The 57,671-nt window shown below is 61.7% G+C and carries 42 protein-coding genes, 2 tRNA genes, 1 other RNA gene and 2 pseudogenes (1 of these 47 running past the window's edge); 17 read left to right on the top strand and 30 right to left on the bottom strand.

Going from position 1 to position 57,671, the window contains the following annotated elements; all coding sequences use genetic code 11:
* Nucleotides 1-84 carry the beginning of a GatB/YqeY domain-containing protein gene (locus HMPREF2806_RS03985; RefSeq protein WP_049157842.1) on the bottom strand. It extends 381 nt beyond the left edge of the window, so only the first 84 of its 465 coding nucleotides appear in the window; the start codon lies at nt 82-84; the stop codon falls past the left edge of the window.
* Nucleotides 85-125: 41 nt separating this feature from the next.
* Here HMPREF2806_RS03985 and HMPREF2806_RS03980 point away from each other — a divergent pair, with 41 nt between their 5' ends.
* On the top strand, nt 126-1,031 hold the full coding sequence (locus tag HMPREF2806_RS03980) for a metallophosphoesterase (protein ID WP_070509590.1): 906 nt from the start codon (nt 126-128) through the stop codon (nt 1,029-1,031).
* Nucleotides 1,032-1,112: 81 nt separating this feature from the next.
* Nucleotides 1,113-1,189: transfer RNA gene (locus tag HMPREF2806_RS03975), tRNA-Pro, on the top strand.
* A gap of 66 nt (nt 1,190-1,255) precedes the next feature.
* Here HMPREF2806_RS03975 and HMPREF2806_RS03970 read toward each other — a convergent pair.
* The 3 genes from HMPREF2806_RS03970 to HMPREF2806_RS03960 form a co-directional block, all read right to left on the bottom strand.
* Nucleotides 1,256-2,761 carry a hypothetical protein gene (locus HMPREF2806_RS03970; protein ID WP_046647894.1) on the bottom strand — a complete coding sequence of 502 codons (1,506 nt, stop codon included), beginning with the start codon at nt 2,759-2,761 and terminating at the stop codon, nt 1,256-1,258.
* 264 nt (nt 2,762-3,025) lie between these two features.
* A complete protein-coding gene (locus HMPREF2806_RS03965) occupies nt 3,026-4,477 on the bottom strand; it encodes a hypothetical protein (protein ID WP_070516341.1) in 1,452 nt (483 codons plus the stop codon).
* Between the two features lie 137 nt (nt 4,478-4,614).
* Nucleotides 4,615-6,171: a catalase gene (locus HMPREF2806_RS03960; protein WP_046647896.1), complete on the bottom strand. Its 1,557-nt coding sequence runs from the start codon at nt 6,169-6,171 to the stop codon at nt 4,615-4,617.
* A 174-nt stretch (nt 6,172-6,345) separates the two neighbouring features.
* Here HMPREF2806_RS03960 and HMPREF2806_RS03955 point away from each other — a divergent pair, with 174 nt between their 5' ends.
* Both HMPREF2806_RS03955 and HMPREF2806_RS03950 read left to right on the top strand, forming a co-directional pair.
* Nucleotides 6,346-6,894 (top strand): RNA polymerase sigma factor, encoded by a 549-nt coding sequence (locus tag HMPREF2806_RS03955; protein ID WP_046647897.1) that lies wholly within the window; start codon nt 6,346-6,348, stop codon nt 6,892-6,894.
* A 278-nt stretch (nt 6,895-7,172) separates the two neighbouring features.
* Nucleotides 7,173-8,495: a YkvI family membrane protein gene (locus tag HMPREF2806_RS03950; RefSeq protein WP_046647898.1), complete on the top strand. Its 1,323-nt coding sequence runs from the start codon at nt 7,173-7,175 to the stop codon at nt 8,493-8,495.
* Between the two features lie 112 nt (nt 8,496-8,607).
* Here HMPREF2806_RS03950 and HMPREF2806_RS03945 read toward each other — a convergent pair whose 3' ends face one another.
* Both HMPREF2806_RS03945 and HMPREF2806_RS03940 read right to left on the bottom strand, forming a co-directional pair.
* A complete protein-coding gene (locus HMPREF2806_RS03945; RefSeq protein WP_049157831.1) occupies nt 8,608-9,645 on the bottom strand; it encodes an aspartate-semialdehyde dehydrogenase in 1,038 nt (345 codons plus the stop codon).
* A gap of 19 nt (nt 9,646-9,664) precedes the next feature.
* A complete protein-coding gene (locus HMPREF2806_RS03940) occupies nt 9,665-10,930 on the bottom strand; it encodes an aspartate kinase (protein ID WP_046648822.1) in 1,266 nt (421 codons plus the stop codon).
* 146 nt (nt 10,931-11,076) lie between these two features.
* Here HMPREF2806_RS03940 and HMPREF2806_RS03935 point away from each other — a divergent pair, with 146 nt between their 5' ends.
* Nucleotides 11,077-11,949 (top strand): DMT family transporter, encoded by an 873-nt coding sequence (locus HMPREF2806_RS03935; RefSeq protein ID WP_070516339.1) that lies wholly within the window; start codon nt 11,077-11,079, stop codon nt 11,947-11,949.
* Here HMPREF2806_RS03935 and HMPREF2806_RS03930 read toward each other — a convergent pair.
* Nucleotides 11,946-13,148 (bottom strand): mannosyltransferase family protein, encoded by a 1,203-nt coding sequence (locus tag HMPREF2806_RS03930; RefSeq protein WP_070516336.1) that lies wholly within the window; start codon nt 13,146-13,148, stop codon nt 11,946-11,948. The two genes, HMPREF2806_RS03935 and HMPREF2806_RS03930, sit on opposite strands and share 4 nt — an antisense overlap.
* 278 nt (nt 13,149-13,426) lie before the next feature.
* Here HMPREF2806_RS03930 and leuA point away from each other — a divergent pair, with 278 nt between their 5' ends.
* The 5 genes and pseudogenes from leuA (at nt 13,427) to HMPREF2806_RS03905 (ending at nt 21,182) form a co-directional block, all read left to right on the top strand.
* A complete protein-coding gene (leuA, locus tag HMPREF2806_RS03925; protein ID WP_049157825.1) occupies nt 13,427-15,241 on the top strand; it encodes a 2-isopropylmalate synthase in 1,815 nt (604 codons plus the stop codon).
* Nucleotides 15,242-15,548: 307 nt separating this feature from the next.
* Nucleotides 15,549-17,444 (top strand): hypothetical protein, encoded by a 1,896-nt coding sequence (locus HMPREF2806_RS03920; protein ID WP_158013200.1) that lies wholly within the window; start codon nt 15,549-15,551, stop codon nt 17,442-17,444.
* Between the two features lie 98 nt (nt 17,445-17,542).
* Nucleotides 17,543-18,709, top strand: a pseudogene (locus HMPREF2806_RS03915) (DNA polymerase III subunit epsilon); the annotation flags it as partial.
* Nucleotides 18,710-19,120: 411 nt separating this feature from the next.
* Nucleotides 19,121-20,410, top strand: coding sequence for a Mur ligase family protein (locus HMPREF2806_RS03910; RefSeq protein ID WP_049157821.1), 1,290 nt, complete (start codon nt 19,121-19,123; stop codon nt 20,408-20,410).
* A complete protein-coding gene (locus HMPREF2806_RS03905) occupies nt 20,403-21,182 on the top strand; it encodes a type 1 glutamine amidotransferase (protein ID WP_049157819.1) in 780 nt (259 codons plus the stop codon). Before HMPREF2806_RS03910 ends, HMPREF2806_RS03905 begins: the two co-directional genes overlap by 8 nt.
* An 11-nt stretch (nt 21,183-21,193) precedes the next feature.
* Here HMPREF2806_RS03905 and recR read toward each other — a convergent pair whose 3' ends face one another.
* The 6 genes from recR to ffs all read right to left on the bottom strand — a co-directional run bounded on the left by recR (nt 21,194) and on the right by ffs (nt 27,112).
* Nucleotides 21,194-21,850 carry a recombination mediator RecR gene (recR, locus tag HMPREF2806_RS03900; protein ID WP_010190001.1) on the bottom strand — a complete coding sequence of 219 codons (657 nt, stop codon included), beginning with the start codon at nt 21,848-21,850 and terminating at the stop codon, nt 21,194-21,196.
* Between the two features lie 114 nt (nt 21,851-21,964).
* The gene (locus HMPREF2806_RS03895) at nt 21,965-22,345 is read right to left on the bottom strand and encodes a YbaB/EbfC family nucleoid-associated protein (RefSeq protein WP_046648833.1); all 381 of its coding nucleotides are present in this window, start codon (nt 22,343-22,345) and stop codon (nt 21,965-21,967) included.
* 57 nt (nt 22,346-22,402) lie between these two features.
* Complete coding sequence (locus tag HMPREF2806_RS03890; protein WP_049157817.1) at nt 22,403-25,066, bottom strand: DNA polymerase III subunit gamma and tau; 2,664 nt, start codon at nt 25,064-25,066, stop codon at nt 22,403-22,405.
* 32 nt (nt 25,067-25,098) lie between these two features.
* Nucleotides 25,099-25,575, bottom strand: a complete 477-nt coding sequence (locus tag HMPREF2806_RS03885; RefSeq protein ID WP_049157816.1) for a suppressor of fused domain protein — start codon at nt 25,573-25,575, stop codon at nt 25,099-25,101.
* An 85-nt stretch (nt 25,576-25,660) separates the two neighbouring features.
* On the bottom strand, nt 25,661-26,932 hold the full coding sequence (locus HMPREF2806_RS03880) for an aspartate aminotransferase type Ic (protein ID WP_070516329.1): 1,272 nt from the start codon (nt 26,930-26,932) through the stop codon (nt 25,661-25,663).
* Nucleotides 26,933-27,013: 81 nt separating this feature from the next.
* An RNA gene (gene ffs / locus HMPREF2806_RS03875) (signal recognition particle sRNA small type) lies at nt 27,014-27,112 on the bottom strand.
* A gap of 167 nt (nt 27,113-27,279) precedes the next feature.
* Between ffs and HMPREF2806_RS03870 the strand changes: the two genes are divergently transcribed.
* Nucleotides 27,280-27,368 (top strand) — tRNA-Ser (locus HMPREF2806_RS03870).
* A gap of 458 nt (nt 27,369-27,826) precedes the next feature.
* Here HMPREF2806_RS03870 and HMPREF2806_RS13435 read toward each other — a convergent pair.
* The 6 genes and pseudogenes from HMPREF2806_RS13435 to gluQRS all read right to left on the bottom strand — a co-directional run bounded on the left by HMPREF2806_RS13435 (nt 27,827) and on the right by gluQRS (nt 32,495).
* The gene (locus HMPREF2806_RS13435; protein ID WP_128081864.1) at nt 27,827-28,069 is read right to left on the bottom strand and encodes a hypothetical protein; all 243 of its coding nucleotides are present in this window, start codon (nt 28,067-28,069) and stop codon (nt 27,827-27,829) included.
* 140 nt (nt 28,070-28,209) lie between these two features.
* Nucleotides 28,210-28,682: pseudogene (locus tag HMPREF2806_RS03865) on the bottom strand (IS256 family transposase); the annotation flags it as partial.
* A 216-nt stretch (nt 28,683-28,898) separates the two neighbouring features.
* Complete coding sequence (locus tag HMPREF2806_RS12970; RefSeq protein ID WP_083306500.1) at nt 28,899-29,264, bottom strand: VOC family protein; 366 nt, start codon at nt 29,262-29,264, stop codon at nt 28,899-28,901.
* 273 nt (nt 29,265-29,537) lie between these two features.
* Nucleotides 29,538-29,873: a hypothetical protein gene (locus HMPREF2806_RS03860; protein ID WP_070509682.1), complete on the bottom strand. Its 336-nt coding sequence runs from the start codon at nt 29,871-29,873 to the stop codon at nt 29,538-29,540.
* 48 nt (nt 29,874-29,921) lie between these two features.
* Nucleotides 29,922-31,493 (bottom strand): cation:proton antiporter, encoded by a 1,572-nt coding sequence (locus tag HMPREF2806_RS03855; protein ID WP_070509680.1) that lies wholly within the window; start codon nt 31,491-31,493, stop codon nt 29,922-29,924.
* Between the two features lie 69 nt (nt 31,494-31,562).
* The gene (gluQRS, locus tag HMPREF2806_RS03850; RefSeq protein WP_070509699.1) at nt 31,563-32,495 is read right to left on the bottom strand and encodes a tRNA glutamyl-Q(34) synthetase GluQRS; all 933 of its coding nucleotides are present in this window, start codon (nt 32,493-32,495) and stop codon (nt 31,563-31,565) included.
* Between the two features lie 58 nt (nt 32,496-32,553).
* Here gluQRS and HMPREF2806_RS13430 point away from each other — a divergent pair, with 58 nt between their 5' ends.
* Nucleotides 32,554-33,864, top strand: coding sequence for a hypothetical protein (locus tag HMPREF2806_RS13430; RefSeq protein WP_049157807.1), 1,311 nt, complete (start codon nt 32,554-32,556; stop codon nt 33,862-33,864).
* A gap of 18 nt (nt 33,865-33,882) precedes the next feature.
* On the opposite strand, the gene HMPREF2806_RS03840 is transcribed toward HMPREF2806_RS13430, so the two are convergent.
* The 9 genes from HMPREF2806_RS03840 to HMPREF2806_RS13710 all read right to left on the bottom strand — a co-directional run bounded on the left by HMPREF2806_RS03840 (nt 33,883) and on the right by HMPREF2806_RS13710 (nt 50,698).
* On the bottom strand, nt 33,883-34,386 hold the full coding sequence (locus HMPREF2806_RS03840) for a hypothetical protein (RefSeq protein WP_070509678.1): 504 nt from the start codon (nt 34,384-34,386) through the stop codon (nt 33,883-33,885).
* The gene (locus HMPREF2806_RS03835; protein ID WP_070516327.1) at nt 34,383-35,393 is read right to left on the bottom strand and encodes a TRAFAC clade GTPase domain-containing protein; all 1,011 of its coding nucleotides are present in this window, start codon (nt 35,391-35,393) and stop codon (nt 34,383-34,385) included. Before HMPREF2806_RS03835 ends, HMPREF2806_RS03840 begins: the two co-directional genes overlap by 4 nt.
* On the bottom strand, nt 35,393-36,352 hold the full coding sequence (locus HMPREF2806_RS03830; protein WP_070516325.1) for a hypothetical protein: 960 nt from the start codon (nt 36,350-36,352) through the stop codon (nt 35,393-35,395). The genes HMPREF2806_RS03835 and HMPREF2806_RS03830 overlap by 1 nt, the downstream gene beginning before the upstream one ends.
* Before the next feature lie 18 nt (nt 36,353-36,370).
* Nucleotides 36,371-38,053 (bottom strand): GAP1-N2 domain-containing protein, encoded by a 1,683-nt coding sequence (locus HMPREF2806_RS03825; protein WP_070516323.1) that lies wholly within the window; start codon nt 38,051-38,053, stop codon nt 36,371-36,373.
* Nucleotides 38,054-38,055: 2 nt separating this feature from the next.
* Nucleotides 38,056-40,485, bottom strand: a complete 2,430-nt coding sequence (locus tag HMPREF2806_RS03820) for a SaeA-related protein (protein WP_070516321.1) — start codon at nt 40,483-40,485, stop codon at nt 38,056-38,058.
* A gap of 23 nt (nt 40,486-40,508) precedes the next feature.
* Nucleotides 40,509-43,346, bottom strand: coding sequence for a hypothetical protein (locus HMPREF2806_RS03815; protein ID WP_070516319.1), 2,838 nt, complete (start codon nt 43,344-43,346; stop codon nt 40,509-40,511).
* Nucleotides 43,346-47,014, bottom strand: a complete 3,669-nt coding sequence (locus HMPREF2806_RS03810) for a tubulin-like doman-containing protein (RefSeq protein ID WP_070509666.1) — start codon at nt 47,012-47,014, stop codon at nt 43,346-43,348. Before HMPREF2806_RS03810 ends, HMPREF2806_RS03815 begins: the two co-directional genes overlap by 1 nt.
* 70 nt (nt 47,015-47,084) lie before the next feature.
* Nucleotides 47,085-50,051, bottom strand: coding sequence for a VWA domain-containing protein (locus HMPREF2806_RS03805; RefSeq protein WP_070516317.1), 2,967 nt, complete (start codon nt 50,049-50,051; stop codon nt 47,085-47,087).
* Nucleotides 50,051-50,698, bottom strand: a complete 648-nt coding sequence (locus HMPREF2806_RS13710; RefSeq protein ID WP_232745250.1) for a hypothetical protein — start codon at nt 50,696-50,698, stop codon at nt 50,051-50,053. Before HMPREF2806_RS13710 ends, HMPREF2806_RS03805 begins: the two co-directional genes overlap by 1 nt.
* Nucleotides 50,699-51,132: 434 nt before the next feature.
* On the opposite strand from HMPREF2806_RS13710, the gene HMPREF2806_RS03795 reads away from it, so the two are divergent.
* The 4 genes from HMPREF2806_RS03795 to HMPREF2806_RS03780 all read left to right on the top strand — a co-directional run bounded on the left by HMPREF2806_RS03795 (nt 51,133) and on the right by HMPREF2806_RS03780 (nt 53,209).
* Complete coding sequence (locus HMPREF2806_RS03795; RefSeq protein ID WP_070516315.1) at nt 51,133-51,867, top strand: queuosine precursor transporter; 735 nt, start codon at nt 51,133-51,135, stop codon at nt 51,865-51,867.
* A 118-nt stretch (nt 51,868-51,985) separates the two neighbouring features.
* Entirely contained in the window at nt 51,986-52,195 is a 210-nt protein-coding gene (gene relB, locus HMPREF2806_RS03790; RefSeq protein ID WP_042528872.1) for a type II toxin-antitoxin system RelB family antitoxin, read from the top strand.
* A 2-nt stretch (nt 52,196-52,197) separates the two neighbouring features.
* Nucleotides 52,198-52,482, top strand: a complete 285-nt coding sequence (locus HMPREF2806_RS03785) for a type II toxin-antitoxin system RelE family toxin (RefSeq protein ID WP_046648850.1) — start codon at nt 52,198-52,200, stop codon at nt 52,480-52,482.
* Nucleotides 52,475-53,209, top strand: coding sequence for a sortase family protein (locus HMPREF2806_RS03780; RefSeq protein WP_070516313.1), 735 nt, complete (start codon nt 52,475-52,477; stop codon nt 53,207-53,209). The genes HMPREF2806_RS03785 and HMPREF2806_RS03780 overlap by 8 nt, the downstream gene beginning before the upstream one ends.
* On the opposite strand, the gene tgt is transcribed toward HMPREF2806_RS03780, so the two are convergent.
* Nucleotides 53,197-54,480 carry a tRNA guanosine(34) transglycosylase Tgt gene (tgt, locus tag HMPREF2806_RS03775; RefSeq protein WP_070516311.1) on the bottom strand — a complete coding sequence of 428 codons (1,284 nt, stop codon included), beginning with the start codon at nt 54,478-54,480 and terminating at the stop codon, nt 53,197-53,199. The genes HMPREF2806_RS03780 and tgt overlap by 13 nt on opposite strands.
* 6 nt (nt 54,481-54,486) lie before the next feature.
* Nucleotides 54,487-56,919, bottom strand: coding sequence for an MMPL family transporter (locus HMPREF2806_RS03770; protein WP_070516309.1), 2,433 nt, complete (start codon nt 56,917-56,919; stop codon nt 54,487-54,489).
* A 453-nt stretch (nt 56,920-57,372) separates the two neighbouring features.
* Between HMPREF2806_RS03770 and HMPREF2806_RS13425 the strand changes: the two genes are divergently transcribed.
* On the top strand, nt 57,373-57,642 hold the full coding sequence (locus HMPREF2806_RS13425; RefSeq protein WP_158010548.1) for a hypothetical protein: 270 nt from the start codon (nt 57,373-57,375) through the stop codon (nt 57,640-57,642).
* Nucleotides 57,643-57,671: the final 29 nt, after the last annotated feature.

Raw genomic sequence — 57,671 nt, 5'->3', positions numbered from 1 at the left:
ACGGATGGCGCTCGTACGGGCCTTGTCCTTGGCCTTCATCGAGGTCTTGAGGTCAGCACGGATAGTTTCTTTCAACTCACTCATGCCCTTCAATCTACGCCTGCCGGCCAGGTAGTGTGGTGAAGGTGAAGATTTTCCCTGTTCTTGGCGGACTCGCCGCCGCCGGCCTAGGCGTTGCCGCGTGGGCGCACTCAGAACTCACCAAGTTTGAGCTCAAGGAGTACACCCTGCCGCTGCTGGAGCCCGGTACGCTGCGCGAGGAGTCCGAGTTCCGTATCCTGCACGTGTCCGACCTCCACATGATCCCGGGCCAGCGCGCCAAAATCGAGTGGGTCTCAGGCCTCGATGCCCTTGACCCGCACTTGGTGATCAATACCGGTGACAACCTCTCCGACGAGCGCGCCGTACCCGAGGTCCTCCGCGCCCTTGGCCCGCTGCTGAGCCGCCCGGGGATGTTCTGCTTCGGCACCAACGACTACTGGGCGCCGCGCATCCCGAACCCCTTCAACTACCTGATTGGGAAGAAGAACGAACCTTCCTACGTGAACCTGCCCTGGAAGGGCATGCGCGCGGCCTTCCTGGAACACGGCTGGCACGACGCCAACCAGGCCCGCGTGGAGTTCAAGGTAGGCGATGTCCGCCTCGCTGCCGCCGGCGTGGACGACCCACACCACGATTTGGATGACTACTCCGAAATCGCCGGCGCCCCCAACGAGGACGCCGACCTCTCCTTAGCACTACTGCATTCCCCGGAACCTCGCGTCCTGGAGAAGTTCGCCGCCGACGGCTACCAGCTGTCCCTGTCCGGACATACGCACGGCGGCCAGCTCTGCCTGCCTTTCAAGGTGGCGGGCTCGCGCTCCATCGTGACCAATTGCGGCATCGACCGCGTTCGCGCGGAGGGCCTGCACCGATTCGGAGAAATGTACATGCATGTCTCCAACGGGCTGGGCACCTCCAAGTTCGTTCCTTTCCGCCTCTTCTGCCGCCCGTCCGCCACGCTGCTGCGTATCACAGAGAAGGCCGCCTAGGAATACCCCCTCCACGCTGCCGTTTTGTCCTTTCAGGCTGGGGTGCGTTACAGTATTCCGGTACCGCTTAGAGCGAGACACCGGGATATGGCGCAGCTTGGTAGCGCGCTTCGTTCGGGACGAAGAGGTCGCAGGTTCAAATCCTGTTATCCCGACCATTAAACCCGCAGGAAACTGCGGGTTCTTTTCGTTTTCACCGGGCGGCGGAAAGGGCGCCCGTCCTCCTAGAAGCTGGAGGAGCCACCCGAACCGGAAAAGCCCGAGCTAAACCCGCTGTTGACGCCGCCGCTGCTACCGGAAGAGCTATCGCGGGCGGCCGTCGCGTCGCTGTCCCAGGTGCTCACAACATAGAAGGGCACGTAACCGTGGTAGCCAGAGCCGGCGAAGAAGTGGGAGTCATAGATATGCGTGCGTACGGGGCGTTCCTCGGCCTCGTTCTCCTTCTGCAGCTGTGCTTGCAGGTGCTCCGAGAGCAGCGCAGTCCGGTCCAAGAGCTCCAAGTAGCGCTCCATGAACTGCGGGTGGTTCGGCTCCTTGGACAGGGCCACGGCGGCGTCTTCCAGCTCCTTGGCGTGGCGCTCAAGCGCCGAGTCGATGTCCGCAGCCAGGTAACCCGCCTGGGCGAGGTCCTTGCCCAGCTCGTAGAGCTCATAGCGGCGCGTGTCGGTATCAGCGTTCTCGATGCGGTGTAGCTTTTCGATGTTGGACTCGGCGGTCTCTACACGTTCGCAGAGCAAACGTGCACGAGCAATGAGCACGGAGCGTGAGCGGAACTGCTCGTCCGGTGCGTCGGCCGGAATCGACATGAGGGAACCCACCTTGTCATCGATGGCCAGGAAGTCATCGCGCAGGCCCTCCCAGTCCTCACGCAGGCGTTCATCCACTAGACCCGATTGCAGCGAGTGCGCCCGGATATCGATCTCCCGCAGGCGCTGCGCCACATCGGTATAGGTCTGCGACACATAATCCCAATCCTCGCGCGCCTGCTGCGCGTTCTTCTGACGGCTGCGGCGAGTACCGCCAACGATGCCTGCACCCGCGCCACCAACGCTCAGGCCCGCTACCCCCAGACCAATGGCCGCCCCAACGCGGTTATTTTGAGCACTCTCAAACTGGGTATCCGCAGCACGGTCCACGTCGATCGCTGCCGCCGCACCCGCAAAGAGACCAGCAGGAATGTTGTCATCCCGCACGCCCGGCTTTATAGCTTCGATGGACTGCTCGAGATGGCTATCTTTCTTGCGCAGCTTCATCTGCTCGGCCACGTCCTCACCCGCGAAGACGAAGGCCTGGCGCGGATCGAGGCCGACGCCGACGAAGACTTGGCCATCGGCAAACTTATCCTTGCCGATAAGCTCCGGGTGATTGTCACGCAAATACTCCTCCACGGAGTCGTTGACGTTTTCTTTGTTCTTAGCAAAGACCATGTAGTGCAGCCCTTGGACCACGTCGGGGGCGGCGATCCGGGAGACGTCGCCAAGCATGCGCTCTTCCTCCTCCGGAGTGAGCACATCGTCGGGGTCCATGATGTCGGCCTGCACCTCGCGCTGTGCTGGCTGCATGACAAAATCGGCACGCTCCGGCGCATCGAAGACCGCCAAGCTTGCGCCCGCACCAATACCTCCGAGCAGCAGACCTCCCGCCACTGCTGCACCGACGATGGCGCCGACCGACGTTATTTTGGGACCACGGCTGGCGGCAAAAGGTTTGATATCGCGAGAGTCAGTCACGGTGATTCTCCAATTCTTCAGCGTTCAGTGCCGCCAATTTTACCCCCGAAAATTGGAAACGACGCGGTGCCCCTACAGCAGCCGCGTCGCCCCTATTCCCTATCACTCACAACGGATTGGAGAAACCGTTTGCCTACCCCCTAAGTAGGCTTTGTGAGCGATTCTCACTCTAGCACTATTTTCCCTCGCAACGGTAGATAAATCTTCAAAAACTCTGTAACGCTTCTACCGGCTCAGTCGATGCTTCACACGCAGGCCTTTGAGCTAGGCTTTTCCATTTTCTTCGTGCCTAGCGGGTGCCCCCACGAGAACGAAAGCCGCGATCGAAATTACCCCCAAAATAGCCAGCGCGGTCCACAGCTGTGGGGACTGCCCCCCATTGCCTGCCACGGTGATGGCGGAGGTTGCCCACTGCATGGGAAAGAGGTGCACGAGCGCACTCATCGCGGCGTTGAGATCGGTTCCCGTCGAGGCCGCTTTCCACGCCCATCCCACGACGCCCACCTGGGCTACGCCGAGCACGCTGCCCAGGCCCCAACCAGCGAGCCCCAGTCCGCGCACGAGTGCGTACACAATGCTTGCCGACGCCACCCCGGCCCCCGCCGCCGCGAGCCCCGCCCACGCCACGGCCGCGGCGGTTCCACCGGTAGCAAGAAGTGCCACGAGCAGGCCCACCACAACTCCGATCAGCACCGCGCCGCCCAGCAGCGCGAGGATACGACGCTCCACGCGCGTCAGCAGCGCTCCGATAACCCCGCCGCCCAAGACGGCGATAGCCGCGAGGAGCATGGCCACGATGGGGCTGAGCAGCTGGGCAGGCGCGTTATCGCCCTCAGCTGGTCCAGCTACGGTGGGCAAGGCACGCTGCGCACCCTGCACCTTGGACCGGTTCTGCTGAGCCATGCCGTCTACCTTCTCTGCGCCGGCAACGAGCTTGTCCACACCTTGCAAGGCCTCATCGACCTTGGAGTTGAGCTCGCCAATACCGGCATTGAGCTGCTTTGCGCCCTCCGTGGCTTGGTAGACGCCATCGTGGTAGGCGTAGCCGCTCACGGCCAGCTGGTTGGAGAGCTCGCGCGAGCCATCCTTCAGCTGCGTCAGTTGATCCTGAATGGACTGGTCAAACTGGAAGTTCTCCACTTGGCTGCGCAGATCACCGAGCTGCGAGCGGATATTCTTCGCCTCCGCCGAGTGGTTTCCTTCCAAGTCCTTGAGGGTGCCATCGATGGCCTGCAGGATCTGTCCGCGGACCACGCCTAGGCCGATGACTTGGTCGACGGCGCCGCCGACGCCGTCGGCCAGCTCGGTAGCACCGTTGCCCAGCTGGGCGGTGCCGGATTGCAACTGGACGAGACCGTCGTACAGCTCCTGCGAGCCGCCGGCCAGTTTGTCCACTCCGCCGCCCAGTTCACCGGCGCCATCCTTCAGCTCACCGGTGCCGTCAGCAAGCTGCTGCGCACCGCTCGCCAGGAATCCCGCCTGGGCGTTGGCTTCGCTGAGGGCACGGGCGACGTCGTAAAGCTCAGCGGGATCGATGGTGCCATCGCTGGGCGCACCCGCCTGCTCCTGGGACCAGGCTTCGGCTGGCTGCCACTCGGACACGGTGGCAACGACCGCGCCGATAACAAGCGGCACGATGAGCACGAGGGCGAGAAGGAGTGCGCGGGTGCCAACCGTCCGGTTAGCGTCAGCAGGAGTAGCTAGGCGTGAGGTCATGTAAAAGAAACTATCGCCCACGCTGGGCAAAAGCGGTCAGGCGCGCGGAAAAGCCCCGCCCGGAATGAACCCGGCGGGGCTTCTAAGGTGACGGATTAACTCATGTGGGTGACGGATTAACGCCCCTGCATTAATCCCTACTTCTTCTCAGCGAAGAGCTCGCGCACGCGCTTGCCCAGCTGCGGGGAGACTGCATCCCAGTAGGCGTAGACGCGCTCCTCGGTCTCCGGGGACACACCGGCCATAGCGTTGGTGATGTTGTCCGCCAGGCGCTCCTTGGCGTCGTCATCGTAGACGTTCTCGTACAGGTCGGTGGCCTGGACGGTGTCATTGTCCTCAGCGTGGTGGATATAAGGCGCACGCACCAGGTCGATGCCTGCCGGGTCCGGGTTCACGTAGAGATCCGGAGCGGTGGTGGTCTCCTGCTCCTTGAAGCGCAGGTTCTCATCGCCATCCAGGTAGCCGCCGCCCTTAGCGTGACGGTTCGGGGAGTAGACCGGATCCTCCGGGGCGTTGAACAGGTACTGCATCGGACCCTCGTGCTCATAGGTGTTGACCTGGTTGAGCGGCTGGTTCACCGGCAGCTGCTTGTAGTTCGGTCCGATACGGTAGCGCTGCTGGTCGGAGTACGCGAAGACGCGTGCCTGCAGCATCTTGTCCGGAGACAGCCCAATGCCCGGGACAATGTTGGACGGATCCAGGGCAACCTGCTCAATCTGCGCGAAGAAGTTGCGCGGGTTGCGGTTGAGTACGAAGTATCCGACATCGACCAGCGGGTAATCCTTCTTGGACCAGGTCTTGGTGAGGTCGAAGGGGTTGAAGCGGTACTCTTCAGCCTCCGCCACCGGCATGATCTGGACCTTGACGTCCCAGACCGGGAAGTTGCCTTCCTCGATGGCGTTGTAGAGGTCCTCGCGGTGGTAGTCCGCATTCTTGCCGGCCATCTCCGTGGCTTCCGCGTCGGTGAAGTTCTCCACGCCCTGGCGGGTCTTGAAGTGGTACTTCACCCAGAAGGCATCGCCGGACTCGTTGACCCACTGGAAGGTGTGGGAGCCGTAGCCGTTCTGGTGGCGGGTGGTCTTCGGGGTACCGCGGTCACCCATAAGGTAGGTCACCTGGTGGGTGGTCTCCGGGTTGCGGGTCCAGAAATCCCACTGCATGTCAGCATCACGCAGGCCGTTGGCACCCAGACGCTTCTGGGAGTGGATAAAGTCCGGGAACTTAATGCCGTCACGAATGAAGAAGACCGGGGTGTTATTACCCACGATGTCGTAGTTGCCGTCCTCGGTGTAGAAGCGCAGCGCGAAGCCGTGGACGTCACGCCAGGTATCCGGGGAGCCCTGCTCGCCGGCAACGGTGGAGAAACGGCCCATCATCGGGGTCACGGTGCCCTTCTGGAAGAGCTTGGCCTTGGTGTAAGCAGAGACGTCCTCGGTAACGTGCAGCTCACCAAAGGCGCCGTGACCTTTAGCGTGCGGGGTGCGCTCCGGCACGCGCTCGCGGTTGAAGTGCGCGAGCTTCTCAATCAGGTGGATGTCATTAAGCACCACCGGGCCGTTCTGGCCAACGGTGATGCTGGTGTTTTCAGTAGCAATTGGCTGACCGGAGGGGCGGGTTGTGTTCGGGCCGCCCGGGGCGCGCTGGCCCTTGTCGAGAACCTTGTCTGCCGCGGACTCATTCGAAGCGTTAGTCATGGGGTTAATGCCTCCTAGATCGGTTGATAATTTGCTTTACATTATCAATCACGGACCTTTCATAGCCTACCCATAAAAAATGACCTGCGCAACAGTTTTTGGCGTTGCCAGAGTTCACGGCCTTAAGCCCGAGGCACCCAAGTCCTGCCTCCCCCGACTGGTAAGTTATGGGAGGTGAAACGACACTCCGAGCGCGACGATGCGCGCGTCACCGACCTCGCTCTCAAGGCAGGCCGTGGCGATCGCGCAGCCCTCACGGAGTTCATTAAGTCCACCCAAGATGATGTCTGGCGCCTGCTCGCCCACCTTGGCGGCCCCGATATCGCGGACGATCTCACCCAGGAGACCTACCTGCGCGTCATCGGCGCACTCCCCCGCTTCGCTGCACGCTCCTCAGCGCGCACGTGGCTACTTTCGCTTGCGCGCCGCGTGTGGGTGGACAACATCCGCCACGACATGGCCCGCCCGCGCAAGTCCGCCACCGAGTACGAGGATGCCGCTGCCCTCGCAGCAACTCCCGAAAACGCCGGAACGTGGAGCGAGTGGATCGACGCCCGCGCGCTTATCGACGCCCTCCCAGAAGACCGCCGCGAAGCCCTCATCCTGACTCAAGTGCTGGGCTATACCTACGAGGAGGCCGCGAAGATCGCCGGGGTTCGTGTTGGCACTATCCGCTCCCGCGTGGCCCGGGCCCGCAAGGACTTAATCAACCAACGCGGCTAATCGTTATCGAGCCGTTACAAATCGGCTTGGCCGGCCATAGAACCTGCATCTACATGCGCCAAACGGCAAATTCTGACACCCCCGCCACTGCCTATCCTTAAGGAAACCGCAGCCCCAGCTGGAAAACACCGATAGACGGCGCCTAATCTTTTCCGAGGCACACGTGATAAATCGATAGTCGAACCGGGCCCGCGAGGCTTTCCCAATTGCCCGCACCACACCTTGGGTAGTGATGGCATTCCCCCGGCGCGTGTGAGATTGAGAGACCTCTTTACCTTATGTGGAAACGCGCAGTGGCCATTTCCATGGCCTTCATCGGCGTCGTCGTCGGCGCCGGCTTTGCCTCCGGCCAGGAAGCACTCCAGTACTTCGTGGCTTTCGGAAACATGGGCCTGTGGGGCGTACTCCTCGCCTCCGCCCTCATGATTATTACTGGTGTAGCAATTCTGCAGCTTGGCTCCTACTTCCAGGCCGATGAGCACACGGCAGTGTACGACAACATTAGTGGGCCCATCGTCTCCCGGATCCTGGACTGGGGCACACTGGCCACGTTGTTCTCCATCGGCTTCGTCATGTTCGCCGGTGGTGGTTCCACCATCAGCCAGCAATTCGAGGGTGTGCCCATCTGGGTGGGCGGCGCTATCATGCTCGTGCTCGTCCTGCTGGTAGGCCTCCTCGATGTGGATAAGGTCAGTAACGTCATCGGCGCGATTACGCCGTTCATCATTATCTTCGTGGTTCTGGCCACCGGCTACACCATCATCGTGACCGACGTGGATTGGTCCCAAGCCAATGAGTTTGCTGTCAACAACGTCGAGAGTCCGCTCAGCAACTGGTGGCTGGCTGCGCTGAACTACACCGGCCTCAACGTCATGTGCGCGGTCTCGATGTCCATCGTGATCGGCGGCAACATCCTGGATAACCGCGCCGTCGGTGTTGGCGGCCTCATCGGTGGCTTCTTCTACCTGCTTCTGCTCGCTCTCCTCGTGGTTTCCCTCTACATGGTGGCGCCGGAAGTCTACAAGCAGGACCTGCCGGTGCTGACGCTGATCAACCACGTGAACCCGGCTCTGGGTTACTTCATGACCTTCATCATCTACGGCATGGTCTTCAACACCGCTATCGGCATGTTCTACGCCATGGGCAAGCGCCTGACCCGCAAGAAGCCGAAGCTCTTCTACCCCGTCTACGCGGGCGCCTGTGTCGTGGGCTTCATCCTCTCCTTCATTGGCTTCAAGCAGCTGGTTTCCAGCGTTTACCCGATTCTGGGCTGGATTGGCCTGCTCATGATTGCCGTCATGGTCATCACCTGGATTACCCAGCGCGACAAGATCACCTCCGAGTCTGACCGCCGCGTGCGCGCCCGCACCTTGGTTAAGCGCCGCCTTGACCCGCGCGAGCACTTCACCAAGAAGAACGAGCGCGAGCTGCGCAAGCTGGCAGCGGCCTCCAACATGGAAACTGAAGAGTTCGTCTCGACCGTTGCCGATGAGATCCACGAGGAGCTCGAGGCCGACGATGAGATTGAATACGACCGTGAGGATCCGGAACCCTCTGTGACCTTCGTGGAGCACACGAAGCCCGAGGTGCCGAAGGACTAGCCCTTCCGCACACCCCCTTTCCCATTACTCACAAAAAGTCCGCCCCCAGAGTGATATCTGGGGGCGGACTTTTCTTATTTATGCGGGTTCTAAAACTCGCTGCAGCTTTGCTTTAGACCAGCAGCTCCGCAATCTGAATGGTGTTGAGCGCGGCGCCCTTGCGCAGGTTATCGCCGGAGACTACGAAGACAAGGCCCTTGTTGTCCTCGACCGCCTGGTCCTGGCGGATGCGACCGACCAAGGAGAGGTCGATGCCGGCTGCCGCCAGCGGGGTCGGCACATCGACGACCTTGACGCCCGGTGCGGACGACAGCACCTCGCGGGCCTGTTCCGGGGTAATCGGCTTCTCAAACTCCGCGTGCACCACCATGGTGTGGCCGGTGAACACCGGGATGCGCACGCACGTACCGGAGACCTTGAGCTCCGGGATGCCCAGGATCTTGCGGGACTCGTTGCGCAGCTTTTGCTCCTCGTCGGTTTCTTCCGTGCCATCATCGACGAGGTTGCCGGCCAGCGGCAGCGCGTTGTACGCAATCGGGGCGACGTAGGGGCCCAGATCCTCCTCGGAGACCTCGAGCGCCGAGCCATCGTGGACGAGCTCAACGTTGCGGTCGCCGATGGACGCTACTTGCTTAACCAGGGTTTCCACGCCTGCCAGGCCTGAGCCGGAAACGGCCTGGTAGGAGGCGACGCGCATGGTGGTGAGACCGGCGGCGTCGTGAAGCGCCTTCGTGACCGGCATTATCGCCATGGTCGTGCAGTTCGGGTTCGCGATGATGCCCTTCGGGGTGTTGCTCTTCTCCTCCGGGTTTACCTCCGAGACGATGAGCGGCACGTCCGGGTCCTTGCGCCATGCAGAGGAGTTATCCACCACGATGGCGCCGGCCTCGGCGAAGAGCGGCGCATACTGCTTGGAGGTGGAACCGCCGGCGGAGAACACGGCGACGTCAATCCCAGCGAGGCTTTCTACGGTCTGCTCTGCCAGGTCTTCCACGACGATCTTCTCCTCGCGGAAGGTGAGCTCCTGTCCCGCCGAGCGCGCGGAGGCGAAGAAGCGGACCGTCTCGGCCGGGAAGTTGCGCTCCTCCAAGAGGGTGCGCATCACGCGGCCGACCTGGCCGGTGGCGCCTACTACTGCAACAGTGGTCATGACCTTTACTCCTTAAGTTTTAGCGTCCGGTACCAGCATAAACGGTGGCCTCTTCCTCGCCACCCAGCTGGAACTTCTCATGCAAAGCAATGGCTGCCTTATCGAGGTCCGCCTCGCGCGTCAGCACGGAAATGCGGATCTCAGAGGTGGAGATGAGCTCCATGTTGACCCCTGCGTCACGCAATGCCTCCGTGAAGTCCGCGGTGACACCGGGGTGGGACTTCATGCCGGCACCGACCAGGGAAACCTTGCCCACTTGGTCGTCGTAAAGCACGTTGCTCCAGTGGCCGTCTTCCTTGAGCTTGGCCAGAATCTCCATTGCCTTCGGTCCATCCGAGCGCGGGCAGGTGAAGGTGATGTCGGTCGTGCCGGACTCCAGGGAGGAGACGTTCTGAAGGACCATGTCGATGTTGATCTCGGCATCTGCAATAGCGCGGAACACCTTGGCGGCCTCGCCCGGGCGGTCCGGGATTCCCAGGACGGTGACCTTGGCCTCGGAGCGGTCGGTTGCGATGCCGGTTAGTACTGCTTCTTCCACGGGGATATCCTCCATTGAACCGGCGATGAGCGTGCCGGGGTCGTTTGAATAAGACGAGCGAACTCGAAGGGGAACGTTGAACGCGCGGGCGTATTCGACGCTGCGCAGGACCAGAATCTTAGACCCCACGGCGGCCAACTCCAGCATCTCCTCGAAGGAGAGCTGCTCGAGCTTCTGGGCGTTGTGAACGATGCGGGGATCAGCGGTGTAGACGCCGTCGACATCGGAGTAAATCTCACACACATCGGCCTTGAGCGCTGCCGCCAGCGCCACCGCGGTGGTGTCCGATCCGCCACGGCCGAGGGTGGTGACGTCGCGCGATTCCTTGTTGACGCCTTGGAAACCCGCGACGATGCAGATTTTGCCTGCATCCAGCGCCTCGGTCAGGCGGCCCGGGGTGACGTCGACAATGCGGGCGTTACCATGACGCTCAGTGGTGAGCACGCCAGCTTGGGAGCCGGTAAAAGACTGAGCCTGCGCACCGAGGGACTCCACTGCCATGGCAACGAGCGCATTGGAGATGCGCTCGCCGGCGGTCAGCAGCATGTCCATCTCGCGCTGCGGCGGGACGGGGTTGACCTGGGCGGCGAGGTCTAGGAGCTCATCGGTGGTATCCCCCATGGCGGAGCACACGACAACCACGTCGTTGCCCTGTTTCTTCGTCGCCACAATGCGCTCCGCCACCGCGCGAATGCGCTCTGCGCTTTCGAGGGAGGATCCCCCGTATTTCTGTACGACTAGGGCCACTGACGGTCCCACCTTTCCTGTTTGTGAGGGCCATTACCTGTTCACCGCCCAATACCTATAGACCGGCAGTCAACTCCTTTAGACTACCGCCCTTTGGCTACCATCGAAACACGTGCTGGATATTAATTCCAGGTAAGGTGGAAACGATGCTTTCAAACCTGGTTGCCGTTGCTTTCGCACTGGCCTCGGCACTAGTCGTGGCCTGGGGCACTGTCATACGCCACCGCATCGTGTTGGACGCCAGCTCCAGGACCGTCATGCGCACCGCAATTCGCACTCCCCTGTGGTGGATTGGCACCGGAGCCGCCGTCGTTGCCTATGCCTTGCAGCTCATCGCACTCCACTTCGGCACGCTGCTCATCGTGCAGCCCATCCTCGTCCTGTCCCTGATGTTCACGCTGCCGCTCGCCGCGTGGTATTCCCGGCGGCCGATGCCGGCGCGGGAGGTCTTCTGGTGCCTAGCGCTGACCATCGCGGTGGGCATCATGGTGGTCTACGGGCGCCCCACCGCAGGCTTGACGACGCCCAGCTGGTCCCAGTGGTGGCCCGCCTTCGCCCTCGGCGCGCTGACACTCGCCGCACTCTTTGTGGCGGCCTATAACCGGCCGGAGGAATCCGCACTCGCGCTCGGCAGTGCCTGCGGCATCCTCTACGGCTACGTGGCGCTCGTAGCGAAAGCGGTGGTTGACGTCCTCTCCCACCAAGGCATCGCAGCATTGCTAGCGAGCTGGGAGCTGTACGTGCTCATCGGGCTGGCGGCTGCCGGCACGGTGATCCAGCAGTATTCCTTCCACGCCGGCGCTCTTGCGCATTCGCTTCCCGCGATGACCATCATGGAACCCATCGTGGCTTTCGGCCTGGGTTACTGGGTCCTGGGCGAGAAATTCCAGGTCGAGAGCATCGCGGGCTGGTGCGTGATGGGGGCTTCGCTCATCATCATGATCGCCGCCACGATCGTCCTGTCACGCATTCCGGTCAACCCGGGAAGCACGCGGCTCGCGGAACAAAGCCCGCACTAGATCGCCCACTCAAAGACCACCAGCATGTAGGCGGAGAACCACGCCGACCACAGGACCCATGCGCCACAGGCAGCCCACAGCATGCGTGGGCGCCACGCCGTGGCGGCGCGCACAACCCACGGCAGCACCAGAATGATCGCGGGCAGGAGAAGTCGCGGGCGCGAGTGCATGATGCCGTCGGAAAGCAGCACATTCGCACATAACGCAGCGCTAAACCACCAGGCGACCGGGTTAACCTTCCCCCAGGCCGCGATGAGCAACACGGGGGCACCGAGGATCACCAGCACGGTGAGCAAGTAGCCCACATCGTTGTTCTCCGTCAAGGTTTCCCACACGAACCGCACGGTGGCAACTCCCCCGTCGAAGGTGGAGTTCCAGTGTTCGGTTTGGATGCCGAAGTAGCCGCCAGCCTCCGCCAGGTAGCGCTGCGTCCACAGCAAGTAGCCCGGCAGCGGGAGCGACGCCACGATCAGGCTGAGCCACGCCTGCCAGGAACGCCGCCCGTAAAGGAGCACCCACAGGCCAAAAACTGCAAGGAAGTCCACGGAGGTCAGCCGGACAAAGGACAAGGCAATACCGAAAGCCGCGGCGCTCCACCAATCGCATTCATCCAGCGCCACGAGTCCCCACACCACAAGGGCCCCGAAGAGGGCTTCCGTATAGGGCATGGAAAACACAATGGACATCGGAGCGCTGCTGACCACGATGGCCGCGGCGCATTGCCCACGGCGCCCTGCCCCCAGGCGCTGCGCTAGGACCATGACTCCAGCAGCCATCACCGCGGTAAAAAGAGTATTCACAAGGAGGGCAGCTACCTCAAGGCTGATCCCGGTCCACCCCAGAACCCGCAACAGTATGGGGAAACCCGGAAAGAAAGCCATAGTGATTTCATGGACCGGCCCATCCGTATGGATGTCCGCATCGAAATAACCGACGCGCGCAATCTCCAGGTAGTACTTAGAGTCCCAGGCCGTGAGCTGATCCCACAGCTCCTGCTCGTTGACGGCTGCGATGCCGCTCAGCACAGCGATGCGCACTGCAGTGCCCACTACCGCGACCAGCACGGCCATGGGCAGCAGCGAAAGTACCCCTGGCGCGCCTTCAGGGGTCGGGGCGGCATCCGGTTCCTTGCCCGGCGCGGTCTTCTTCCCAGGTTCCGGAGCAGTCGTCATGGTGTTTTCTTCAGGCACGCAACACATCCTAGCCACCCGCGACCCCATCCCAGTATGTGAAACCAGTTGCCGCAGAGTGGGAAGCGTTGTATTGTGGCTCACATGACTTTGCGGCACACTCTTCTCCTTAGTAGCCGCGGCGGGATTTAGGTTTGTAACTCTACGGCCAGCGCCCCGTCGCGGAGCGTGGTGATGCCAACACACACCACAGCTGGCCGTCCCCACAATTCACTACATCGTTGCTCATCACAGCAACGCGGCGAAACAAACGCCTCAGGCCACACACAAGGAAGAGAACAAACACCATGTCCCCCAACGATTCTTTCATCTCCGCTCCCCGCGAAATCACCACCCCGGCCGGCCCGCGCAACGAGAACCAGCCCGCCTGGAATAAGCAGCGCGGCTCCTCGATGCCGGTCCACCGCTACCAGAGCTTCGCCCAGGAGGTCGAGCCCGTCACGCTGCCGGACCGCACGTGGCCGGATAAGAAGATTACTGTGGCCCCGCAGTGGTGTGCGGTGGATCTGCGCGATGGGAACCAGGCCCTGATTGATCCGATGTCCCCGCAGCGCAAGCACCGCATGTTCGACCTGCTGGTAGCCATGGGTTACAAGGAGATCGAAGTGGGCTTCCCCTCCGCTTCCCAAACGGACTTCGACTTTGTCCGCGAGATCATTGAGGGCAATAAGATCCCCGAAGACGTCACCATCCAGGTCTTGGTCCAGGCCCGCGAGCACCTGATTCGGCGTACCTTCGAGGCGTGCCAGGGCGCGAAGAACGTCATCGTGCACTTCTACAACTCCACCTCGAAGCTGCAACGCCGCGTGGTCTTCCGCAAGGACCGCCCAGCCATTAAGAAACTGGCGACGGACGCCGCGGAGCTCATCAAGAGCATTGCCAAGGATTACCCGGATACCAATTGGCGCTGGGAGTACTCGCCGGAATCCTTCACGGGAACCGAGCTGGACTTCGCCGTCGAGGTCTGCGATGCCGTCGTCGACATCATGGAGGCCACCCCGGACAACCCCATGATCATCAACCTGCCGTCCACGGTGGAGATGATTAGCCCGAACGTGTACGCCGACCAGATCGAGTGGATGCACCGCAACTTTGCCAAGCGTGACTCCATCATCCTGTCACTGCACCCCCATAACGATCGCGGCGAAGGCATTGCCGCCGCCGAGCTGGGCTACATGGCCGGCGCAGATCGCATCGAAGGCTGCCTGTTCGGCAACGGTGAGCGAACCGGCAACGTAGACATCGTCACGCTGGGTCTGAATATGCTCACCCAGGGCGTGGACCCGCAGATCGATTTCTCCGATCTGCCCAAGATCCGCGAGACGGTGGAGTACTGCAACCAGCTGCGTGTACCGGAGCGCCACCCCTACGGCGGCGAGCTGGTGTTCACGGCCTTCTCCGGCTCCCACCAGGATGCCATCAACAAGGGCCTGGATGCCCTGGCCCAGGAGGTACGCCCCGGCGCCAACAACACCGAGGTGTCGTGGGAGGAACTGCAGGAAACCACCTGGGAAGTTCCCTACCTGCCCATCGACCCGAAGGATGTCGGCCGCGATTACCAGGCGGTCATCCGCGTCAACTCGCAGTCCGGCAAGGGCGGCGTAGCCTACATCATGAAGACCGACCATGGCATCAACATGCCGCGTGCCATGCAGGCGGAGTTCTCCTCCGTCGTGCAGGCGGTGACCGACGCCGAAGGTGGCGAGGTCAACTCCAAGAACATGTGGGACATCTTCGCCAACGAATTCCTGGAGCGCACCTCCCCGCTAGAGCTGGTCTCCTTCCAGGTGGACAACTCCACCACAGAGGGCGAGGACGCCAAGGTAACCGCGACCATCGTCTTCAACGGTGAGAAGCGCGTTGTCTCCGGCATCGGCAATGGCCCCATCGCCGCGTACGCCAATGCGCTGGAGGACGTCGGAATTGATTTCGAGGTCATCGACTACTCCCAGCAATCCCGCACTGCTGGCGACGACGCCGAGGCCGCCTGCTACATCGCCGCCGAGGTTAACGGCGCCCAGGTATGGGGCGCGGGCATCGCTGGCTCGACGACGCGCGCATCCATCAACGCGATTACGTCCGCAGTCAACCGCGCAGACTAAGCCAGGCAAAGCCAGGCTTAACAACAGTGCAGCTAGGGAGGAGCACGTTCCTCCCTAGCTTCCAGCATCCGAGCTTTAAGCTATGCGCAAAAATTCCTGGTCACCATATCCCGCTGAATGCGCTTTCTTGTAGGCCAGAACTCAGAGCGATATAGTTAAGCAGCGTAACTGCACTGCAATAAAGATTTTTCAAACATTTCGTGCGGCTAGTCAGAGCTTCAGTCTGGGCTTCGGCATTCCCAATGCTCACGGCGAACCCGCCCGGCCGTATGCATCCGACGTGGTCCACTCAGCGAAGGCGAGCAATATGACGGTCACTAACTATGTGGTTCCCCACCACGGGTTTGGCACACCGCGTCGCCTGACGGTTGACACCGTAAACCCAGAGATGTTCCTGCAGCTGCTATCGCTAGCTGAAAGCAGTCATCTCCCCGTCACTTTGAGTGGACATTCAAGTACAGGATTTCGCGTCCATCACGGCGAAGACATCGTGGGCGTGATCCCCGCCTCCCAAGCTGCCGATTACTCGGAGCTGGACTGGATCATTGACGCGGGGCTGACCCCACAAGCCACCGCAGAAATCGCACTCCGCGAGGATGCGGCGGAAGAAACCATTCCTGCTTTCGAGGTCCTCCTCCCAGAGCCTGGCCTGTGCGTGCCGCTCAATATTCCCCCGGCTCAGCGGTGGGGCATGCTCAGTGGCCAGCGCGCTTTGCACATCACCGAGTTTGCGGTCCCAGCCAGTTCCCTACCGACGCACCCTGCGCACCTCCTTGTGCGTTTGACCAATAACCGGCACTTTTTCCGACGCTCCATCGAGGTTCACCTTGATGACGAACTCGTCGCCACGATTCCGCGGGAGCGGGCTCCCTGGCTGAGCGATACCATCGCAGGATTCAATCACGAGGGCCTCATCGCAGTCGCCCGCGCATATTTCATATCGGATGGACAACCAACCCTCACCGTCTATTCCGAAGAAGGCACGCCGGAAAGCCACTTCGCCGTGGGAACCGCCGGAATCATCGCTGCCGCCGCGGGCGCAGCGGCCGTGAAGGTCGCCAACACTGGCAAGGCCCACGCAGCCAGCCTTCCAGCCGGCGGATTTGAGGCGACCGGCGCAGCGAAGACCGCCGGTACTGCTGCCACGCAGAGTGCACAAGCCCTGTCCCTCAACTCTGCCGGGGCGGTTGCCGTGACCGGAACAAAGATCGCTGCGGCTAGCACTGGGCTCAAGCTAGCTTGTGCTGCCGGCGTTGCCGTCGTAGTCGGCGGGGCTGCGAACTTCGTACCTTCCGGGAATTCTTCAGGTTCTTCCCACGATCACCGCGCTGAATCGGCTTTTGAGGAAAACCCCCTCGTTGTGTCCACTTCACACTCTGCCGATGCTGACGCCACTGAGGACAAGGCCTCCGACGTCGCGGACACTGCGGACATTGTGGCTGCAGACGCCCACCTCCCCGAGGAGCGGACTGATACAGACGTTGCGCAAGCGCTTAGCTCGACTGATTTTTCCGAGTCCACAGAGCCTACAGAACCAGCAGAACCCACGGAGCCCGCTGAACCCACGGAACGTACACCACTGCCCGCTGCCAAGGAGACTTCTACGCCACCGCACGCGGATCACCTGCCGCATACAGCACCGACATCAATACCTCGGACCACCGCTCCCACAGCGGAGGAGCTCGACGCTCCGGAGGATCGCCACACCGAGGCGTCCCCCGCTCCCAGTTCCAGCCCTAGGAGCACCGAAAACAGCACAGAATCAACCACTTCACATGAGGCCAGTCGCTCCGCAGAGCCGCCAACCACCACGCACCCGCTGAGCACTACTCCGCGGCCGCGCACGACGCCGCCGATCCACGTGCCCCGCCCCACCCCACAAACTCAGGCGACCCCGTCGCCGACTGTGGTGACGACTACGCCGAAGACACCGGCTGAACCCACGCCCTCCACGTCAAAGGCTGCTCCCACCACCACTCCGGTGGGCGCGGAGCGAACCGCGCCTCACGACGAACCAACTGGCCCGAGCACGCCGCCGGCCACCACCAAGCCGAAGCCAACTAGCAAGCCCAAGCCCACCACTCAGCCTCAGCCCACCAGAAAGCCCGAGCCGACTAAAGAGCCCGAGCCCAGCCGCGAGCCTGACCCCACTCCCGAGCAATCCGACCGCGGCGGCTGGGTCATCATCATCGACTTTGGCTAGTCCGCAGCGTGCTTACCTTCACCGCGACTCAGTGGATACAACCCCCCTCTCGTGTGCCCTTTCCAGCTTCCTCGCAGTTGGGTACTAAACTGTGAACAATGACTACGACACCCGGCCCCACCGAGCCTGCAGCGCAGCTCAGCGCTGCAGAGACGCCGGCCGCGGCGTCACCACACACCGGCGCCCCTAAGCCGGGCCCGCGCCCCCACCAGGCAGATAAGAAGCAGACCGATAGGGAGCACAAGGCCTCTGCCCGCGAGGAAGCTCTCGCCGCCTTTCCCTACGTGGCGCTGACCATCCAAACCACCGGAATCCACCCTTCGACCGGCCGCCTGCTCACCGTGGATGCGTTGACTCTCAACGCCGCTGGGGAGATCGGCCAGGAATTCCACGCCGTCATCAACCCAGGCGCAGACCCCGGACCGCGGCACCTCCACGGGTTAAGCGTCGAAGAAATCCAGGCTGGGCAGTCTTTCTCCATGCTGCTCAAGCCCCTGGACCGGCTCATTGATGGCCGCACGCTCATCGTCCACGACACCCCTTATACCTGGGGATTCATCGTCTCCGAAGCGCGCCGTGCGATGACCGCCGCTGCCCGCCAGAACCGCGCGCGCAATCGCAACCGGGGAAAGGGCCGACGCCGCCGCTTCAAGGTAGGACACGTCCCCACCCCAGTCGCCATCGTGGATACCCTCGCCACCGCCCGCCGCCAAAGCGTGTGGGGCACCGACATCCGCTTGGCGGCCGTCGCGCGTGACACCGGCCTTTCTGCACCCGACCCCACGGCCAGCGTCGAGCGTGCACAGAGAGCAGAAAAAGATACCTCCCGCAAAGCAACCCGCCTGCTCGTGGATCTCTACCGCGCGCAAAGCGCTGGCCCACTCAGCAGTGCAGCACCGGATGACCTGCGAGCGGATCGTTTTGGGCTCCAGCGCTCCCACGTCCGCGTCGACGCTGCTGAAGCACCCCGCCAGCATCACAACCCCGGTCCGTATGTGCCCGGCAAGGAGCTCATCCGCGGCATGGAGATCGTTGTCGCCCCGGAGATCACCGAGGATCCCGACACCATCATTGCCGCACTCGCCCGGGAAGAGCTCAACTACTCAGAAAAACTCACCCGGGAGACTTCCCTGGTGGTCTGCAATATCACCACGGACCTCGTGGGCAAGCCCATGCATGCCCACCGCAAGAACATTCCCCTGATGTCCGACACCGCTTTCCTCGCGGCCCTCGAGCGCATCGAGGAACCCACGGAACCCGAAGAGCAGTCCACATCTGGTGGGGCGGGCAACTCAGGGAGGCGCCAGGGCGAGGGACGCTCCGGTGGGCAGTCCAACCGCAACCGCTCCACGAACAAGAATCGCCGCCGCTCCCGCCGTAAATCTTCCGGTAATCATCAGCCCGCTAAACAAGGGCACAACGATAAGAAGAACCAGAACCCTTCAACCGAGGGTTCCGCAGGCGACAAGCCTGCTCACTCGGGCTCGGCTAATAACCAAGGTTCGCAGGGCTCTGGCAACAACAATCGAAACAAAGGCGGAAACCACGGGCGTAGGCGTCGCCGCCGCGGTGGGCGCGGCCGCCGCGGTAATGGCAACCAGCAGGGCCAACAAAACTCGGGACACAACCGCTCCCGCAACACCGATAACTAGCGTCCCCCGACTACCCTGGGGAACATGAATTTTAACTTCCGAAGCGCGTTCTCCTCCGCGCGCACTGCGGTTGCCACCACCGCTGCGACGCTGGCTACCACTGCCTCGCGCGCCACGGGCCGCGGCGCCGGCGGCATGATTGGCGGGCTCATCGCCAACGCCATCGACCCCACCATCATGCAGAACCTGGCCAAGCAGCGCCCAGCCATCCTGGTGACCGGAACCAACGGTAAGTCCACCACCACGCGCATGCTCGCCGCCGCTGTGCGCACCGAGCACTCCGTGGCCACCAATGATGGCGGCGACAACATGGACGCCGGAATCATCTCCGCGCTTCTAGCAGGCAAGGACGCGAGTCACTTAGTGCTGGAAGTGGACGAGCTCCACGTTCCCCACGTCGCGGATAACCTCAACCCCACCGCGCTGGTGTTGCTGAACCTCTCACGCGACCAGCTGGACCGCGTGGGCGAAATTAACAAGATCGAGCGGGCCCTGCGCGGCGCAGTCGAGGCCCACCCGGATATGCTCATCATCGCCAACTGCGATGACGTGCTTATGACCTCCGTGGCCTATGACGCGAAGAACGTCATCTGGGTTTCCGCTGGTGCCGGATGGATGGGTGAATCCGTCACCTGCCCGCGCACCGGAGGACACATCGTGCGCGAAGGCGAGGACTGGCACGCGGTCAAGCCGCTTGCCGACGGCCGCGAATTCCGCCGCCCCACCCCCACCTGGGCAGTGACGGAGGAAGGGCTGGCGAGCCCGGGGGGCGTCGACAAGCTCCAGCTGGCCCTGCCGGGGCAGGCCAACCGCGGCAATGCTGCCCAAGCCGTCGCCGCTGCGGTCGAAGCTTTCGGCGTGGATCGCCACAAGGCCATTGCCGCCGCGGAAAGCGTCGACGATGTAGCCGGGCGCTATTCCACCATCACGCTAGGAAACCGCACCATCCGCCTGCTGCTGGCTAAGAACCCGGCCGGCTGGCAGGAGGCGCTATCCATGGTGGACCGCGAGGCCGATGGCCTGGTCATCGCCACCAACGGCCATGTGGCCGACGGTATTGATATGTCCTGGCTGTGGGACGTGCGCTTCGAAGACTTCGACGATCTGCCAGTCAAGGCTGCGGGTGAGCGCGGCACCGACCTCGCAGTGCGTTTGGTCTACGCGGATATCTCGCACGAGCTCATCCCGGATCCCCTCACCGCCATTCAGTCCTGCCCGGAGGGCCGCATCGAGGTGCTGGCCAACTACACCGCCTTCCGTGATCTGAAGAAGGCCCTCACCGCCGCAGCAGCAAAGGAGCATTCGAATGACTAGCCTGCAGATTGGCCTCATCCTCCCCGATATCCTGGGCACCTACGGCGATGACGGTAACGCCCTGGTCCTGCGCCAGCGCGCCCGCATGCGCGGACTCGAGGCAGAGATCGTGCCCATCAAGCTGGGTGAGCCGGTGCCGGAGTCCCTCGACGTCTACACCCTGGGCGGCGGTGAGGACACCGCGCAGATCCTCGCCGCGGAGCACCTCATCGCCGATGGCGGCCTGACCCGTGCGGCGGCCGCTAAGCGTCCGATTCTGGCGATTTGCGCAGGCCTGCAGGTGCTCGGCGAATCCTTCCGCGCGTCCGGCCGCGTGGTGGATGGCGTGGGGCTTATCGACGCCACCACGGCCTCCATGGCCGAGCGCGCCATCGGCGAGGTAGCCACCGAACCCACCAAGGCCGGCATCACCGCTGAGCTCACCGAGCCGCTCACCGGTTTTGAGAACCACATGGGTGCAACCATCCTGGGGCCTGCCGCCCAGCCGCTGGGAACGCTCACGCGCGGAACCGGCAATGCGGATACCGCTGCCATCCTGGACCTCTCCGACAGGGCCGTCCAGCGCGGCGCCGAGGGCGCGGTGCAGGGCAGCGTCATCGCTACCTACATGCACGGTCCGGTCTTGGCGCGCAACCCGCAGCTGGCGGACCTGTTGCTGGCCAAGGCCATGGGAATCGCGCTCAGCGAACTCGAGCCCTTGGATATCCCGGCTATTGACCAGCTACGCACCGAGCGCTTTAACGCCTCGGAGCCGCCGCGCTCGCAGCGCTAGGAAGCACCGCGCTAGACCGTCAGGCGGCCGCTCAACGCACGCGAGAGCGTCAGCTCATCGACAAACTCAAGGTCGCCTCCCAGCGGCATGCCGGAGGCCAGGCGCGTGATCTTCAGTCCTGGGAAGTCCCGCAGCAAGCGCACGAGGTAGGCCGCGGTGGCCTCGCCTTCGGTGTTGGGATCGGTGGCGAGGATGACCTCGGTGATGTCCGGGGAATCGTCGTAAAGCGGCTCCTCCGGGGTGGAATCCGCAAGCTCTCGGTCCGGTAGTACGCCGCCGAGGCGCTGCAGCAGTTGCGAGATGTTGAGGTCCTTCGGCCCCACATTCGCCAGCGGGTCGAGCGCGCCACCCAGCACATGGTAGCGGCCGTCATATTCGCCGGTGCGCTCGATGACCTGGATGTCCTTGGGCTCTTCCACCACGCAGATGGTGGAGGCATCGCGCTGCGAATTGATGCAAATGCGGCAGACTTCTTCGCGGGAAATATTGCAGCAGATGCGGCAGAACGTCACGCCATCGCGTACTGCTCCCAGCGCCTTTTGGAGGCGGTCAATCTCCTCTGGGTCCTGATGCAACACGTGGAAGGCGATGCGTTGCGCTGACTTCGGGCCAATACCCGGCAGGCGCGAGAACTCATCGATGAGATCCTGCAATGGTCCTTCAAACACGCAATGCTCCCCTCACTCAACAACCCCTCAGACCTCGACGGCCGGGGACACAATAAAAGGCCGCGCTGCTCTCCACGAAGAGAGCAACAACGGCCTTTAAGTCTAACGCGCGGATTACTGGTTGCCGCCGAAGACATCCTGGAAGGACGGACCATCGTAGTTCTGCTGGGACTGGCCCATGCCCTGGGACAGCGGGCCAATCTTCTCCTGGGCCAGGCGGCCAGCAGCAGCGTGGGCCTCCTTGAAGGCACCAACGATGAGGTCCTGGAGGGTATCGATGTCCTCCGGGTCGACCACGGACTTATCGATGGTAACGTTCTGCAGCTCAGCGCCACCGGTCATAGTGACCTTCACCAGGCCGTTGCCGGCGGTGCCTTCAACGGTGGAGGCCAGGATCTCTTCCTGTGCCTTCTGCAGTTCTGCCTGGACGCGGGCTGCCTGCGCCAGGATCTCGTTCATGTCATTTGCCTGCTGCATCGGGTCGTTCTCAGTCATGCTAAAAATCCTTTCACACGATTATTTTCACTACGCGCCAAGTGTACAGATGCCACGCTAGAGCCGCCGCGCTCCCAACTCCTGTGCGAGGAGCTCCATGGCCACCTCCGTGGCGTTGCGGTGGTCCATCTCGCCGGCATTCTGCGCGGCCTCCATCATCTCGCGCTCCTCATCCGCGCGGGTGTACTCCGGCTGCGGAGCGGGAGCTTGCTGAGGCACAGGCTGCTGCGGCGCGGCAGGCGCTTGGCCTGCGCTTTCCGACGCCCCACCCATCCCCGCCGGCGGACCGTACTCCTCCGGTGGGGCTTCGAATTCGCCTTCCTCCGGGCCTGGCTCCGGCGGCAGTGGAACGCCGTTGCCAAACTTGGGAACTTTGGAAAACTCTTCATCCCGCTGGGCCGCTACTTGGCTCGCTTGCGCGATGCGTGATCGCCATTGGCTACCACGGGCCTCCCTCTTTGGGGGCACCATCGCCCCGCGCGGGGCGACGTCCGGACGTTGTGGTTCTGCCGACGGTCGCGGGTCTGCCGGCGGCTGCGACTCAGCTGCCTCACGCGGCTGCTCCGTCGTCGTTGCAGAAGACGGAGCCTGCTGCCCGATCCGGCGCGGCGCACCCCACGGGTCATCACTGGCATTGCTGGGTTCCTTCGCCTCGGACTCGCTGGGCTTGTCTCCTCTTTCAGATTCTGTTGCTGCCGCGGAAGCAGGCACAGTGTCGGAAGAGTGCGAATCAGTAGCGTTGTCCGGAGTCTCCGGACTCTCTGCCTCCTCGTCGGGCTCGGCGGCCTCGCGTGGTGGCTGGTTGGGGTTCCACTGGGTGCGCTGGGCTGGCTCAGCCACCGTGAAGCCGTGGGCCTTCGGGTCTGTGCCGATGACGCACGTGACCTTCAGGTTGCGGTTGAGCTCTTCCTTAAGGACGGTCACGATGACCTCGTTGGTGCCTGGCGAGTTGATGCGTTCCGCCAGCGCGCCGGTGGTGTGCCCAAGAACCAAGGTGTCATCACGCACGCCGAGGACACGGGCTTCGGCGAGCATGATTTCAGCGACCTTGTTCCGACGCCCAATCGTCGCCCGCAGGTCAGACCAACGCCCGCGAATTTCCGCGGCTGGGTCTTGAGGCTGCTCGGGCTCAGGCTGCTGTTCTTGTGGCTGTCCTTGAGCCTGTTCTTGCCGTTCTTGTTGTTCCGGCTGTTCCGGCTGTTCCGCTTCCTGCGGTTGTTCGTGCTGCTCCTGTTGCTGGTGTTCCGGTCGCTCTTGGTGCTGCTCAGGCTGCTCTGACTGCGGCTCAGGCTGCGCCTCCGGCTGTGCAGGGCGCTCCACCGGTGCCTGAGGCTGCGCAGCCTCAGGGGTTGGGGTCTGCTGCGTCTGCTGGGCTGTTTCTTGGGTCCTTTCGACCTGCTGTGGTTGCTGTTGTGGTTGCTGCTGCTGGGCCTCCTGTTTTGCAGCCTGGCGGCTGCGACGCTGCGCGATGATAGCTGCGGCGGCGGCAGCGGGATCCTGGGCGCTAGCGACCGCAGATTGCTGGCGTTGCGCAGGCGGAGTTCCCTGCCCAGCGGGAGCGGAAGTCTGCACGCCCGCCCCCTGCGGGGCAGCAGTGGGCAGCTGACCGGCAGTTGCCGCCGCAGGAGCTGAACCAACGATGAGGTGTGCGCAAAGGATTTCTAGGAGCAGGCGCGGGGACGTCGCGCCGCGCAGGGAGGACACGCGCTCGTTGACGGTTTCGGCCAGGTAGGCCAGCTGTGGGCCGGAGAAGCGCTGCGCCTGGGCGGTAAGCACTTCCCCGCGGTCAGTCGGCGCAGAGACTAACCCCTCCTCCAACGCTGAAGGGACGGCCTGCAGGATCATCAAATCCCGCAAACGATCCAAAAGGTCAATGGCAAAGCGGCGAGGGTCGTGGCCGGCCTCAATAACATCGTCGACAAGCCGGAAGAGCCCAGCCTTATCCTGGTTCGCCAGGGATTCAACCGTGTTATCCAGCAGGCCTACGTCCGTGACACCCAGAAGTGGACGGGCCACGTCGTAGGTCAGCCCATCGGGGCCTGCGCCCGCCAACAGCTGGTCCAGGATGGACAAGGTATCGCGGGGCGAACCGCCGCCGGCCTGGATGACCATGGGGTACACAGTGTCATCCACGTGGACGTTCTCCGAGGCCACGGTGCGCTCCAACAGCCCTTTCATCGCCGGCGGGGTCAGCAGGCGGAAGGGATAGTGATGGGTACGCGAACGGATGGTGCCGATGATCTTCTCCGGCTCCGTCGTGGCAAAAATGAAGATCACGTGCTCCGGCGGCTCCTCGACAACCTTGAGCAAGGCGTTCGCACCGGAGGCGGAAATCATGTGGGCCTCATCGATGATGAAGATGCGGTAGCGCGACTCCGCCGGCGCGTAGTAGGCGCGGTCACGCAACTCACGCATGTCCTCGACACCATTGTGAGAGGCGGCGTCGAGCTCCGTGACATCCAAGTTGCCCGGCCCACCCGGGGCCAGCGAGACGCAAGAGTCACACTGCCCGCACGGCGTTGACGTTGGCCCCTGCTCACAGTTCAGCGAGCGGGCCATGATGCGCGCGGACGACGTCTTTCCGCAGCCACGCGGGCCGGAAAAGAGGTACGCATGGTTAATGCGCCCTGCGTCGAGGGCAGCGGATAAAGGCGTGGTGACCTGCTCTTGGCCTACCACTTCCGCGAAAGTTGCTGGACGATATTTCCGGTAAAGAGCCACGGTTAGTCAGTGTAGCGCCTCAACCCGACACGTCACTCCGAGCGCTGCCAATCCAGCAGATCGATGCCTTGCTCTGCCACCGCCTGCTGCAGCGCCGGCACGCCTTCCTCGACGGCGTAGGCATACTCGGCGTCGCTCAGCATGAGCAGTTGGCACACCAGCGTTAGGCGGCCCTCCTCCGCCACCTGCGGGGTCTGGCCGCCCCACAGGTACGGGGCGATGAGCATGCCATGACGCACGCTCAAGTGAGCGAAGCGCTCATCGTCTTCAGCAAAGAGCTTGGGCAAGAGCAGGCCCGGTTGCGCGGGCAACAAGCCTGCGGCTTCCGTGAGCAACGCTGCCGCAGCACTCACTGCGGCAGCCACCTCCACCTGCCCGGTGCGGGCGACGGTGAGGAGCTCACAGCGCACGTCGATGCCTTGCTCGGCGTGCGCTAGCCCGGTGTCGACATCGGCGAAGCCACACGTGACCGCGAGGGACTGCTCACCCTCCAGCGAGGCTAAGCCCAAACGCTGCCCCTCGACATTTCTGAACTCGAGGTCAGCCGGGATGATCTGGTCGAGCCAGTAGGCCGTCTCGTCGGAGTTGATTGCCTTATGCCCCCAGCTTCTCTACTGCGGCGAGCAGCACACAGGTGGCCACGCCATCCATTGCTGCCTCGACTTCTTCCTGCGGCGGCAGGGACGGTGCCAAGCGAATGTTGTGGTCCTTGGCGTCCTCGCCGTATGGGTACGCCGAACCAGCCTGGGTCAGGAGAATGCCGGCGTCACGGGCCAGCTCCCACACGCGGGTCGCGGTGCCCTCCATCACGTTGAGGGAGATGAAGTAGCCGCCCTTGGGGTGGGTCCAGTCCGCGATCTCATGGTGGGTGAGGTTCTTATCCAGGATGCGAAGAACCGCCTCGAACTTCGGCGCCAACAGCGCAGCGTGGCGGCGCATCACCGCGCGCACGCCCTCGGCGGAACCGAAGAACTCGTAGTGTGCCAGCTGGTTAATCTTGTTCGGGCCAATGCCACGGATACCGGCGTGCTCCAAGTACCACTCGAGGTTGTCTTCGGAGGAGCCGAAGAAGCTCACGCCGGAGCCAGCGAAGGTAATCTTCGACGAAGAAGACATAGCCCAGAAACGGTCCGGGTTGCCTTCTTCCGCAGCGATATCCAGGATCGGTAGAATCTCCGGGAAATCCTCAGTCAGCGTGTGTACGGCATAAGCGTTGTCCCACACGATGCGGAAGTCCGGTGCGCCGGTCTCCATCGCAGCAAGGCGGCGAGTCTTCTCTTCCGAGATGACGGCACCCGTGGGGTTGGAGAACATCGGCACTACCCACATGCCCTTCACCTGCGGATCCTTGGCCAGCTCCTCCACTGCTTCAATGTCCGGGCCATCCTCTTCCATCGGCACCGAAATCAGCTCGAAGCCGAAGGACTCCGTGATGGCGAAGTGGCGGTCATATCCCGGGGTGGGGCAAATCCACTTGATGTTCTCTTCCTTGGACCACGGCTTCTCAGAGCTGTTGGTGCCGAAGGTGTAGGCCCACAGGATGAGGTCATACATGATGTTCAGGGAGGAAGAGTCCGCCGCAATGAGGAGCTCCGGATCCATGTTGGTGAGCTTGCCCCACAGATCGCGCAGCTCCTTGATGCCCTTCTGGTTGCCGTAGTTGCGCAGGTCATTACCCGCAGCATCGGTGTAGTGGCCGCGCCCCGGCAGAACGAGCAGATCGTTGGACAGATCAAGCTGCGCCTTGGACGGCTTACCGCGGGTCAAGTCAAGATCCAACCCCTCAGCCTTGAGGGCCTCGTAGTCCTTGCGCACCTGCGCGGCAAGCTCATCAAGCTCGGACTTTTCAAGATTAAGAAGAGACATCCGTCTTCCTTCCGGGACGTAGTGCGGACATATGGCAACCATACTAACGCCCCGTCACATCCCCCGTGTGAAAGCACACAAATAAAAAGGGGACCCCGCGCACCCGCCAGAGCCTCCTGACCCTTGCTGCATTCCTGCCCTGGGGGAGTTCAGAGGATGGACGCCACGCGGAATCCTGCGGTCTAGCCTAGCGCGCCTTGCTTGCCGACGCCAAACCGCTCCCCCACCACCCAGCTCCCCACTCCGCTTCCAAGCGCGCTTTCCGCCTCAAGCCACTACATCCTTAACTTTTTCGCCCTGACCTGGCGATTTTGCTTCATTAGGGGGCTCATGTAATGTTTTCCAGCGGAGGATTCGACTAGCGGCCTATGTCACACGCCTGGAACGCGTGCGGGAGTCACATCCCTCAGGGGTTCAAATCCCCTATCCTCCGCCACTGGGAAGTCCCCTGGATGTCATCATCCAGGGGACTTTTCTTCATGCGCAGGTGGCCGATTCTAGCGGTCGTGGAAACACGGTTTTAGATTTCGTTGGCATAGCCTTGGAGTTCGGCCATTTCTTCGGCTGGTATTGCAAATCCTAGGGTTGCGCGTGGTCTTCTTCTTAACCACGTAGGCCGAGTTTCCCGCAGTCGTAGGCGACTATTGTCGATACGACTGCGGACAGCGAGATATCCCATGAGCTGTTTGGCTAAGAGGTAGCCAGGAATGGGTGGAACATTTGTGATCATGTCGACCGTGCTGTCGCATGGTATCTCTTCCGAAATCGCCTACGCCTTGCCGCTAGGGGCTTCTACTTGCTTGAGCTGACAGACAACAACCGGCAAGGCGCTACCTCAGTCTTCAATGAGTCGGCGTCTTTCTATATGACAAACCTAGACTGAGCATATCCCTATTACTCTTTACTCCTCCTTTTAGCTGATGCAGCAACTGAAAGAGCTATTCCTAGAAGGGCCATAGGAAGCCCAAGATTAGTAAGCCGAGTTTCCCAAAATAAGCCCGCTATACACAACAAAGCGCCTGCAATGAGAATGACAAGGGTAAAGACTTTAAATAGTTTCATTTCCGCATCTTCCTTACAACTTCCGTCATCGCCCGAAGGCAGGAATCCCCATGAGAATAACAATTCTTTACTCACAATTGATCCCCCCACCTAAATTTGGAACTTTCGTATACTCTTCTCGGGTTCTATGGCTTGAAGAGTGCATGAAAGGGAAAATAGGTGTATGCCATTACTCGGCACTGTGGAACTCAACCACCCGATCAGCAAAGGTTCACTCCCCCCGACCCGTCGGTGGTAACGATGTACGATTCCGCGATTTTGTCGAGCAGTTTCAGGTACTCGTTTGAGCTTTCACGCAGGCACCAATGTCGGGCGATGACGTGCGTTTCGGTGCAGGCTACCAGCAGGAATTTCTTGTGAAAGTAGGTGCCGTCGATAAAGAGCTGGTCATAGACACGATAGGGATCTGCTGCTGTTGGCACGATGATAAACCACAGCAGCTTAAACCACCGGGTCAAAGTCCGCCTTGTTATCCCAAGGCGTTTGGCCAAGTGGTCTGCGGATTCCCCAGAAAGGACCCAGTCAATAAAGATTTTAAAATGCCGAATCTCACTGGTGTGCGCGGGTGTTAATCGATGAAAACGTTGCACTGAGGGCATAGCCGGCCTTGGGGTCCTGCCGCAGTTTTGTTGTTCTTAACCAGAAAGTGGCCGCACATATCGCACGACAGCCGATTCCTATTAGCCATATGAATTGGCATTACCGCACCAGCAGCAGTCCTCCCACCACAGGTCTATGGCTATCCGATGTCGATTTCACCGATCAGGCTGTTGGAACCGATTCAAAATCAAGATCACCGTATTATCCCAGGCTGCCTTGGGAATCCGTATCGGTTTATCCACACGAAAAGTCCCTTAAGCCGTTAATTCTCAGAAGCCGATTTCTGCGAAGCAGCAAACTGACTTCACCACGTATAGAACTCCAAGATGTTTCCGTCTGGATCCGAAATGTAGGCGGAATAAGAACCCCATGGCATTTTCTTCGGTGAGGCAGAAGCCTCGCGATAGGAATCTGGAAGTTGACTCCAGTACTCGTCGACGTCCTCGACAGAAAACTGGATTACTGCTCCGCCGGGGGTCGCCGGACTAGTGTTAGTGGCTGAAGCAAAAGCTGAAGAATCGAATACGCCAATTACGCTGTCATCAAACGACACTTCAAAATATCCTTCTCCAGCAGACAATGGCTTTACCTCGGAGTTTGGAAGTTGATGGTAGAACTCCCATGAGGCTTCGATATTGCGGGTCAAGATTGTCAAATGATCGAATCGCATGATTGGAATAACCTTTCTCGCTGGGCCAAAGATTTGTTGCGATTATTCCAAATCCCCTTTGCACATGTGCGGTGTTAGGAATCGAGGCTATTGGATTCTTCATGCGGTGGCTTGAAGCCTTCAAGCAAAGGACCCAAAGTAAAGGCACCATTTGCGGGGACTAGGATGGAAAACCCCAGGTGATTGCATGCGGAGTTTCGCATAAGGTGCCAGTACTTTGGTTCCTTTGCAGCTGACGGAGGCGCCTCATCGAACGCCCACAGCTGCACGCCCCTAATCGAACTCGGGGGCCTCGAAGCCGTCTTCCTTGAGCCACTCCACGTGTGGCGGGGTATTCATGCCCCATTCCGTGCGGACGAGCAGGAAAGCCTCTTTCACCTCGTCCTCGCCATAGCCGCCATCGCGCAGGAACTGGCGGAAGCCGCGGGGGCCAGGTTCTTTGATCCACAGCCACACGTAGTCATCCAGCGTGCTATCACCCAGGATGTCCTCCATGCCCGCTGGCAGCAGCTCACGCCCGGCGCGCACGCGCTCCTCCAAGTCAGCATCGAAGAAGTCGTAGAGATAATCCAGGCCGTCTTCCAGCTGAGCGTACTCATAGGCGTCCATTGATTCGCTCCTCTCGCCACCATTCTTAGTCACGGATCAGCACTCCCCTCAACTGTGTTTCTTTGCGCCGAGGGACATCCGGTCGACGTCGGCAAGCACTTCGTCCACAATCATCGGGTTGAATTCCCTATCGCGGCGCAGGCGCAGCAACTCTTGCTGGGCGCCGGCAAGGGCTGTTCGCCGTGCCGCGAGGGCCACCTCACGGGCCTCGATGGCCATGCGCAGACGAGTTGTAGCGTCCTCACCGTCCTCGTCCTCACCGAGGCGGTCCTCAAACCATTGGGCAATATTTGCCGCAGTGTCGGGGTCCAGTTCCTCATACTTCGCGCGCATCGCAGCAATGCCGGCTTTACGCGCGCGGGAGGTAATGGTCGCGCGCATTTTATCCGTGGCTGCCTGCGAATACGTAGTGAGGTCGAGCTGACGCATAAGCCACGGCAGCAACAAGCCGGGAATCACCATGGTCATGAGCAGCACCACGAGGGCGATAACGGTCAACTCGTTATAGAAGCTCAAACCACTTGGAACAGACAGAACCAGCGCAAGAGTCACCAAACCGCGCATGCCGGACCACGTCATAAGCAGCACTTCCTGCAGGCGCTGCGGCGCCAGGCGTGGCTTCCCGCGGCGCCTATTAATGAGATAGAAGGCGTACATCCACACCAAGCGCACGAGGAAGGCAACAACGGACAGGATGACGCCGATGATGACCGCATGCCAGAGGTCCGCACCCGCGGCGTCGATGGCGCTGAACACGGTCAAGCCAATGAGGCCGAAAGCCACACCCGTGAAAAGTAGCTCGACGGTCTCCCAGAATGACTGGCCGGAGAGGCGGTCCTCCGCCTGAATCGGCGCGCGGGAGTGCAGTTCCACCGCAGCAATCACCACAGCGATGACACCGGAGGCACCGAGCTCCTCCGCGGCGATGTACACGGCAAAAGGAATCACCCACGTCAACGCGTTGCGAGCGATAACCTCGTGAACCGCGCCGACGAACCACGAAGACACGCGCCCCACGACGAGCCCGAGAATGGTGGCTACCGCCGCGGAGTAGAGGAAACTCGTCACCGCTTCCCCGGCGTGCATCTCCCCCGAGCTCGTCACGGCTTCCAGGGCGAGGTGGAAGGCCACAATAGACGCAGCATCATTGAACAGGCCCTCAATCTGCAGCACGGAAATGATGCGCCGCGGGATACCGGCTGGTTCTGCCACGGCCTCGACGGCCACCGGATCTGGCGGGGCAATCGCGGCGCCGATAAGGATGGCGGCAGCGAGCCCCAAGCCCGGCATGAAAGCACGGGCGGTGAATCCCACCGCCAGGGTCGTAGCCACCACGAGCAGCACGGACAGAGCCAGGATGGTCATCCACTGCTCACGAATGACACCCCACGATGTTCTCCTTGCCAGCGCCCACAACAATGGCGGCAAGAAGATGGGAAGAATGAGGTCAGCAGGCACGGAGAATTCAAATGTGCCATTCGAGAAAGTGGCGTACACCGAAACCGCCACCGCCGTAAGGATAGTCAAAAGCGCCGGCCAGGGAAGTCCTATTTTGTCCCCTACCGCCTTGACGATGACGGTCAACAGCATCAGGCCAATAAGGACAAACAAAACTTCCATGCTGAGCTTCTCTCTCCGTTAAATTTTTTGTTCTCAGACTACCGCTGTACAGCCGGCGAGGGGGAGGAGCTACACAGCGCCATCCCAGACGAAGGCCTCCCGCGATAGCTTCTCCGGCTGAAACTGTTGGCACAGCTCCTGTACGGAAGAGGCCTCATACCCTAAGGAGTGGGCCAAGAGCTTGACGACGTCCCCCGCATCCCTACCGTGCCCATCGAGCAGCTGACGCAGGGTCACCGCCCCATCGCGCTTGGACAAACGCACACCCTCAGCGTTGAGCACGAGCGGCACGTGGACGAACTCCGGCTCCGGATAGCCCAGCTTGTGCGCCAGGTAGGCCTGGCGCGGGGCCGAAGACAGTAGATCATCACCGCGCACGATCTGATCGACGCCTTGGAAGGCATCATCAACAACAACCGCCAGGTTATAGGCCCAGTCCATGCCCTGGTTCGGATCCGCTGGGGGCTGGCCGCCACGGCGCAGGATGAAGTCATCCACCTCCCCGGTGTACTCGCCGGCGAGGGCATCGTGGATGGTGAAGGAGGAGGCGTCGGCGCGCAGGCGTATGGCTGGCACGCGGTTTTGAGCAGCCAGCTCGGCGCGCTTGGCGGCCCGTTCATCGTCGCTAAGCGCGCGGCAGGTGCCCGGGTACTGTCCTGGGATGGCGTGTGGGGCGCGGGAGGCTTCCTGGATGTCCTTGCGCGAGCAGTAGCACTCAAAGGTGGGAAGCTGGGCGAGTGCCTTCTCATAAGCCGCGTAGCGATCCTGCTGGTAGATGACCTCCCCATCCCAGTCCAAGCCGAGCGCGGCGAGGTCCTCCAGCTGGCGCTGCGCCGACTCCCGCGAGGAGCGCTGCGTGTCAATGTCCTCCACGCGCATAAGAAAGCGGCGCCCGCTGCTCCTGGCGTAGAGCCAAGCCAGCAACGCCGTGCGGAGGTTACCCAGATGCAGATCGCCGGACGGGCTCGGGGCATAGCGCCCGGCGGGGCTGAGAGAATCCATGCCCACCAGTCTACGAGGAGGCCCGCGCGCGTCGGAGTCCTCTACTAGAATCTCCCCCATGGCTTCTGACGCGACGTATCCCCTGCTTGATTCTGCCGACGCCGAGCGTATGCTCGCTTATGCGCGTGCCCAGGCGCCGGGGCTTTCTCTTCCCACCGTTGAGTCCGCCCACATTGACAAGCAGATCGACCGCGTGCTGTCCAACGACACGTTCCAAGGCTGTGCGGAGGATGCCGTCCCTGCCGCCCACTACTTGGAGGCGCGGGAGACACTTCGCGTGGCTGCTGGCACCATCGAGAACATCGACGATTCCCTCACCATTGCCTCGATTGGAGCGCTGACCGGGCAGCCGTCTCTCGTAGCTACTGGCTATACGCGTGTGGCCCGCGCATGGTTGGATAACGACAACACCGAAGAAGCAGAGAAATTTGCGGCCAAGGCAGCAGCGGCTGGTGACGACACCGCGCTGGGCGAGATCGCCGCAGCTCGCACCGCGGCCAGCCACAAGGATTTCTCCGAGTCCGCCCCCGCTAGCGAGAATGCATCAATCAGCCCCGACAGCACGACGTCGCTCTCGGATCTGCAGGAACTTCTAGATTTCGCAAAGAACGGCGATGCAAAGGCGCATGCGGCCGACTTCGTGGCTGTCAACGACGCTGTGACCGGAGGCAAATTCGACGGAGCGGGTGCCACGATGGCCGCAATCCTTCAAGCCATCCTCGAATCGGCCGTGGGCGCACTCTGGGCATCCAACTCTGCCGCCGACTGTGAACGCGTGGCTGCGCAGTCCTTCACCATCCTCTCCAACGCACGCAGCGACGAGGATTACCAGCAGCTCCCAGCGCCCATGCTGGCCCGCTTCTACAGCGATGCCGCACAACACTCCCCTGACGATGTAGAGCAGCGCGTGGCCTGCTTTGCCGCCGCTGCCCGCGAGTACCAACGTTGCGGCGACCTCGACGGTGAGCTGCACGCCCTCCTCAAGACCGTGGCCCTCGATGTTCGCCACCGCGATCCGGAGGAGGCCTACGACATCCTGGCCTCACGCTATGTGGACTCCACGAAGCTCAAGAGCCTCCCCGTAGCCGCCAAGTGGACCGTTCTGTATTCCGAGAGCCTGCGCACGCAGGCTCAGGACATGTTTAAATCCACCCAGGTGTTGCTCGACTTCTTGGAGAAGCACCCCGCGTCCCAGGCCACCACGTCTTCGGAGCAAAACGCCATGGCGGAGGTAGCTGAGCTTCTTGGGGATCGCTACACCGCCGCCAACGCGGCAGACCGCGCGCGCAACATGTATCACTTTGCGTTTAACCTGTTTGCCGCAGCGGGCAATTCCCGCGCGCTCGAGGAACTGCGCAAGAAGGCCTAAGCCACACGCGTACAAGGCCTAACGCTGTCGTTCTTGCCCACCAAACCACTGCCGGTTCGCCGGCAACCACAGCAGAACGATGACTGCCGCGGAGACGATCGACGCGGGCATCACCGAACTCAGTGGAATGAGCAATACCACGATGGCGCTGATAGCGGTCAAGGCAATCCGCGCCGACTGCTGCGCGTGCAGCACATAGGTCGTGATGACACACACGAGAAGGACCAGCACGCCCAGCAGCACGCCGAGCTCCGTGGAGAGCTGGTCCGTGCGGCTTACCGCCGCCGGGCTGTTTTCAAAGGCCACGAGCCGGCAGATGTTGTAGACGGCGTAGCTGGTGATGAAGATCTCCAGCACCGCTGCGACCTTCAGCGGCCACGGTGCCCACTGTGCCTTCATATCGGCGGCGCGGCGGGCCTGGCGGACGGTGTCGCTGACCTGCCCATAGCGATAGTCCGGCGCGGTCCCGGCAGGCGAGCCCGGCTGCGGTGCTCCTGGGGACTGCGGGCTGCCGAAAGTCATGACACGTCCTGCACAAAAACGCCGCGGCGGCTGAGCAGCCAGCGGATGGGATCCAGCACGCGATAGGGCGCAATGCCGCTGCGCGCCAGCTGGCGGCCCGTCGGGGCCTCCCCCAAGGCGGAGACCACGAAGAAGCTGCCATCGCGCGGCGCGGCTGAATAGAGCTTGTTGATCAGATCGTTGGCGCCCAAGAAGCGCAAGAGCGATTCCGCTTCGAGGTGAACCATCCAACGGTCCGAATCGCGGAAATTCCACCCGGTGTCGCGGCGGAAGGCAGCACCGCGGTTGGCCATGAGCTTCTTCCACCGCACGTCATCCACCTGCTCTAGCTTCTGCACCGTGTCAAACTTCGAGATGGTCACCGCGAGCGGCGGCGGGGTATCCGTATCGAGCAAATCCAGCAGGTTATCCAGGACCCGCAAAGAGTCCGCGCCCAGTTCACCAATGTTGGGAATCAGGCCGTGGATAAAATCCTGAATCTGCTGCACGCGGAGCGGATCGAAAAGGAAAATCACCAAATCCGCGTGCGAGAAGAACGCCAGGTTCTCCCGGTCCGCCTCGTTTTCCGGAGGGTTCTCCAAGTCCTCGCCCGCCACGTCGCGGAAGACCAGGTAATTCATGCGCTCGCGGCCCTGCTCATCCGGCCACTTACCGAGTTCAAAAATCAGCGGATCGCGCTGGTAGGCGTCGGTAGCCACCGCACTTGGTGTGGGGTCCATGGCACGCATCTCCTCAAAGAGCGGCCGCTCATAAACCTCCGCGTAACGCTCGCGCGTGGATTCATCCGCCGCTTGGACGGAGCGATTGTGCTTGTGCGCCAGCTGCTTGAGCTGCTTGATCATCACTGCGGTGTAGAGCGACTTACCGGAGTTACGCGCACCGGCCATGGCCACGCAATGCGTCACGGCGTCGGTCCATCCCTGCGGCAGCTCGCGGTTGGTGTACGGGCTCACCGTCACACCATACTCGAGCGGTTTAAAGGTCCACGGGCAACGTGCCTGGCTCATTAGTTCCTCTCTTTCAGCATGGCGGTGACGCGATCGGTCAGTTCCGAAAGCTCCGTGTTGGCGCCGGTATCGAGCTGCTTGACGACGTCCCCGTCGATCACCGCGTACGCCACATGAGCCGGGGTTCCGTTGATGTGCGCAAGCTCCAGCTCCTGGCGCCCGATGGCGCTCGTGATGAGCACGACGGTGGGAACTTGAGTCTCCAGCATTGAGGCCACGGGCGAATCGGTGACGTAGATGGCGAGCGAGGCCGTGGAAGCCACCGTCGGCCCGCGCCAGGGGCGCTGGCCGACGCGCTCCGCTCCGTTATCGATAACGCCCGCGATGAAGCGCGTGAGCTCGTCTACCTTGTGGGTCTCGATGCTGTCCTGGCCGTCGGTGGCGCGGAAGTGCCGGAAGGCATCGGAGAGCGCATCGATGTATTTGGCGGCCGCCTCAACGATCTTCGGTGTGACGTTGACCTGCATGGAGGCGGAACCATCGACGACCACGGTAACGGCATCGAGGCCAGCGACGTCCAGCTCCGCGCGGCGCATCTTGGAGCGCACCTCGCGGGCGGAGTCGGTAATTCCGGCGCCCTCGGTCGTGCCGAATGCTTCCAGACGGTAGCTGCCGGATTCCGGGGTGACCTCGGCGAGGCGCTCGGCGGAGTCCTCGGCGGCGTCGATAAGCACGCGCGGGAACGTCACCGAGTCGCCCGCGTTGCTCACCGTCAGGCGCACCTCGCTGCGCAGGCCGAAGGTCTCATTCCCCTTCGGGCGCACAACGATGGTGGCGCGCTCGGGAAGGGAGTGCACCATGAGGGAGAGATCGTGGACGCGCACGGCGTCAACGCCCTCCCCCAGGATCGCCAGCTCCATCGAGGCGCCGCCGGTTCCCATCTCGAAGGCTTCGACGCGCAGGATGCCGTCTGAGCCGATGCGGCGGGACTCGCCGTCCCGCAGTGTGTATTTAGCCATGACGCTTCTTTCCTTCTCTTACCTTCCGTGGAATCCCGTGTTTCGCCCGTGCTCATTGGGAGCTGCGCCTCGGTGCTGCCACGCTGTGTGCTGTGCAAACTGCGCTGGCCCCGGTCGTTGCTGCAGGGGAGCTGAGCGCTCCGCCAGCAACTGTGTCGTACCATCCAGCAACATGGCGACGCGCCCCGTGGCGTAGCGCTCGCAATGCTCCAGCGCGATGACTCCCGCAAAATGCGTAGCGGTGAGGTACCCAATGTGCTCGAGTTCGCGGTTCTCCCAAGGCTGCAGTGCGTCCTCTGCCAAGAGGTTGAAGTCCCGCGGGAAGTAGAACACCCAGGAGGCCACTATCGCGGACATCAACACCTTGTCCAGCCCCTCTCCCAACGAAGATTTATCAAGGTAGGCCAACTGGATTGAGCGTCCGCGGTTGACATCAAGGTGCTCGATCCACCAGCGCGGATCGAATTCCCGCAGCTTGTGCCACTCCTCGGCGCTGAGCCCAGGAACGTTGGCATTGCCGCCGGTAGCTACTTGTGGCTGCGCCTGGCCGGCGGATGCTTCTCCCCCGGGTTCCGGTGCGGCCTCCGGTGTGGCGGCGAAAGGGTTCTCCTGCGGTGTGTTCGGCGCAGGGCTATCAAGCGGATTCGGCGGAAAGCCTGCCGGGGATTCGGCCGACGCCGCAAAAGGCGAGGACTCCGTCAGTGGTGCCCCAAAGTCCGCTGGATCCTTGCCCCAGGAATCATCAAAGCTCGGTGTGGTGGCCTGCTCGGGTGTGGTGTCGGCCGCAGTACCCTGCTCAGCCTGCTCCTCCTGTGGCTCCGGGGCCACAGCCTCAGCTTCTTCCGCAGCACGTGCTTCATAAGCGCTGACGTCTGGCAGGGCTTCATCAAGCGCAAACACGACTGGATTGCCGGGGATCGCTGTCTCCGCTAGACGCTGCTTCTCGCTGGGCGGTACCACTAGCATGGTGGATGTGCTCAGCGGGAACTCGTTGATGGCAGCTGCCTTCTCAAACGTGGAGAACCCGAAACCGTCCTCTCCCACCTCGCGGGCGGTGGCAGCAATCCACAACGCAGCTTGGTTGTCGGGCGCGACAAGGATGACTAAGCCATTGCGGGAGTTCAACACCGTCGCCATGGCAGATACCATTGCGCGGTTGAAGGTTGGGTTCGGGTTCGGGCTCACCGCTTTGAACGGCGCGGGAAGCTTGTCTGGGTGGCGGAACTCCCCATCTAGGAATTCCTCCAGCAGCACATCCGAGTGCAGCGGGCCGCGCGCCGAGATCTCCTCCGGTATCTGCACCTTATCCACCTCATAGATGGAAAAGGGCGCTGGAACGTCAGGAGAAAACAGGACCGTCGCCGGTGCCGGCGGGGTTCCTGTGCGCGAAATCGACGTGTAGGTGAAGACGTTGCCGCCGCGGCCGGTCGCATCCAGCCCGGCAGGGACAGACACCATGGTGACCCACTTTTCTGCCTCAGGAGTCAACGCGAAAACCGCGGTACGGCGGACCAGCTCCGCGCGCTGCTGGGCGGAGGGAAAATCCGGGATCGTCGTGCCGTTGTTGAGTGATGTCGGTACGAAGGACACCAGCTCGGCCAACTCCTCCTGGGTGATATCGCCGGTTTTCTGCCCTACTCCCCAGCCGCCGGCGCGGCCGTTGGCGCGGGAGAATGATGCATAGCTAAATGCGCCGCCCATACCTACTGGCCCCCTTGGTAGTACTGGTCCTGGCTGTAATCTAGACCGTAATTCTGCTGGTCATAGCTCTGCTGTTCATACTGTTGCTGACCGTAGTTCTGGTCATAGTGGGGAGTCTGATTCTGCATTGGTGGGTACAGCACCAGCCTGTAGGACACATCGCCTTCCACCACCACGGCTTTATCCAGTGCGCTCAGCGTGGGGGCGGGGTCGCTGTAGCTTTCGGAGAAACTGCTGAAGGCATCCTGCCCGCCGAAGCTATCGAAAGAACTATCAACGTGGCTGTCAAAGCCCTCAACCGCAAAGAGGCGGATAAAACCCCCGCGCTGGACGTGCTCACCAATTGACACCGTGAAATCCGGATGCTGCCCACGCATCGGACCTAAACCATGAGCAACGTGCGTGGTGCTCTGCAGGTTGGTTTCCACGATGCCAAGCGCCTCGCCGTCTTCGGGGAAAAGCGGCAGACGGTCAGCACGGTAGACCACCTGGCAGGAGAACTGGCGCTTATCACCGTTGCCCAAGCTCCAGAGGAACACCCGGACCTGGCCTTGGGAGTAATCGACCTCGAAGTCATACGTCACCGGGCGCAGACCCTCGTACTGAATCACACGTTCTTTTCCCTCGGTGCGCTTACCGGCGAAGACCGCATAGGGCCGCAGCCGCACGGTATCGCCGTGCTGATCCAGGTGCAGGCGGATGCCTCCCTGGAGGTCGTAGTCTTCCTCACGAATCTGATCGTGCTCGCGGTTGGTGGAGTACTCCACGGCGGTCGCGCCCTTCGGCCAGTCGAAAGTGACGAGCTGGCTATCCACGCGCTCAATCAGCCGGAACTGGTCATCCTCGATGGACTGCACGCGCTGCAACACCTTGGATTCACCGACCCAGGCATCAGCGTCGTTGAAGTTCACTGGGGTGATATAGACCTCGTACCAATCCGGCGGCCACGGCACCGTCGTGGTTTGGAAGGAGCCCGGCTCAGACACGCCGCGGGTCTCGCTGATAGCACTCGACAACGCACTTTCGACATACGTCTTCGGCACCGCCGACGTACGCAGATCCGCCTGCGGGGCGGTCGGCGTGAGATAGATCTTTACCTCACCGGTCTTGGGCGAATACCAGTCCACCTCAATGGAATCTTGGCCATAGTCGCTGCGCCGCTCGCAGCGTGAAAGCTCCAGTTTTTCAAGCTCGCTAGCCAGCTTCACCGAACGCTGAACGGCAACCTCGTCCTGGCTCTGCTCGGTAGCGCCGTGAAACTCCGCTTGGCCCAGCAGGGAAATGACCACGGTCTGCCCGGCTTCCTGCACCGGAATGGTGGCCTTGCGCCCGCTGCTATCCACGTCTTGTTCGAAGCGCGGTGACAGCTTTTCCTTCTCACTATCCCGGCACGCATAAACCATGGCGCTCGAGTGCCCCGGCAGCAGGTCCCAGGACACTTGGATAGCACCCTTGATAGTGGAAACCTGGACGTTGACCGGTGGGAAAACCACGCCGGTGTCTCCCATAAAGACCGGCTGGCTGTTGATGAGCTCACGAAGGTCCCGGCCCTTGTAGGCCCACACCGCGTAGTGGCGCAGACCTGCCTCGCCCGGGGTGTGGTCACGGTAGGCGGTTCCCTTGGTGTAGACGAGGGTGTCGCCCGCGTCGGGTGAGGCAACCATCTCAGAATCATCGGCTACCACTCGGTAGAAGACGACCTCATCCGGTGTGTGGTCCAGCTCGGGCCACCACAAGCGCACCGGATGGCGCTGGTCGGTGTCCTCTGGAACCGGTTCTGGTTCCACGCCATAGCCAGGCTCTTCTTGAGAATCCTGTTCCGGCTGTGCCTCAAGCGGTACCTCAACCTCGAAGTTGATGCCCGGTGGAACCCAGTCTGGTTCTTGGCGGTACTGATACTCCGCCCGGATACCGAAGCCCGGGATAGTGATGTAGTCCTCTTCGTTGACCTGAGTCTTTTGCTCCTCCTCAGCCTGCAGTGCTTCCCACTCAGCGAAGAAGTCGCGCGGACCTGCTGCCGCAGGCTGTGCCTTCTGTGACTGCTGTGGCTGGGGAAATGCCGGGGCTGCCTCCACTCGTGCCGCTTCTTCTCGCGCCGCGCGCTCGCGCGCGGCACGCTCGGCTTGAGCGGCTTCCTCCCGTGCTGCGCGCTCTCGGGCGGCGGCCTCTTCTTGTGCCGCGCGCTCGCGCGCGGCACGTTCACGCGCGGCACGTTCTTCCTGCGTCACCGCAGCGTTGCGCGCCTCCGCGCTCAGCTCCGGATGCGTTACCTCTTCGCCGTTGAACGTGGCGGCGATCTGTTCAGCGAACTGCCTAAACGGTGCTGATACGGCGTCGCGCACATCATCGGCTCTCACGCGCTTGAGCTCGTGGAGCGTCCTCAGCTCACTCAGCGGCACATCCGCAATCGAAGGTTTCGGGTTGTGTGTCATCAACGTTCCTTAAAGAGGTTCCGTCAGAAGGTTTCGTCGAGGTCTGAGAGGTCCGGGGCTGCCGGCTGACCAAAGAATGGCCGCGCGGCTGAGCCCTCGTTGTTCTCCTGCACCGGCGACTTAAAGTCCATATGATTCGTGTCATCCAACTCATCCAAGGACAGATCCGAAGGCTGAGCAAAGGGCTGTGCGCTGGACGACGCATCCGGAATCAAGTACTTGAAATCCGTAATCTTTCCGTACTGCACCACGGTCACCGAGCGTGAAAGCTGGCTGGTCAGCGCGGTCTGGCTGTCGACCTCCACGATGCGCGTGCGGGAGCCATCAATTTCGGTATAACCTTCAGCGCCGCCAGCGCTGGTGAGTGCGTTGGGACTAAACGCCTGGAGGGCTCCCTTTTCCTGGTTCATTCCAGCGAGGAACTCAGAGGTGCTCTGCACGCGGCTGCCGCCCTCCTCGCGGAAGGTCACGCGGCTAAGGTAGCGCTGCAGACTGCGGGTCATCCGCGGATCGGTGATGACCTTCTGCCATTCCTGTTGCTTCAGGTCACGGTCCTGCATGTAAGCGTGATCGAGGTTGCGCGACAGGTTATCCAAGGCGGTGCTGGATCCCAGTCCAGCCATGCCCCACATCTCATTGAGCGCCACGGCCGAGTGACCAGTGCGGTTGCGCTCGAAGGTGTTATTCATGTCGTCGAGCAGTGACTTAAGCGAACGGTGTGCCCATTCCGTCTGGTAGATGTAGGAGCGGATTTCATCCGTCATGCGCACGGCATCGTCGCGGTTGAGCACGGCCTGGGCAATGCGAGCGTTTTCTGGAAGACCCGCCTGCGGTGTCCGCAGCCGGTCGCTCGAGGTCTCCTTGCGTCCGAAGGGTGCGTAGATCGCCCGGCCCAGCAGAGCCGACCAGCTCAGGAACTGGTTGTAGGCGTTGGAAATGCGCGAGATCTCCGCGGAGGAGGTGGCCAGATTCTGTGCGGCAATTTCCTGATTGCGGTTGAGCAGCTTTCGCCTCTGCACGTAGTCAAAGATTTCACGCTGAGCCTTAGTAAAGACCGCCCAAGAGCAGATGAGGAAAAGCATGACCGCCAGGATGATGCCCACGACGTACCACGGCCAATCGAACCACTGCAAATACTCACCCAGCGGCAAGTCTGGGTTGTAGCGCCCGGCCACCATGTAGGTCATGAGGGCAAGCGCCACGAAGAGCACGATCCACATCGTGCGCAGCTTCCGGGTCAGTGCTTTGTTTTCTGCGTTGAAATCACGCGCTTGGAAGTTATTGGCCAGCTCTTGCAGCTCGCGTGCTTTGGCGTGCGCGTCGCGGTACTTCTGCTGGGCATGCCCCAGCTTCTCCCATAGGCCCTGGCCCACCTTCCAGGCGAAGGTGGTGCTGTTCTTTGCTCGCCACGACGCAAACTCGTGCTTCTTGCGGCTCACCGCCTCGTTGCGGGTTTGCTGGCTGGTGTACTCGATGTCTGCGGCAAAACGCTCGGCACCTACCGGATCGAAAGGCGCGACGGTTGCTTGGGACTCGTGTGTATAGCCCAGCGTGCTGGTCATCAGCGGGTGGAAGCCTTGGAAGGAAGCGCTGACATCCTGCACAGACTGGCCACCGTATTGCACGATGTACATGTTGCCCTGGTTATTGCGCAGCCCCTTGGTGTCGATGCTCTCGCGCCACGAGCCATCGACCAAGCCGAGTGCATAGTCGTGGTATGCCTCCCACGTGCGCGACAACTGCGGTTCCTGTCCCAGGGAAAAGTGCTGCTCCCGGGCGACCCGCATGGTGTGCTCGCTGGCTTGGCGCAACTCTTCGACGCTCGTCGCGCCGCTGCCCTTGCCGGAGTGCCCCGCCAAGACGACCTCCACGCTGGAGTCCTCGCCGTAGAGCATCTTCTGCAGGAAGGTAGCCGCGTTCTTGTTCATCGCACCGCGCTGGCCCTCAACCCAATCCTGGGGCTTGCCGACGACCGTGGACCAGTACAAACGCAAGTTATCCTTCAGTGCTGCCCAGCCGCTGACCTTGTGGGACTGCAGCTCCTCATAGGCGGTCGGGGTGCTCACCAACGGAGCAATCTCCTGGTTGATGAACATCTGCGCGCACTGCTCCGTGAGCTGCTCCGGGTTGGCATAATGCACGGCGCGCGAAATGTTGTTGACCTGCGGCTGCGGCAGGCGCTGGGCGGGATCGAAGACAGCCTTTTTTACCTTGTCCTCGATGTCATTGGCATCGATGGTGCGGTGAAAAGCGCGTACGAGACGGAAACGCTGCCGGTCACCGGTTTCGATGACGCGGTGCGTCTCCGGATCCAACACCGCCGGTTCCGGCATGCCGCGCCACAGACCGAAAATGCTGGCCACGGCCGGGGCTGCGAACTGTGCCAGCTCGAAGCCGTCCGCGGTGCGCTTGATGGGACGGATGCGCGACGACGCCGGGGTTCCGCCTTCCTCCGGGGAGAGCACGAGGTTGCTCCAGCCCTGCAACGGGGCGATGTCCACGCTTTCGCGCGGGAGGGCGGAGAGCAGCAGGCGCACGCGCAGATTGGAGGCCTGGATGAGCCGCTGATCGACGGCGCTGACCCACTCCGTGAGCTTGTCGACGTCCTGCGGTTGTTCCGCGTCCATCGGGTCAATGGTGGCGAGGAGGACGTCCCCGCTGAAGCTGCGGAGGGCCTCGTCGAGCGTCGACAAGCGCGCCGTTCCCTCTTCCGTAAAGGAGCGCACGACGGCCCCACTGGTGGGGTGGGCATAGTCGATCCAGAGGAAGTTCTGCAGGAGACCAACCGCACGCAGATCGCTCAGGCGGGAGCGGATGTCATCCGCGGTGGCGCCGTGTCCAAAGATAATTACGTTCGTCATTAGAAGGTGTCATCCAGGTCGTTGAGGTTGAATTCCGGCGCGGTGGGCTGGGCGAAGCCTGACTCGGAGCTACGCACCTGCGGCTCCGGCTGGGCCACGGGATTCTCCGCCACCGTCTTAGCCTGATCCAGGTAGTTGCGGATGACCGGAACCATCGCGATGACGTCCAGCGCCAAGTCACGGTAGTACGGCGTTATCGAGGCAACTTCGCGGGAACGGATCTCAGCGAAAGGCTTTTCCTTCCGGCCCTGGCCCGGCAGAGCATTGGAGTGCCCCGGCACAAAGTGGTCTGCGCCGCGAGCAAACTTGTCCAGCTCGTTGACGAAAGTTTCGTAGCGATCCTGAATAGAAGTGCCTACAACTCCGCGGTTCGGGACGTCACCGTTAGCCAGGAACTGTGCCAGGCGATGCACCACTGGGTGCGTCGAGGCACCAGAGTGGGCGAAGTCGAGGCCGTCGTCGAAAAGCCCACGCAACAGTTGGTACGGGTACAGCGAGGAGGCGAAACCGTAACGCCCAGTTTCCTGAACCTTGGCGTAGGCGATGAAGATGGATTCCAGCACCGAGGACATCCAGTCCGACTTCTTGATCATGCGGCGTGGTGAGATGAGCAGCGGGTTCGGGAAGTCCACCCAATCGTTGACGCCGCCATCTGTGTCATCGAAAATGTGGGCCGCAGCGTTGGCGGCATCCGGGTTCGAAATGTAGACGCGGCCGGTGATACGCCCGATGATCCAGCCAGCCACCATGGCCTGGCGTTCCGTGTTCGTCAAAGGCAGTGCTGCCGGCAACGGGCGGGTGCGGCGCTCAGACCACCAGGAGCCGTCGAAATTGTCCTGCTTCTCAATGTCCTTGGCAATGTAGTTGAACATGGAGGAGAAGACGATCGGCGAGTAGTTCGGGTAGGAACCGAAGATCTCGATGTGCTGGACGTGGTCCGACATGTTGAGCGAGTTGCGCAAAGCTACGGAAGAAGGACCGTCAATCTCAGGGCGGCTCAGCACTGACTCCAGCTGAGCGGCAATGCCGGTCTCCGCAGAGCCCAGCTCCGCAAACGGGATATCGGAGAAGGAATAGGTGTACTGCACCGACTTGCCGTGGATACGCTGGACCATCTCATCGTTGACGGCAGCCAGCGGGCGGGCATAGCTCAGGGCCAGCTGGAAAGCCTCGATGAAGCGACGCTGACGCTCCGCGTGCTCGACCTCGTTGATGTCTGGGGTGAGCGTGAGATAGCGGCGCAAGTCCACCGAATTGAACTTCTGGAACTCGTAGTCGCGGCGATTAATCCACTGACGCGAGCGCTCAAGCAGATCAGTTGGGCGAATCTTCGCCCGGTAGTGCGCGCGCTGCGATTCGCGGGTTTCGCCGTTTTGCGGATGGCGCGAGAGGTACTTGGAAACCCAGCCGGCCCGGTTGGAGTAGGCATCGTTGGTGCGCTTCTGCGGCGCCAAAGTGTCATTCGGCGCTTGGGCCGCATCGAGCGATTCCCATTCGCCGCGGATGACCGCACGCACTGCAAAGGGATAGGCCTGCTCGTAGTTGGTGACATCCGCGGTGGACTGCTGGCCCTGGATGGTGCGCAGCATCTGGTCCCGGTAGTCCGAGATGAAGCTGTTGACGTCGGTCAACATGATTTCGTTCTCTGCGCCCTTGAAGCGGGATTCCACGACCTCATCGAGCTCCGTCGGCCACGAGTTGACCTCATCGGTGCGGACGTCAGCAAGCTTGTTGGTTTCTGGGCGCTTCGACACGGCTTTCTCCAACACCGCGTGGGCATCCCCTAGCTCGCGCTTGAGGTGGAAGAGGTTCTCATCGGCATAGTCCTGAAGGACGTCCTTGAGCAGGTGCGCAATCGCCATGAGGGCGTAGCTGTAGAACTGGTTGAAGTACAGGCCCATGAGCGCATTGACGGTGGGGGTCGGATCCGTCATCTGTCCCTTACCGGTCAATGGGCTGAGGATGGGATCCGCGCCTTCCGGCTTCGTCAGCACGCGGGTGTTTTGGTAGTAGCCGGAGTACTCCGCCAGGCACGGCAGGAGGCGGTCGGAGTTGGTGAGAACATCCGTGATCTTGGAGAGCATCTCGCGCACATAAGGCACGCCCACCGCGGCCAGCTCCGCCTCCACGGCGGCGAGCACGCTATCGCTGAAGAAGTTGGCGTAGCGGTAGACGATGTCATAGGCGGCATTGTTAAGAACAGATGCGATGGCCTGCTCGTTGCGCGGATCCGCCATGTTGCCCTCGAACTCTTCACGCCATTCGTTGACGTTGCGGCCCTGGCCTACGGGGATGAAGCTCTGCAGGTACTTCGTGGCGCTGTCTGCGGCCTGCTGGGCTTGACCGCCAAACACGCTGTTGAGCCAGTTCCACACGCTGCCGCTGTCGATCTGCCCGCCCTGCGCCCAAGAAGGATCGAGCGTGATGGAGCCGAAAGCATTGGGCAGCCGCTCCTCCAGCTTCTTGGCAATCTGCATCTCGCCGGCCTCGGGGTTTTGCGGGTCGAGGTGCCCGTTGAAGAGGCGCTCGAAGGCACTGCGCGCAAGGCGCTGGGAGGAGTACTCGGCGAAGCGATCGCGGCCCATCGACACCTGGGCATAACCCAGCGAACCCCAAGGCAGGCGACCCCACGGGGTTCCACCCGTCGGGCTATCCCAGCCGAAGAAGCGGCGGCCGCCGTCACCGGCCGGAGTGTTAGTCATTGCATAGGACACCAAGTTATCGCTGGCCTTGGTGGAGGCCATCAGTCCTGCCAAGGCTCGTCCCAGGCCACGGTAGATGGACATGGCGGAGCCGTCACCAAAGCGGGCGCTGGTGGTACCCATCTTGGAGCCGATCGGGAAAATACGGCTGAAGATCTGGCCCTCCGGCGGAGTACCCATGTCGAAGGCCTCAAAGACGGCGCGGTCATGGTCGCTGGAGTTGCCCATCTGCGCGGCGACGACTTCACCGAACATGGCGAGCGAGTTCGGCCACGCGCCGGCCATGTCATCTGCCTTGTTATCGGAGAAGATCTCCGGGGAGTACATGAAGACGAGCGTGCCCTGCGGGTTCACGTTCGGAATGGTGGTGAGCACACGGCACACGTCGAGGAACATCGAAGCACCTGCACCGCCTGCCATGGAGGAGACCACGAGGACAACCGGCTGTGAATCGCCGGTATCAGAGTCCAGCTTGGTCTGCTTGTAATTGAGGCGGTTGAGCTCCTGGATCGCCTCCTGCGTGAACATCTCATCCACCGCATCCTTGAGGGCCTGGCGAATCTCCTTCAGGTGCGGAAGGGTCAGCATGCGACCGATCGCACGGTACTGGCCGGCACCGTCAGCCAGCTTCACGTCATTGGTGGCGGGGTTGCGGGTGGCCCACGTTGCGATCTCCCCGAGCTTGCCGGAGCGGCCCAGGATGCTGGATACGCCTTCATCGAAGGTGTTGTAGTTCTGGCGCGAACCAATGCCCACGTAGTGGCCACCGTTCTGCGTAACGTTCGGCAGCTTTTGCGGGCCGGCTTCCTCTTCGAGCGGCACGTCGATGTTGACGAACTGCCAAGCCTTGGGCAGCTCGGTTAAGTCCGGGTCGATGCTTCGCAGCTCGGCCTTGAGCTGGTCCATCATGAACGCCAGTGTCTTGGCGCCGGAGCCACCGCAACCGACGACGAGGAACTTCTTCATCTCTAATTACCTTTCGAAGGGGAGGTTCGCTTCTGTTCTATTTAGGGTTGGTGCGTGCTGCTCAACCGGCTTAGCCCTGGGAGCCGAATCCCGGGCTAGGGGGCCAGCCGCCATTGTTACCAGGGTTACCAGGATTGTTCGGTCGCTGCTGGCCTGGCTGGCCGAAACCGGGGCCTCCACCGAAGCTGGATCCGCCACCAACGTTGGGGCCACTGCCAAAGCCGGGGCGCCCTGGCCCGCCTGTGGGCCCTGGCTGGCCGTGATTCGGTGGACCGGATGGCTGGGACGGCCCAAAGCCTCCGTGCTGCGGCGGTTGCTGCTGCGCACCATTGCGGGGAGCACTCTGCGGGCCGCGCTGCGGCGTAGGTGGTTGGCCAGGGTGTGGTCCGCTCTGCGGGGCATTCGGCGGCTGCGGGCCAGGCTGGCCCGCCTGCGGCGGCGTCTGCGGCGGTGCCTGCGACTGTGACTTCTCGGCGGGGAATTCCACTTGGTCGAAGAGCTGCAGGGCCTGGCGGCTGATCTCCTTGGACATCTCGTCGTACGCGCTGGCCTGCGCCAACGTATCGACAGTCAGGACGATCTCTCCGGAGTTGCGGTCCTTCGCGTTGCCCACGAAGAACCACGTGTTCTGCACAGCAAGTGGCAGCACTGCGCGATATCCGGACTTCTTGCCCTTACTGGAGATAGTGCCATCGCGCTGAACCTCCACGTGGGCGGCGGTAAAGGGGCTCAGGCCCATCTTTACCTTGGCGTCGTTGCCACCCAGGCGAACAGAACGTGCAGAGGTCTCCACTGGAACGGCACCTTGGAACTCGTCCTTGGACACCGCAAATGGGCGGCCATTATCGGTGCGTATGAGGTTCGCGCCATCGCGCTTGACCGGGATGGTCTTCGCAAACATGCGCGGCTTCTCCGGAATGCGGCCGCTAATCCACTTCATCAAGTACAGAATTCCCAGGGGGATCAGCAACGCGAGCACAACCGCAAGGACGAAGGACAGACCGAACGCGGACTTGTTCAATGGCGCGCTCATGGAGCCCTGCAGCGTCAGCGGTAGCTCCAGCTGTTGGTTATCCTCAGCCGACTGCAGGTTAATCACCGGCTCCACGCGCAGCGGGCCATCCGCCATCTCCTCAACGCTCACCGTCACCGGGATGGTCGTTTTCTCATCCTTGGAAAGCTCCAGCGCGGAATCCTCAGAGTTGTGCTTGGAGCTCACGGAAACGGAAGGTACTCCTGCGGGAAGCATGCCGTCAGCGGAATCCACAGTCTGGTCTGCTACCCAGACCTTGCCGGGACCGGTCACGGGGACATCGACGGTAATTTCTTTCTCCGTCATGGTGATCGTCTGCGCCGAGCCCACCGTCGGCATATTAACCGGGGTAACGGTCAGCGGCGTTTCCGCGTTGATGGGATCCAGCTTCGAACCCGGGCGCTCATCGGTGCCCTTGGTGGTGATCTCCACACGCGTCACCAGCTGACCGGATGCCGCGTTTTCCACCTGGTCCAGCGGAATATCTACTGGCTGCCCATCAGTGATGGACGCATTGTCCACGAGGGTGACCGGGGAACCATCCTCCGGTACGAACTCGGCGTGGAGGGTACCTTCGCCCTCCAGCGTGCGCGGCTCGCCCTGGCCATCGACCAACTGCCCCTTCAGGACCTGGTCCGAGTTGATGCCGCCTTCCACCTTGGAGCCGTCTTCCGTCTTGAGGTCTAGGTTGAGGCCCGGCACCATAACGACGGACGCGAGGTACTCGCCATCAGTTCCCTCAGCCACCTTGTAGCCAAAAGTCCAGGCGCCTGCCCAGGGGTCGCCGTCCTTCTCCATCGCGATATCAACCATGCCTGGAAGCTTGCTGTTCTCCGTCACGGAGACCTTCGCGCCGGCTACGTGAGTGGTATCAGGCTTGAGCTCAACGGTTTCACCATCGGGCCCAGTCAAGGTAGGGATGAGCTCTCCTTCCCCAACCGAGCTCTTCGGCACCGCCGACAATCGCACTGGGGACACGGAGTTATCGAGGACGAAATCGAATTGGTCCTTGAGGTTTCCCTCCTTGGTCACACCACCCGAGGTGGGGATGAGGTTACGGAAGGCAGCGAACAGCGCCGCTGGATCCTCACCCGCGTCGAAGAAAGCACCGTTGGGAGCGCCCTGGCCGCAGTCTTCGCCCTCCGCCATGCGGGTGAGCTGGCGGACCTGATCTTGTGCTTCCGCAGCCGGCACGAGGCCCACGTTAAAGAGGCGGATATTGGAGTTGCGGAACGCGGTGACAGAGGAATTTACCTCACAGAGCTTGTCCTGCGCTCCCTGGAGATCGTGAGCCTCGGCATCCGTGTAGTACTTGCCATCGGTAAAGAACACGATGGCGCGGCAGCTGCTGCCCTGGTGGGAAGCCAGTTCCTTGAGTGCTCCCTTGTAGGCCGCGCCATAGTTGGTCTCTAGATCCGCAACACGGTCCTCCTGTCGGAACTTGTCCAGTTCGCCTTTGAGAGCATCCCCGTTGCCGGAGACATTGGTCCACCCGCCATAGTCAGCTGGATCGCTGTAGTACTCGGAGCCGAAACCGGCGAGCTTGACGTTGATGTCTGCGCCATTGTCCTCCCCGAGGTTGGCCAGCTGCTTGACGATGTCCGCCGTGGCGTCAACGCGGAAGAAATCAGCATCCGTCGGCTTCGACCCCTCATAGCCCACCAACGAGGCTGACTGGTCAAGAACGAACAACAGGTCCGCAGATTTTTCGCTGGCGATGCAGGAGCCAAAATCAGAGAGGTTCTTTTGCGAGACTTCAGAAAGCGCGGACTCGGAGCCGATTCCCTCAACGTGCTCCTGTGGCGGCTGATTCTCCCCGCCGTGGTCTTCTGGGTTCTCCCCGTTATGTTCTTCCGGCTGGGCTTCCGGGGCCTCTGGTGCAGGAGCCTCCGGCGCGGGGGCATCTGGAGCCGGAGGCTCCTGCGCCACCGCTCCCAAACTGCCGCCGAATCCGGCGAGTGCCATCGCCGCGGACAGGGCAAGTACACGAGTGAGCTTCTTCATTAGACGCCAACCGCCTTTCCTACGTAGAAGGCGATTTCCACCGCAGCGACAATGACAAGGACAAAACTTCCGCCCATGATGAGGCGGTACAGCAAAGTTTGCGTGGTGTCCTCTACATAAAACGTCTCAGCCTGGCGCTGCGTGTTCCGCAGCGTATAGATACCCAAGAGAATAAAGGACACAATTCCAGCCAGCAGCCAACCGCCAATAGCCAGGCCAAAGAACAGGACCTGCGTCGGGGCAGCCACGAGCGGGGCGACAATCAACAGAATCAGCGCAATGACCGCAGATACGCCCGCTGCGATGAGAAGCGGCCACGGTCCCTTCGTGGGGCCTGTCGGTGTTGCCACCTGGCGGCGGTAGTCCGGCGCCGGGGAGGACTGGCCGAAGCCATCCGGCGAGCCCGGCGCGCCGAAGGAGCCACCGGCCCCCGAATCGGAGCCTTGGCCAAACCCAGAACCCGAGGAAGGCTTCTGTACGGGGTTCTGCGCAGGATTCGGTGCGCCAAAGCCACCGAAGCCGCCAGGTCCACCGGGCGCGCCAAACCCAGAGCCAGAACTGTTTCCGGACCCTGTGCCTGGCTGGGGAGCCCCCTGTGGCGGGCGCCCGCCGAACTGTGGTGACGAGCCTGGGGAACCAAACGTCATATCAATGACCTTCCCTAATGCGAAGTTATGCCGCCGACTAGCCTCTACCTGCTCCATCGAAAGGCGCAGAAGACAAAAGACCAGCCGGAGGCTTAAGGACTAAAACCAAGGTAGCCGTACCCCCTGACACAGCCTGCCCTTCAGCGGCCCCGAAATTCGAACGCGCCCGAATCTCTTCGAGCGCGCCGTGGCACAGCAGACAGGAAACGTGCAGGGAACACGAAAACACTGCAAGCAAAAGAATGCCACACTAGGAGCGTTTTTTCTGCCCACTTCACAGATCTTTATGGGTGGACTACCGGAACTGCCTCCCAGGAAGGTGCAGCTCAACTGCTCTTTCTTAAGGAACGAGGAGGAATGGGAGCACTCCCCGTCTGATGGGAATCAATTTCCCCATTTCTGCTTCCCCCATTTTCGTGGAAAGATGCTGAGCCATGACAACTCAATCGGCAACCGCAACCACCGCAAACGGTGGCGAGAGCATCCGATTCATCCCGGTACATTCCACCTTGTACCCGTGGCTGGTCGCGGTGTTCGTCGTTACCTTCCTCATCTCGAACATCAACGCCACGAAGGGCGTCCAGCTCGGCCCGCTTATCACCGATGGCGCCTTCTTCCTCTTCCCCATCGCCTACATCGTGGGCGACGTTCTCTCTGAATGCTATGGCTTCAAGTCCACCCGCCGAGCCGTGTACATCGGTTTCGCCATGGCGCTTCTAGCCGCAGTTTCCTTTTATATTGCAATCTGGCTGCCCGCGGCTGATTTTTACGAAGGCCAGGAAGCCTTCGCCGCCACGCTCGGCCTGGTTCCGCAGATCCTGCTGGCTTCCCTCGTCGGCTACGTCGTGGGCCAGCTGCTCAATTCCTTCACCCTGGTGAAGATGAAGGCCCGCTCGGGCGAGAAGGGCCTCATCGCCCGCCTTGTTGCTTCCACCGTCGTCGGCGAATTCGGCGATACCCTGCTGTTCTGCGCCATCGCAGCGCCTGTCATCGGTATCGATTCCTTCAGCGGCTTCCTGAACTACGTCATCGTGGGCTTCTTGTGGAAGACCGCCTGCGAGGTCATCATGCTTCCACTGACCACGCTGGTTATCTCTTGGGTCAAGCGCCGCGAGGACTACGTGCCTATCGACGAGGCCGACACCCCTACGTCAGCGCCGTCTAAGTAGCAGCGACCCGCCCCGATCTTTCACCCCCTTAGCACGCACTGTGCTGAGGGGGACTTTTCACTCTTCCCTTCACTTGCCCCAATGAATACAATGTATTCACGATGGTTAAGGAGGAAATATGGCTACTTTGACAATTCGCATGGATGATAACGACGCGGAACTCGTTCGGAATTTAGCCGCCTTTGAAGGCCGGACGATATCTGATTTTGCCCGAGCAGCACTTTTAGAACGGGTCGAAGACTACTACGACCTTCAGGAACTGCGCGCAGCAATGGCAGAAGATTCTGGCGAACGGTTTAGCCTTGATGAGGTCCTCGAGGATCTCTAAAGATGTCGGAGGGAATCACTTCATATCACGTCGAATTCACTTCGAAAGCCCGGAAACAGCTAAAGAAGTTTGACCGATTCGATGCGCGAATCATCGTGACGTGGATCCAAAAGAACCTCGAGGGCTGCGAAGACCCTCGAGCTCTCGGAAAAGGATTGACTTCAAACCGTTCAGGTGAATGGCGCTATCGGGTCGGTTCTTACCGCATTCTGGCGTACATCCACGACCAGAAAGTAACGATTGAGGTATTCGCTATTGGCCACCGGAAGGACATCTACGATGCATAAGCATCTACGAGGTTCCCTCCTCCCCATCCTTGGCCTGGCTACAGCCTTCAACCTTGCGGCATGCTCGGGTACAGAGGAAGTCACCACGTCGTCTGAAACGACGAGCCACGCGGCACCGGAAACGACGGCGGTGAGCAGTGAGGCGTCGTCAAGCGCAGCACCCAGCACCACCCCTCCCCCGCTCAACCAAGGCCCAGCACCCGCTCTGACCGGCACGTTTGAGATGGCTGGCCCAGCCACCATCACGGGCGCGACCTATGATTCGATGCCCTTCGTCCTGCCTCTCAACCCGGCCGGACCACAGGAGACCATGGTGCGCTGGGTGCAAGACTGGGGCGAGTCCCCCGCCACGGCAGAGCACGGCACCACCTACGTTTTGGGACACGCCTGGGGCCAACAGAAACTGGTGTTCAACCCCTTCTCCGAGGTGGTCACCGCCAACGTGGACCTGAGCAACCCCACCACCGTGGAGGGCCTCGAGGGTATGGAAGTGCAGCGCTTTACGACGCCCATCCTCAACGGCTCCCACATCCGCATGACCTCCGAGGGCGGTGCCGGGCGCGAGTGGATCGTGGATAACGCCTTCCTAGTTGATAAGGAACAACTAGGAAGCGACGCGGACCTGATGAATACCGAGGTTCCCGGGCGCATCGTACTCATCGCCTGTGCGGTAGACGGCAGCACTGACTTGGAGTACAACGTGATCGTCACCGGTCACTTGGCGTAATAGCGCCCCAGGAATTCATCGCGGTAGGCCTCGTAATAGCCACCATCGATGGACTCCCGGATGTTATCCACCAGCCGAATCATGAACTCCAGGTTGTGGATGGTGCACAGCGTGCCCGCCAGGAATTCCTTGGCCTTGAGCAGGTGGTGGATGTAGGCGCGGGAGTAATTCTCCGAGACATAACCGCCAAATTCTTCATCCACACCAGCAAAGTCGCGCTTGAAGCGCGCATTAGTGAGGTTCATGCGTCCATCGAGAGTGTAGACGCCACCGCGGCGCGCCAGACGGGTCGGCGCCACGCAGTCGAAAGTATCGGCACCAGCCTCAACGGCGGTAAAAATATCATCCGGTTCAGAGATACCCAGCAGGTGCCGGGGCTTATCGACGGGCAACTCATCGCATACCCAGCCCACAATCGTTCCCAGGTTCTCCTTCTCCAACGCGCCACCGATGCCGAAGCCACCGAAGCCTCGACGGCCATTTGCCTCGGCGCGCTCGGAAAGCTCCACCAGCCCGCGCGCGGCCTGGCGGCGCAGGTCTTCGTATTGCGCGCCCTGCACCACGCCCCACAGGGACTGGCGCGGCTTCTGCGGGCCGCGGGCAAGCGTCAGGCGGTCATGCTCATCCAGGCAGCGCTGCGCCCAGCGGCGCGTGCGCTCCACGGATTCCTCCTGGTAGGTGCGGGTATCCACCAGGGTGGTGAGCTCATCGAAGGCAAACATGATGTCCGCGCCCAGGCCATGCTGGATCTGCATGGAGACCTCCGGGGTAAAGCGGTGGGAGGAGCCGTCGATGACGGACTTAAAGTCCACACCGTCCTCATCCACTTGTGCCATGCGTTCCTTCTTCGCCGCACGGATATCAGAATCCGTCAGCTCCGCCACGTCCATGGCCAGGACCTTCTTAAACCCCACGCCCAGGGACATGACCTGGAATCCGCCCGAGTCGGTGTACGTCGGCCCGTGCCAGTTCTCGAAGGTAGCCACACCACCGGCCTCGTCCACGATGTCGTGGCCCGGCTGCAGGTAAAGGTGGTAGGCGTTGGACAGGATGGCCTGCGCTCCGGTCAGGCGAATCTGCTCCGGGGTCAGCGTCTTCACCGTGGCCTTGGTGGCCACCGGGATGAACGCCGGGGTCTGGATATCGCCATGCGGTGTGTGAATAACACCGGTGCGGCCGTGCTTTCCCGGCTGCGCTGGGCCGCTCAAGTCCAGCTCCTTCTTCACGTCGAAGGAAAGGTCGGTCTCCAGCAGCGGCTTAGGGTGAGTCATAGGGAACTATTCTACGGGCTGCGCTGCCTTATCCTCTGCTTCACGGGATGCTGCTGCGTGTTTGCGCTCCCATTCTTCCTCGAGTGCGGTGCCCTCGATGTCCAGCTGCGGGATCAGCTTGTCCAGCCACTTCGGCATCCACCACGTGGTATGCCCCATGAGGAACATGGTGGCGGGGACAAGCGACATGCGGACTAAGAAGGCGTCGAAAAGCACGCCCGCTGCCAGCGCGAAGCCAAAGATTTGGATGAAGGGAAGGGGCTGGCTGATAAAGGCCACGAAGACGGAAATCATGATGATGGCCGCGGCGGTGACCACGCGGGCACCGGCGGTAAAGCCGGCGATGGTGGCCTCGTCGTTGGCGTTGTACTTGCTGTACTTCCCGCCGCTGCCCTGCGGGTAACGGGAGAAGTGCTCGCGCATGCGGGTGACCAGGAAGACCTGATAGTCCATGGCCAGGCCGAAGGTCACGCCGATGAGGAAGATGGGCATGAAGGAAATCAGCGGGCCGGGCGCGGGTACTAGGCCGGTGAGGCCGTCCTGCCACACCAGCACGGTCAGGCCGAAGGCGCCGCCGACGGAGAGCAGGAAGCCCAAGCCGGCCACCAGCGGAACCAAAATGGAGCGGAACACCGCCAACAGCAGGAAGATGGCCAGGCCTACCACGATGGCAAGGTACGGCCCCATGGCTTCTTCGAGGCGCTCGGTGATGTCGAGCTGCACCGCGGTCAGGCCGGTCATTCCGATCTCGGCGCCGGTGGCATCCTCCAGCTCCGCGCCGGCGGTGCGCAAGGCGGAGGCGGTGCCAACCGTGGCCTCATCCGTCGGCGCTGTGGTGGGGCTGACCATAATCTGCGCAGCCTTCATGTCTTTGCTCACGCCCACCAGCTGGGCGTGCTTAACGCCGCCGACCTGGTTCAGGCGCTGCACGGAGTAGATGAAGGAGGAAAGAGCGGCCTTCTTCTGCTCATCTTCTTCGCCTTCTTGGCCCTGGATATAGGGCTGCAATGCCGCGGATTCCGGGTTGGCGTTGGCGCCATCCACGATCACCAGGAAGGGGCCGTTGATGCCGGGGCCGAAGCCCTCGGACAGCAGGTCCGCCGCCTTGCGCTGGGTGGTATCCGGGTTGGACGTGGTATCCGCCGGAAGCGCCAGCTCCATGTGCAGAACCGGAGCGGTCAAAGCACCGAGGCCGAGCACCACCAAGGCCATGACGACACCGGGGACACGCTGCACCGTGCGCACCCAACGGTTACCCATCGTTGGTTTCGTGCGGCGCGGGCGGCGCTTCGTGGGGTTGCCGGCCACACCGGGGATGCGCCCGGCGAAGGCCTTATCACCGAGCATGCCCAGCATCGCGGGCACCAAGGTCAGCGCCACAAGCACGGCCATGAAGACCGTGCCCGCAGCGGCCAGGCCCATAGCGGTAAGGAAGCTAATACGCGCCACGAGTAGAGCGAAGAGCGCGATGAAGACCGTCGCACCGGCAAAGACCACCGAGGACCCCGCCGTGCCAACGGCCATGCCGGCGGCATCCGGCCCGTCCATGCGGGAGCGCTCCTGCCGGTAGCGCGACATGATGAACAGCGCGTAGTCGATACCCACGGCCAAACCGATCATGACGGCCAGCACCGGGGTGAGGTTGTTGAGCTCCATCCAGTGGGTCGCTATCATGACGCCCATCGCTCCTAGGCCCACGCCCACGACCGCGGAGATAAGCGGCATGCCCGCGGAAGCCAAGGAACCGAAGGTAATAATGAGGACGATAAATGCCACGGCCAGGCCGATGACCTCAGAAATCGAGTTGACCTGGATTTCATCACCGAAGCCCGCGCCGCCGGCCTCTACTTCCAAGCCAGCCGCACGGCCGATATCCATGGCCTCATGGACCACGTCTTTATCCGCGGGATCTACTGAATACGGGCTTTCCGCATCGAAGTCGAAGGTGGTGTAGGCAATCGTCTCATCGCCATTGACCATGGCCAGGTTATCGGCATCCGCCCGCGCGGTCTCCTCCGGCAAGCCCATGGAGGTGAACTGCTCGATGACCTGCTGCTGAAGTGCCGGCGATACCTCAAGCGGGTTACCCCAGCGCTGCTGGCTGCCCTCTGGGATATCAAGGCCTTCAGCAATGTGGTGCACCACGTCCTCGACCGCTTCTTTATTATGCGGATCGCTGAGCTTCTGCCCTTCCGGGGCCTTGAAGACGAGGTTAACCGACGGCGCATTTGCCGGATTACCATTTTCCGGGAAGAGCTCCACCGCGCGGCGGGTGGCATCAATAGCGGGCGTGCCGCTGATGGAGTACTCCGTGGTCATCGGCTTCATCAAGCTCAAGGTTGCTCCACCCGCGGCCGCCACGATGAAGATCCAGGCGATGATGACCTTCCATCGGTTGATGTAAGACCAGCGGCCTAGGTGGTAGAGCAGCTTTGCCACGGAAATTCCCCTTCACATGCGCGATTATTGCTCGCGGAAGCTTTGGTGGTGGACACGAATGTGCACCAGTTTAACCAGTTGGGCTGTGAAGCCCTAACGGTATCGCACGCCCAGCTGGGCACCAGGATGAGATGAAAACGCCGCGAAAAGAATCATTCCAAGCGGGGTACCGGCAGTAAAGACCAGCAGATCCTTCGCAGCGAACTGGTGCACTAGACCATCATCCCCCAAAGTTTTTCCTAGGGAATCCCAAGCAATCCAAACTACAGTCCCAAGACCAAGGGCTTTCGGCCTCCTTAAATGAAGACATCGCACGAGCAAACGACAAACTACTTGAGCCAGTTCAACGGGAGTAGGTATATCTTGACCTCATTAGAGGACCACCACCTTCGGTTTGATCCTGTCATCTCCAGAACCCTAAGTTTGACGGGCGATTCATCGAAATTGGAAGTGATGGCTAAGACATTCCTCGCGGTGTCTGCTCCATTCCTCGAAGAGATTCCTCCGGAAATCATTAATCGACTTAGAGAATCCGAGTTCTCCAAAAATCTCGAGAGCGCGGAGCGATGGCTCAAGGCGAGTGATGAGAGAACCCATCAAGCACACATTGACCAAGAACCAGATGAATTGATTATCCACTATGGCAAGGTTTCTGCCCTTGCAGAGGCTGCTTGCTGCATTGACCCATCCAATGTGGACAAACAAAATTTGTTCTACTTCTGAGGTTACCCTCGTTTAGTGGACACCCTATT

Origin of the sequence: Corynebacterium sp. HMSC076G08, assembly GCF_001811515.1 — a bacterium.
Lineage (GTDB): Bacteria > Actinomycetota > Actinomycetes > Mycobacteriales > Mycobacteriaceae > Corynebacterium > Corynebacterium hiratae.
The sequence above is the reverse complement of the archived record's forward strand: the minus strand, read 5'-3'. Positions and strand labels throughout refer to the sequence as shown.

Excerpts from the sequence above, each read along its gene's own strand:
- HMPREF2806_RS03965 (WP_070516341.1), bottom strand. The coding sequence starts at position 4,477 with ATGACCTCACGCCTAGCTACTCCTGCTGACGCTAACCGGACGGTTGGC.
- HMPREF2806_RS03960 (WP_046647896.1), bottom strand. The coding sequence starts at position 6,171 with ATGACTAACGCTTCGAATGAGTCCGCGGCAGACAAGGTTCTCGACAAG.
- HMPREF2806_RS03950 (WP_046647898.1), top strand. The coding sequence starts at position 7,173 with ATGTGGAAACGCGCAGTGGCCATTTCCATGGCCTTCATCGGCGTCGTC.
- HMPREF2806_RS03945 (WP_049157831.1), bottom strand. The coding sequence starts at position 9,645 with ATGACCACTGTTGCAGTAGTAGGCGCCACCGGCCAGGTCGGCCGCGTG.
- HMPREF2806_RS03935 (WP_070516339.1), top strand. The coding sequence starts at position 11,077 with ATGCTTTCAAACCTGGTTGCCGTTGCTTTCGCACTGGCCTCGGCACTA.
- HMPREF2806_RS03930 (WP_070516336.1), bottom strand. The coding sequence starts at position 13,148 with ATGTGTTGCGTGCCTGAAGAAAACACCATGACGACTGCTCCGGAACCT.
- leuA (WP_049157825.1), top strand. The coding sequence starts at position 13,427 with ATGTCCCCCAACGATTCTTTCATCTCCGCTCCCCGCGAAATCACCACC.
- HMPREF2806_RS03920 (WP_158013200.1), top strand. The coding sequence starts at position 15,549 with ATGACGGTCACTAACTATGTGGTTCCCCACCACGGGTTTGGCACACCG.
- HMPREF2806_RS03910 (WP_049157821.1), top strand. The coding sequence starts at position 19,121 with ATGAATTTTAACTTCCGAAGCGCGTTCTCCTCCGCGCGCACTGCGGTT.
- HMPREF2806_RS03905 (WP_049157819.1), top strand. The coding sequence starts at position 20,403 with ATGACTAGCCTGCAGATTGGCCTCATCCTCCCCGATATCCTGGGCACC.
- HMPREF2806_RS03895 (WP_046648833.1), bottom strand. The coding sequence starts at position 22,345 with ATGACTGAGAACGACCCGATGCAGCAGGCAAATGACATGAACGAGATC.
- HMPREF2806_RS03880 (WP_070516329.1), bottom strand. The coding sequence starts at position 26,932 with ATGTCTCTTCTTAATCTTGAAAAGTCCGAGCTTGATGAGCTTGCCGCG.
- HMPREF2806_RS12970 (WP_083306500.1), bottom strand. The coding sequence starts at position 29,264 with ATGCGATTCGATCATTTGACAATCTTGACCCGCAATATCGAAGCCTCA.
- HMPREF2806_RS03860 (WP_070509682.1), bottom strand. The coding sequence starts at position 29,873 with ATGGACGCCTATGAGTACGCTCAGCTGGAAGACGGCCTGGATTATCTC.
- HMPREF2806_RS03855 (WP_070509680.1), bottom strand. The coding sequence starts at position 31,493 with ATGGAAGTTTTGTTTGTCCTTATTGGCCTGATGCTGTTGACCGTCATC.
- gluQRS (WP_070509699.1), bottom strand. The coding sequence starts at position 32,495 with ATGGATTCTCTCAGCCCCGCCGGGCGCTATGCCCCGAGCCCGTCCGGC.
- HMPREF2806_RS13430 (WP_049157807.1), top strand. The coding sequence starts at position 32,554 with ATGGCTTCTGACGCGACGTATCCCCTGCTTGATTCTGCCGACGCCGAG.
- HMPREF2806_RS03840 (WP_070509678.1), bottom strand. The coding sequence starts at position 34,386 with ATGACTTTCGGCAGCCCGCAGTCCCCAGGAGCACCGCAGCCGGGCTCG.
- HMPREF2806_RS03835 (WP_070516327.1), bottom strand. The coding sequence starts at position 35,393 with ATGAGCCAGGCACGTTGCCCGTGGACCTTTAAACCGCTCGAGTATGGT.
- HMPREF2806_RS03830 (WP_070516325.1), bottom strand. The coding sequence starts at position 36,352 with ATGGCTAAATACACACTGCGGGACGGCGAGTCCCGCCGCATCGGCTCA.
- HMPREF2806_RS03825 (WP_070516323.1), bottom strand. The coding sequence starts at position 38,053 with ATGGGCGGCGCATTTAGCTATGCATCATTCTCCCGCGCCAACGGCCGC.
- HMPREF2806_RS03820 (WP_070516321.1), bottom strand. The coding sequence starts at position 40,485 with ATGACACACAACCCGAAACCTTCGATTGCGGATGTGCCGCTGAGTGAG.
- HMPREF2806_RS03815 (WP_070516319.1), bottom strand. The coding sequence starts at position 43,346 with ATGACGAACGTAATTATCTTTGGACACGGCGCCACCGCGGATGACATC.
- HMPREF2806_RS03810 (WP_070509666.1), bottom strand. The coding sequence starts at position 47,014 with ATGAAGAAGTTCCTCGTCGTCGGTTGCGGTGGCTCCGGCGCCAAGACA.
- HMPREF2806_RS03805 (WP_070516317.1), bottom strand. The coding sequence starts at position 50,051 with ATGAAGAAGCTCACTCGTGTACTTGCCCTGTCCGCGGCGATGGCACTC.
- HMPREF2806_RS13710 (WP_232745250.1), bottom strand. The coding sequence starts at position 50,698 with ATGACGTTTGGTTCCCCAGGCTCGTCACCACAGTTCGGCGGGCGCCCG.
- HMPREF2806_RS03795 (WP_070516315.1), top strand. The coding sequence starts at position 51,133 with ATGACAACTCAATCGGCAACCGCAACCACCGCAAACGGTGGCGAGAGC.
- relB (WP_042528872.1), top strand. The coding sequence starts at position 51,986 with ATGGCTACTTTGACAATTCGCATGGATGATAACGACGCGGAACTCGTT.
- HMPREF2806_RS03785 (WP_046648850.1), top strand. The coding sequence starts at position 52,198 with ATGTCGGAGGGAATCACTTCATATCACGTCGAATTCACTTCGAAAGCC.
- HMPREF2806_RS03780 (WP_070516313.1), top strand. The coding sequence starts at position 52,475 with ATGCATAAGCATCTACGAGGTTCCCTCCTCCCCATCCTTGGCCTGGCT.
- tgt (WP_070516311.1), bottom strand. The coding sequence starts at position 54,480 with ATGACTCACCCTAAGCCGCTGCTGGAGACCGACCTTTCCTTCGACGTG.
- HMPREF2806_RS13425 (WP_158010548.1), top strand. The coding sequence starts at position 57,373 with ATGGCTAAGACATTCCTCGCGGTGTCTGCTCCATTCCTCGAAGAGATT.